Here is a 57,671-nt window from a genome sequence, read left to right as displayed (position 1 = left end):
CCAAATACTACAGTTAATTATGTCGCCTGTTTTATGATTCTTCAAGACCTTCATAAGATCATCTCCTGTAGTTATCTTAACCTTATCTATTTCTGTTATAATATCTGAAGGTCTAATTCCTGCCTTTCCAGCCCCCATATTAGGATCAACATCTTCAATATAGGCACCTGTAACCCCATTTTTTTGTTCTGGAACTGCATTGCTTACTATAATCCCTGCCTTGTTAATATCGCTGGGATTAACGGTTGGCTCAGTATTTGGAGTGACTTTTAAGTTTTCACCTTTCATAATTTTATCAACTACTGTTTTAGCTTCATTAATTGTTATAGCAAAGCCCATTCCTTCAACATTGGAGCTTGCACCTAGTTTTAAGCTGTTTATACCTATTATTTCACCGGCTTCATTACATAAGGCTCCACCGCTATTACCTGGATTAATAGCTGCATCTGTCTGAAATACTGTGTAATTAGTTGTTCTGCCAGTACTCTGATCTTGCACTTTAATTTTTCTGTTTACAGCACTTATTATCCCTGCTGTTACACTACCTGCAAATTCGTCTCCAAGAGGATTTCCGATGGCTACAGATACATCCCCTACCTTTACCTTAGAAGAATCTCCAAACCTTGCTACAGGAAGACCTTTAGCATCAATCTTTATAACTGCAATATCTCTATTTATATCTCCGCCAATATATTTTGCATCAAAAGTCCTATTTGAACTTACTAGCTTAACTGTAAGCTTTTCAGCCCCTTCAATTACATGATAATTAGTAACTATATAACCATTAGGATCAAATATTATTCCAGAACCGCTACCACTTGTTCTCTCTCCAAAAAAGGTTTCGTTTTTATTACTTATACCAACTACAGTTGGGCCAACTGCTTCTGCAACCTTGGTAATTGAATTCTTTGGAAGGTCTGCTGTAGGAGTATTTTGCTCTATCAGGGAAGGATTGTTGGTTACATAGTTTATGGGATAAGTTGAATACTTATAATTAATTAAATAAGCTGCTGTTACACCACCAGAAACTGATGCTATAAGTATAAAAGCTACACCTTTTAAAAAGTATTTTACCTTGCTGGTTTTGTTACTTCTAAACTTTATTTCAGCCCCATCATAATGATGCCCTTCATGACTTACCTGCTCCCAAGATGCGGTTTTGTAGCTCTTAGGCTCGTTGTTTTCCATCTAAGTCCCTCCGAATTCACATTCTCAATTATTATAACTTATTTAATTATATAAATATATCTTTACAAAGCTATGAACAATTTGTTATTTATTATTTAATCCTTTTTAGTGTAAAGGTAAAGGTAACGCCTTCTCCTTCTTTATTCTCAACCCAAATATCTTCTCCATGCTGGGTTAAGATATTTCTCACAATTGGAAGCCCAAGTCCTGTACTAACCTTTGAAGTCCTTGATTTGTCAGCCTTATAGAATCTATCCCATATATGTGATAAATCTTCCTTGGAAATTGTCGGTCCGTCATTAAATACTGAAATAAGTACTTTTTCACCTTTAATCTTTGTATATATGGATATGTTTCCGCCATCATTTACATACTTTATTGCATTGTCAAGTAGGTTAGTTATAACCTGAATTAACCTGTCTCTGTCCCCAGCTACATATTGATGCTCCTGATTAAAACATACATCAACCTTTAATTTCTTTTCTTTTATCCTAGTTTCAAATTTTATAACAGTAAGCCTTATTATTTCATTTATATCAAGTTCATTAATTCTCAGTTTAAATTGTCCTGCCTCAATAGCTGATAGATCCAGCAAATCATTTACAAGCCTAGTAAGTCTTTGAATTTCTTCATAGGCAATGGATAGATAATAATTTTCCTTATCCTTTGGTATTACGCCATCTAATATTCCGCTAATAAAACCCTTAATAGAAGTTATTGGCGATCTAATCTCATGAGATACATTTGAAATAAAATCCCGCCTTGCCTTTTCCACCTTCTCAAGGTTATCTGCCATAAAATTAAAGGATTCCGTTAGTTCACCAATTTCATCGTTTGAATTTAGTTTTACCCTTTTTTCAACATCACCCTTAGATATTTTTTTAGCCACAGAATTTATTTCTGCTAGAGGCCTAATAATTATTCTTTCAGAAAAGTAATAAATAATAAAGGATGAAATTATTATGGCAAAAACTGCAGTAATCCAGATAATTCTATAAACATCTTTTAAAGGATTATTTATTTCACTAAGAGGAGTTATCATAATTATTGCACCACAAAAGGCGTTATTTTCATCTAGTACAGGTATGGCATAAATATGGGATTGATTTGATATTATATTTTCAAAGGTACCTTGTCTTTCATAGACCTTTCCGGCTCTTAATTCATCAAGCCCGCTGGAAAGGACCTGCCTCCCTTTTAAATTATTAAATTTATCATCTGATACAGAATAAACATAGCCAATACTATCAACAAGCCATATATCAGCACTAGAATAACTGCTTAAAACTTTTAAGGCTTGCTTTCTATCATCTTCCGAATATCTTCCTGTATATTTTATATAGTCTATTGCAAATGGTTTTATCAATAAGGATTCCTTTTGAAGCTGATGTCTTCTTTGAGAAAAATAGTAATTTTGAAACCATACTGATAAAAAGGTAGCTATAATAATGAAGCTAAATGCTACAATCAAAAAATATGTAGCTATCATCTTAGAAAACAACCCTTTTCTTAATTTAAGCCCCATCTATTTCACCTCAAATTTATAACCTACTCCCCAAACAGTTTCTATCTGCCAATTAGTTCCTCCAGGTATTTTTTCTCTTAATCTTTTAACATGTACATCTACCGTTCTTGAATCACCGGGATAATCATAGCCCCACACCTCGCATAAAAGCTGTTCCCTAGTAAATACCCTGTTTTTATTATTGGAAAGATAATATAAAAGTTCAAACTCCTTTGGAGGCATTTTAATTTCCTGTCCATTATATATTACTGTATAGGAATTTATATCTATAACTAAATCATCGAAGCTTATAACCTCTTTGTTCACACTTTCCACATTGTATCTTCTAAGTACTGCCTTCACTCTTGCAAGGAGTTCCTTTGGTTCAAAGGGCTTCACTATATAATCATCAGCACCAAGTTCAAGTCCTAATACCTTGTCAAAAGTCTCTCCTTTTGCTGTAAGCATTACTACTGGTGTTTCGTTTTCTTTTCTAATCCACTTTAAAACATCTATTCCATCTATATGTGGAAGCATAATATCTAAAAGTACTAAATCCGGTCTATATTCTGAAAACGCATCTAAGGCATCCTTTCCATCATGACAAAGCCTAGTAGAATATCCTGCACTTTCTAGATACATTTTAATTACTTCACATATGTTTTCATCATCATCGACTATTAAAACTTTACCAATTGTTCCTTCCATAATACCCTCCTGTAGTTCTCTGTAGTACACAAGGATTATTAATCCTTGTGCCTCCTGTTATTCTCTGGGGCACGTAATGATTATTAATCATTATGCCTCCTGTATTCCTTTAATATGCTTCTTATTTATTAAAAATATATATTATTAAGTCTCACTATCTCCTCAATAATCATACATATAATTTATCACAAATTATATAATAATTTATAGAATATTTTAAAAAGTTACAAATAATTTACTAATAAGAAATAATTAACAAGTAAAAAAATAAAGAATGATAAATTATAGATGTCTTTCCCAAGGAAATCACCATTTATGGAATTACTATTTACTATAATTCCTTTCTAATTCATCATTCTTCATTTATTAATAATTATAAGTATTTTTTAATTAATTCAGTTAAACTATTGAAGCTTAAGCCTATTCTTCAAAAAGCTTACTTACTGGCATATCTTCATAAATTCTTTTTATTGCTTCAGCAAAGACTGAACCAACTGAAAGTATATTAAACTTAGATAATCTTCTGTGCTCAGGTAGATCATTAGTATTAAGCATTGTAAGTTCTTTTATTGCTGAAGCTTCAATTCTCTCTATTGCAGGTCCTGACAGAACTGAATGTGTACAGCAGGCATAAACTTCCTTAGCTCCCATATCCTTAAGTGCATTTGCAGCATTACAAATTGTTCCTGCAGTATCAATAACATCATCAATAAGAATAACATTTTTATCCTGTATATCTCCAATTACATTCATAATTTCGGAAACATTAGCCTTTGGTCTTCTCTTGTCAATTATAGCTATTGGTGCATGAAGCTTATCAGCAAATTTTCTAGCTCTTGTTACACTGCCTAAATCTGGAGATACAACAACGACATCATCTCTATCAGCAAAGCCTTTACTAATAAAATATTTTGAAAGTATAGGAGCTCCTAGAAGATGGTCTACCGGGATATTAAAATAACCTTGAATTTGAGGCGCATGTAAATCCATTGTCAGTATTCTATTTGCACCTGCTGCAGTTAATAAATCTGCTACTAGTTTTGCAGTAATTGGATCTCTTGCCTTAGCTTTTCTATCCTGTCTAGCATAGCCATAGTATGGAATAACAGCTGTAATTCTTCCTGCAGACGCTCTTTTAAAGGCATCTATCATTATTAATAATTCCATTAAATTGTCATTTACAGGAGCATTTGTTGATTGAATAACAAAAATATCAGCACCTCTTACAGTTTCGTTAATATCAACAGAAATTTCTCCGTCACTAAAAGTGCCAACATTTGCTGCTCCTACAGGTGCACCTAATATATCAGCTATTTCTTTTGCTAGCTTTGGATGAGAATTACCAGTAAAAATTTTTATACCTTTGCCATGGGTTATCATAAGTATCCTCCTTGTATTCCTTATTCTGCACTCAAGGATTTTTAATCCTTGAGCTCCTTATTTCGTACTCAATGTTTTCTTGTACTTACTTATCTATTTTTTTAGGCCCTTCTTTTCTACCCAGCCTTCTTTATTAACCTGCTTAGCTCTAGCTATGGCTAGTGCACCTTCAGGAACCTCTGTAGTAATTGTTGAACCAGCGGCAGTATAAGCATTGTCCTTTACTACCACAGGTGAAACTAAGTTTGTATTGCAGCCAATAAAAACATTATCTCCAATTATAGTCTTATATTTTTTCTTGCCATCATAGTTTACCACTACGGTACCACAACCAAAGTTACAGCCGCTTCCAACCTCAGCATCTCCAATATATGTAAGATGCGATACCTTTGTACTATCACCTATTGAAGACTTCTTAATTTCAACAAAGTCACCAATTCTTGCATGCTTTCCAATAATGCTTTCAGGCCTAATATAAGCAAAGGGCCCAACTGTTGTTCCTTCTCCAATTTGACTTTCAATTATTACAGAGCTTTGAATGGTTACTCCTGCTTCAATTTTACTATCAGAAATCCTTGAATTAGGATAAAGTATGCAGCTTTCTTTAATAGCTGTATTTCCTTCAAGTACATTTCCCGGATATATAATAGTATCTCTTCCTATTTCAACATCACTGCCTATATAGGTAGTATTAGGATCTATTATAGTAACTCCATTTTCCATATGCTTTTTATTAATTCTATTTCTTAATATAGTTTCTGCTTCTGCCAGCTCTATTCTGGAATTTATTCCTATGGTTTCTTCATAATCAATTACCATAGCTCCAACCTTATGACCTTCAGATTGTAAAATTTGAACTACATCAGTCAAATAGTATTCCCCTTGTGCGGTATTATTAGTAAGTTTATCTAAACTATTTAAAAGCGCCTCTATATCAAAGCAGTACATTCCTGCATTTATCTCTTTAACTTCGTATTCTTCTTCACTGCAATCCTTTGCCTCAACTATTTTAAGTACGTCACCTTTTGAATCCTTTATTACTCTTCCATAATGAGCAGGATTTTCAATAATAGAGGTTAATATAGCTCCTTTATAATTTCCCTCTTTATAAAATTTAAGTAAATTTCTAACTGTATCTTCAGTTATAAGAGGAGCATCACCAGTAAAAATTGCAACAACTCCAGTTTTGTTAGCTAAAAAATCTCTTGCACACATAACGGCATGACCAGTACCAAGCTGCTTAGCTTGTAATGAATAACTTACATTTCTATCTTCGGTACCATTCTTTACCTTATCTGCACCTTTACCAACAATCACATTTACTGATTCAATATCAGCTTTTCTCATTGTATCAATAACATGATTAACCATTTCCTTGCCGCACACCTTGTGCAGCACCTTTGGTGTATCCGATTTCATTCTCTTTCCTTCACCAGCAGCTAATATGGCAGCACATTTAAACATAATACCCTCCTGCAGTTCTCTGTGGCACACAAGCATTATTAACCCTTGTGCCTCCGACCTTTTTTTAAAAAACGCCCCTTTTATTATATTTTATACATCATCAATTTGCAACCTTACAGAATAATTTGTCGAAAATAAAAAAGAGCCCTAAAAGCTCCTTTTTAATTTATTGCTCTTCAGCAACTGTGATTTCATCATTTTTAACCTTTTCATACTCAGCAAGAATTGACTCTTGAATCTTTTCTCTAGTCTGAGTATTAATTGGGTGAGCTATATCCTTGAACTCTCCATCTGGAGTTTTTCTACTAGGCATAGCAATAAAAAGACCATTTTGTCCTTCAATAACCTTAATATCATGAACAACAAATTCATTATCAAAGGTTACAGAGACAATTGCCTTCATTTTACCCTCAGTTGCCACTTTTCTTACTCTTACATCTGTAATTTGCATATAAAACCACCTCCACGATGCTTATACATTTATATTCAACACATTTTCATTTTTTCCTTCTAATTTTTCAAAATATTTAATATTTTTTTAAAAATTTTCCTATTGAAAATACTTTGACGGATAAATTACTGCAGTATCTTCTTCATTTATTCCTGCAAATTCTACTATTGATATATAGTCTTCAACAAGCTTCTCTGAGATTTCAATGTCTTCAATAAGTACTCCGATACCAATTACTATACTGTCAAACTCTTTGAGTAAGTTAATAATGCCTCGTGCAGTTCCCCCAGCTTTCATAAAGTCATCAATAAAGACACACTTACTGCCATTTCTAAGGGCCTTCCTAGACAGTGACATAGTCTGAATTCTTTTGCTAGAACCAGTAACATAATTAATACTCACTGTAGTTCCTTCAGTAACCTTATTATCTCTTCTTACAATTACAAGCTGAACTCCTAAAAGCTTTGCTACTTCATAGGCAAGGGGTATACCCTTGGTTTCAACAGTAACCACATAATCCACTTCTTTATTAATAAAAGTAGAAGCAAGCAAAATCCCAGCCTTTTTTATTATTTCTGGATTATACATAATATCAGTCATATAAATGTAGTTGCCTGGTATTATTCTGTGCTCTTCGCTTAAAATCTGGCAAAGGAAACTTACAAACTCTCCTCTTTCCATCTTAGACATACCGCAGATATATCTTACTCCCCCTGCAGCACCAAGTGTTGTTTCAACCCTGCCCATACCAAGCTTAATAAAGGTATCCTTAATCACTAGAATATCTTCACTAATAGTAGATTTTGCAGCGTTAAATTTTTCAGTAAAAGTATTTAAATTAATAACTTTGTTTGGATTTTCAATAAGCTGTTTCATGATGCCAGTAATTCTTTGATTTCTGCTGTATTTTTCCATATAATCACCCATAAATTAGATTTCCGAACTATTCCTTTAAAAATTTTCTTATTATTCATATTTTATTCTTTTTATTAATTAATATCAAGAAGAATCAAATCTTAGTGATAGAAGGGTGTTTCTTTTTAATTTTTTTGTATATAATTATATATGATTGTTATTTAATTGAGGAGATGGTATTTTGTCTTTCGACTTTTTAAGAGATAACCATAAAAAAATACATTTTATAGGTATTGGCGGAATTAGTATGAGCGGTCTTGCAGAAATTTTACTAGAAAATAATTACAAGGTATCCGGCTCAGACATGAAAGCTTCTTCTATTACAGATAAACTTGTAAAACAAGGGGCTTGCTTTTATCTTGGTCATGATGGCAAAAATATAAATGATGCTGATCTAGTTGTATACACTGCTGCAGTTTCAGAAAGTAACCCTGAACTTCAGAAGGCAAGGACTTTAAAGCTGCCTATTATGGATAGAGCAGAATTTCTTGGAGAAATAATGAAAGGCCATAAGTACAATATTGCTATTTCAGGTACTCATGGTAAAACTACAACTACCTCCATGGTTTCACATATATTTTTGCATGCAAATTTAGATCCAACAATTTTAGTTGGCGGAGAATTAGATATTATTGATGGTAATGTTAAAGCTGGGAAAAGTGAGTATTTTATAACTGAAGCTTGTGAATACAAGGCTTCTTTCTTAAAATTCTTTCCCTATGTTGGTGTTATATTAAATGTAGATGCGGATCATTTAGATTTTTACAAAGACATAGATCATATACAAGAAACTTTTATGAAATTTACTAAGCTTATTCCTGAGGACGGCTATTTAGTTGCATATGCAGAAGATGAAAAACTAAAACCTATTATTGAAGCATCTACCAGCAGCGTGCTTACTTATGGAATAAATTCAGGTGACATAACTGCAAAAAACATTAGCTACAATGATAGAGGCTGTGCCTCCTTTGATGTTTTTAAAGATAGTGAGAAACTATTTTCTGTTAGTTTAAATGTTCCAGGAAAGCATAATATTTTAAACAGCTTAGCTAGTATATGTACAGCATTAAGTCTTCATGTACCTTATGAACATATAATAGAAGGTCTAGCAGGTTATTTTGGAACTCATAGGAGATTTGAGCTAAAGGGAATTAGAGATGGTATTACTGTAATAGATGATTATGCACATCACCCTACAGAAATAAAGGCAGTTTTAGAAGCTTCAATAAACTATCCCCATAAAAGGGTACTATGTGTTTTTCAACCCCATACCTATTCACGAACGCTTACCCTATTTAATGACTTTGTACACTGCTTTAATAATGCTGATGAAGTTATTTTGGCAGATATTTATGCAGCAAGGGAACAGTTTACAAATACAGTAAGTTCCGATATGCTTGGAGACAAAATCCGTGAACTAGGACAAAACTGCAGGAATTTACACAGCTTTGAAGAAATAGTAAACTATTTAAAGGCTTTCGCTGAAGATGGAGATCTAATACTTACAGTCGGGGCTGGAGATGTATATAGAGTAGGAGAAATGTACTTAAATAATCCTTCATAACTTTTTAATACAACACGATGAACTTTACGTTGAAAGGCGAGGAATCCTATGATTAATACTATACTATTTGACTTAGACGGTACACTGCTTCCAATGGATGCAAAAAGCTTTGAAAAAATATATTTTGAATAAATGGCAGGCTATTTAGGAGATTTGTTAACCCCTAAAGAACTAATTACTAATGTCTGGGCATCAACAAATGAGATGATTAATAATCTTGATTATAAAACTAATGAATCAGTTTTTATGGAGAACTTTAAAAATAGAATTAATGGAGATTTAGATGTATATAAAGACCGATTTGATAAATTTTATGATTCTGAATTTTTAAAAGCAAAAGCTGCAGTTCATGAAAATGAATTTATGAAGAAAAGTGTTAATTTGTTAAAGGAAAAGGGTTATAAAATCGTTATTGCTACTAACCCTCTCTTCCCACTAAAGGCTATACATCACAGAATTCGTTGGGCAGGCTTCGAGCCTTCCGACTTTGAGTATATATCTCATTATGAAAAAAATCATTATTGCAAGCCTCAAACAAAGTATTATGAAGAAATTCTTAATGATTTAGATAAAGAACCTGAGGAGTGCATGATGGTAGGTAATGACGTAGAGGAGGATTTGATTTCCGGAAAACTTGGGCTAAAAACCTATTTAATTAAGGATCACATACTCCATAGAAGTATGGAAGAAATCGTAACAGATTATGAAGGCTATTATGAAGACTTTTATAATTTTGTTAAAAAACTTCCATCCATAATTTAATTATAATTTTATTTTTTTGAAATTAGCATAAAAAAATATAAATATATTTTAAAAAATGAACAGATGAATAGAAAGCTCGCTATCCATCTGTTCATTTTAATTTTTTGATAATAAATTTAAAATATAAAGGTTAGTCTTTCTATTTATCAAGGATAAAAGGTACTGTTACCACTGCTATATGTCTGTCTTTTAAAAGCTCATGTCTTAAAAATGATCCCGTTTGATTATGAAAAATATTTTCCCACCAATGTCTCACTATAAACTTTGATATAACAACAGTTATTATATCTCCAGGCTTACTTTCATGTTCTTGAGATTCCACATATTTTATTAGCGTATTTATTACATCACGATAGGGGGAATATTTCACAACTAATTTTATTGAAATATTGTACTCCTTCCACTTTTCCTGAAGCTTCTTTGCCTCTTCCATATCTGTTGTTACATGAAGCGCAACAATTCTTCTTTCATCACATAAATGTTTTGCATAACATAAAGACTTAAAAGAAGCTCTATTTAAGGATTCTAAGGGGACAATTACAAACTCTTTAACCTCAATAGCCTCATTTGCTTTTGCTAAGCGCTCTTTAGTTAATGCAAGTTCAGTAGCTATATTTTTATAATGTCTCCTTACTAATTTCATAAGAATAACAAAGGTTGGTATTAATATTACAATAATCCAGGCTCCATGTATAAATTTAGTAGCCCCTATACTAATAACAGTAACGAAAGTAACTATGGCACCTATTCCATTTATGACAGCCTTATGTTTCCAGCCACTGCTTTTAAGCCTTATCCATCTTACAAACATACCAGTTTGAGATAATGTGAAGGAAATAAAAACTCCAACAGCATAAAGAGGCATTAATGAATGAGTGTCACCCTTAAAGATTATTATTAATATTACTGCTAATGTTCCAAGCAGCATTATACCATTAGTAAAGGATAGCCTTGAACCTCTCTTAGTAAATTGTCTTGGAAGATATTTATCCCTTGATATTATGGATAATAACAGCGGTAAATCACTAAAAGCCGTATTGGCAGCCATTACCAATATTAACATTGTTGTTACTTGAACAGCATAGTACATAAAGGTCTCACCAAAAACCTGCTTGGCTATTTGAGATATAACAGTTACATCTTTAGTTGGTACTGCATGATAAGCTGTAGCAAGTAAAGATGTACCTCCAAATATAAATAATACTATGGTTGCAAGTAAAATTAATGTTATCTTTGCATTTTTCTGAGCAGGCTCTCTAAAGTTTGGAATACCATTACTTACTGCTTCAACACCAGTTAGTGCCGTACAACCACTGGAAAATGCTCTTAACAATAATAGTAAGGTTATACTTTCAGTACCCGCAGGTACTTGAACAGGTGTAGTTGGCATAATTTTCAGTATATAAACCTTAAAAAAGCCATATAAAATCATACTTATCATTGAAATAATAAATAAATAAGTAGGAAATCCAAATATTCTTGAAGACTCTTTCAGCCCTCTTAAATTTCCAACGGTCATGAAAATAACAATGGCCACACTAATTAATACACTATAGGGAATTAAGCTAGGAATTGCTGAAGTTATTGCAGCAGTTCCTGCTGTAATACTTACAGCAACAGTTAGTATATAGTCGATTAAAAGTGAAGCTCCTGCTGTTAATCCAAAATTATCTCCTAGATTGTCCTTGGCAACTATATATGAGCCTCCACCATTTGGGTAGGAATCAATAGTTTGTCTATATGAAAAAACTAAAATAACTAGTAATCCAACGATACATAAAGCTATATAGAACATTTGCTTAAAAGCTAATAAACCAATTGCTGGAACTAAAACCCAAAGTATTTCTTCACCTGCATAGGCAACAGATGAAATAGCGTCACTAGATAATATTGGAAGCCCCCACAGTACATTAAACTTTTCACCAGTGAGCTCCTCGTTCTTAAGCGGCCTTCCAATTAAAAGTTTTTTTAAATTCCTAAACAAAACATATTCCCCCTTGAAATTACCTTACTTCTATTAAAATATTTAAATGACAAATTATCTTGTGTTTTAAATGTTTAAAATGTAATATTATTTTAACCACTAAGCAATTATACTATGCTTTATAAATAAAGCTAAGTCTTCCAAAATTCAGTAATAAAAATTATCCTATTTACTATAGGTAATTATATTAAACTATCATTGATTAGCTTATCCATAATAATTATTTTAAGGTTTTACTATAAGAATTAAATTAAGAAAATCATTTTATTGAAGAGGAATATTATGTTTAAGACATTAAAATCTAAATTTACAACAATCTATATAATTTTAGTAATAATTATTGGTGTAATTGGTTGTTTTTCCACGTTTAACAACTATATTTTAGGCAAACAAATTAATGGTCTAATGGTTAGAAATTATAAAAGTATAAAGGCAATAAACAATATGTACCAAACTCTTGAAGAACAAAATAATGCTATTCTTACTTATATGGATGGTAATCATGAGAAAGGTATTCAAGCTTTTCATTTAAATGAAATAAAATTTAGTGAATATTACAAGGTTGAAGCTAATAATATAACTGAACCAGGAGAAAAAGAACTGGTTAACGAGCTTTCTCTTACTTATGAAAAATACTTAACATACTTTTCAAAGCTTCAGGAAATTGACGGTGGAGAGGGCTTAAATTCAGCAGTTAATTACAACGAATCAAACATTATTCCAACCTTTGATAACATAAAAAAAATATTATCTAAGATTTCAATGCTAAATGAAGAAGATATGTTTAGCAGCAAAGATAAAGTTACAAGTTATTCTATAAAGTCCATGTATATTTTCCTTATAATATCAACTATTTCTGTAATTATTGGTTTTTTACTTTCCATGGTATCCATTAAAAAAATTTTGAAACCTCTATATTCCTTAAGGGATACTATAAAAGCAGTGAAAGCCGGAGATTTATACAAACAAGCTCCCATTATTTCTAATGATGAGGTAGGGGAATTAACTATAGAATTTAACAATATGACAAAGAGACTTCTTTTATTTGAGCAGAGTACCCTAGGCCAGCTTTTATCTGAAAAAAATAAGTCTATAACTATTGTAAAAAGTATAGCGGACCCATTAATTGTTCTTGATACAGATTATAGAATTATTCTTTTGAATAATGCCTGTGAAAGTGTTTTTAACCTTAAGGAAACTGAGGTTTTAAACAAATACTTTTTTGAAGTTATAAATAACGTAGATTTATATGATTGTATTAAAAGTATCCATGATTCCTTAGATAAAGATATAGAGAAAAAGATAATATATTTTAATATTAATAGTAAAGATTACTACTATAATTTAATTGTGAGTAAACTAAAAGATCCTTTAGACAAAACTACTGGTCTAGTAGTATTGCTCCAGAATGTTACTCAACTAAAAGAAATTGAAAAAATAAAATCTGATTTTATAGCAACTATTTCTCATGAATTTAAAACGCCACTTACTTCAATAACCATTGGTACTAATTTATTAACTAATGAATTAGTTGGAGTGTTAAATTCAAAGCAAAAGGAAATTATATCTACAATTACTGAGGATAGTGAGAGATTACTTTCTCTCGTAAATAATTTGCTTAATTTATCAAAAATAGAATCAAGCAGAGCCATCTATGATATTAAGTCCTATTCGGTAGTAGAAGTTATAGAAAATAGTGTTAAGTTATTTAGAGAGCAAGCTAGGAAAAAGGAAGTTTTTCTTCACTTTGAATTAGAAGATAATCTTCCAAAAGTCAAGGTTGATTTAGAAAAATCAACTTGGGTATTAAATAATTTGATATCAAATGCGTTAAGATATACTTCCTTGGGCGACGAAATACAAATTGATGCTTTTGTAAACCAGGATAAAATGTGTATATCAGTTACTGATACCGGAGTAGGAATTCCAAATAACTATCAAGATAAAATATTTGACAAATTTGTGCAGGTACCAAATGAGGAATCTGAATCTAATGGGTCAGGTCTTGGACTTTCAATAGCAAAAGAAATTGTTGAATCCCTAGGAGGGGAAATATGGTGCGAAAGCACCCATGGTCTTGGAAGTACCTTTACATTTACTATTCCTCTTGCTAATAATTAATTGATTGACGTTAAACTTACCAAAACGTAACCCGAAAGGATGAGAAATAAATGAAAAAAATACTCATTGTTGATGATACAAAAAATATACGGACATTACTGACTACCTGTTTGGAGCTATATGGTTATACACCAATAGTTGCAAAAAACGGTTATGAAGCACTTGAAATTTTTAGAACAGAAAATATAGATATGGCCTTTATTGATATAAAAATGCCCGAGATTAGCGGTACAGAGGTCTTAAGGCAAATTAGATCAATGAATATAAATATTCCTATAATAATCATGACTGCTTTTGCTACCGTTAAAAATGCAGTAGAATGTACTAAGCTAGGTGCAGTTGCATATCTTCAAAAGCCCTTTACAGCTGATAAAGTAAAGACCCTGCTCCATGAAATAGAATTAACCACATTTCCAATGCAAGATAATATTGCACAGCTAATAAAACTAGCTGAAAAATCAATAAGCAATTCTGAATTAGATGAGGCACTAAATCTTCTAAAGAAAGCCTTAGCTATAGATATTGAATGCAGTGACATATACAGTCTCATCGCTAGAGTTTATGAATTAAAAGGGGATACTAAAGAGGCGGAATTATTTTATAATATGGCTAAGCAATTCAAGTAATTATAGCTTATAAAACAGTAATTACTACATATTTCCATGTTCAAGCTTTACAAAAGTATGTTATAGTTTTATAGTATAGATAGTAAACAAAAAAATAATGTTTCTTGCACATAATGTGCATCATACAAAATATATCCATCTGATGGATTGTTATAACATAATTTTAATACATAGCTGGAGGAATGGTATGAATAAACTTATGAAGTATGTTTCAGTTGTTACCACAGTAACTGTAATTTCTATTAGTACTAATGTACTAGCAGATCCTTTATCATCTCAACTACAGAATCAGAAAAGTCAACTACAGCAAGATCAGCAAGCACTAAAAAATGCACAATCTAATTCACAGGATTTAGAAATAAAACTTGAAAAATTAGATAATCAAATTGAAGGTGTTATGTCACAGATAAGTGATAATAGAAAGCAGATTAACATTACTGAACAGAATATTGCACAAGCAGAAAAAGATCTTCAAAAGGCTGAAGATGATACAAAGGCTGAAAAGGATTTATTTGGTCAAAGAATGAGAGCCATGTATATTAATGGTTCTGATGGATATCTTGATATTATCTTATCCTCTAAGGGCTTTAGTGACTTATTATCTAATGTAGAAGCAGTAACCAAAATCATTGAATATGATAACAAAATAATAGCGGACTTAAAAGCAAAGCAAGAAGAAATAAATAAAAAGAAAGATGCATTAGATGTTCAAAACACAAAACTTTTAGCTTTAAAGGCAGATAATGAAAAAAAACTTGATCAGCTTAATTCTGATAAAGCTGATCAAAGCAAATTAGTTGTACAAGCTAAAGCTCAGGAGAAAATATATTCTTCTAAAGTATCTGCTACTCAAGCTGCATTAAATGAAACTATGAACCAAATTAAAGCTATAAGAAGTACAGTGCCTAAATATACTCCTTCAAGAGGTGCTGTTCCAATTTCTAGTAATGCTGTTATTGCATATGCCTCTAATTTTTTAGGTACACCTTATTTGTGGGGTGGAACGACTCCAGCAGGTTTTGATTGTTCCGGTTTTACTCAATATGTGTACAGACATTTTGGTGTAACAATTGGTAGGACAACCTATGATCAAATAAATAATGGCTATGCTGTATCTAGAGATGCTCTCCAGCCAGGAGACTTAATATTCTTCGGCAGCAGCGGTAATCCAACTCATGTTGGTATATATGTTGGAAATGGTGTTTACATTAATGCACCACATACTGGGGATGTAGTTAAAATAGCTTCTATAAATAGATCTGATTATTTAACTGCACGAAGAGTAATGTAATTTATAAAAAAATTTTGATTTAAACTTCAATAAAAAAAATATGCTGTTTAAGCATATTTTTTTATTTTCCCTTAATTCTTCCTAAGTGGAATTCCAGTAGGACCTGTAATTGCCTTTAGGATTACATATGAGATAAAAACAATTAACCATTTTCTATAAATTAATTATTTTATATGAGAAATATCACCTTCTACTATAATTTTGGCTATCCCATTTTCTATTTCTACTATTGTCAAACTAGTATCATATATAAAGGGAGGATCCCAAAGCTTATCCATTGTTAGGTTCTTAAAATAAGCATGAATCGTTTTTAATACAACTCCGTGAGTTACAATCATAACGTTTCCCTCTGGATTCTCACTTATAATTCTTTGCAAAACTTTTATGACTCTATCTTTAACATCATAAAAACTCTCTCCTGAAATCGGTACATATTCTTGTGGGTTTTCCCAGAAATGGTTTTGAAATTCAGGATAAATATTTTTAATTTCTTCTTGATTTAACCCTTGAAGCTCTCCTAAATTAATTTCCTTTAAGTTTTCATCATAAACAACTTCTATATTTCGACCTTTAAAAATTAGTTCTGTAGTTTCCTTGGTCCTGTCTAGGGGACTACAGTACACCTTTTTAAACTCTATATTTTTAAGGGACCGCCCTAAAGCTGTGGCATTCATCCTCCCTCTTTTAGTTAAGTTAGAATTTTTCCATCCCTGCATACGTCCTTCAATATTCCATTCTGTTTCCCCATGTCTAGTTATATATAATCTTAACATAGTTTGATTCCTTTCAGTTTTTTCATATTTTATTATTATAAAAATCAGCTAACTCTTTGTACTGTCCTAGAGCATCTTTCCCAGCATCATTAATTTCATAAATTCCTTTTTTCACTTTATTAAACCAGCCATAATGATTTTCTGATAGTATAGAGTTAGTTTTTTTATTATCTGTACCTAAATTTTTTAGCTCCTTAGGTGATAAGGCTCCATATTTATTTAGTAAACATGCTATAAAAATGGTACTTTCCCTATAGGCAGTTACAAGTTTTCTTCTTGTACTTCCTCCAACATTCAAATCACAGTACCTTCCATTTATCTCTTTAATAATATTTTCTCTCTTTTTCCTATTTATTGCCTTGCTTTTCTCCCTATTAAAATAAACAGGCTCTATGGGTATTTCAACGAAGGACTCCTTACCTTTAAAGGAAACTAATATGAGTCCAAGCTGTAGTCTTCTTAATAAATGACATATATCCTTCCATTTAGAATTTCCTATCATTCTTTTTGGTTTCGGAACCGCTATATATACTAAATCTGCAGTCTTTTGTCTTTTAACTGCCTGGACAAGCAGGTCTACACTTAAATTTCGTTTTAGTTCAACTATTATAAGCTCACTATCCTTTAGGGCGGTAATATCACAATATTTTACTTCACTTCGGACAGTATATCCATTATTAGTTAAAAATCTTGATACAGGGCCGCATAAATCCTCTTCCAGAATCTTTTGTTTTTCATCCATAGTATCACTCCCAGATAAATTCTACCTTAAGCTTTGAAAAACAATCATTTCATAAGAATCCTTTAACTAAAGCTTTACCATAAAATTATATCACAAAAATCCTATGAAATTTCTTTTAATGTATAAATTATAGGAAACTGTTTAAAACATATAATGATATTATAAATAAGGAGATGGATTTTTATGGGCAACAAAAGAAAACTTGCAGCTGCTTCATTTATAGCAGGTGCGGCAACTGCTCTATATGCTTCAAAACAAATGAAAAAAAACACTTCGCCGCTTTCAGCCACTGAAAACCATAAGGCAAAAACACAAAACAATAGCCCTACAACAGCTGAATCAAATAATTTTTTTATCAAAGCACCAAATATAGGTGCAGCTAATACCGCTGCCGCAGAATCGAAGACTCAGTCTTATAATAATTTATACTTTGAAAACATCCCAAATTCAGAGTCTATATTCAATACTTTTACAGAAAAAAGTGAGAATAATAGTGTTCTGTTAAATACTGCACTAAAAATTGATTCAAGGTAAACTTCAAAGTAAGAGTCCCTTTAGCATAGTTATGCAAAGGGTCTTTTGTTTTATCTAAAATTTTTATTTAATAATTTTTAATAATTAAATTAAAGTTATTATAAATTGTATGATTAAGTAGAAACTGTTATAATGTCAAAGGGATATGGAATTTAGACCAATATACTCCAGTATATGAATAGTCACAAAGGCTTAAAATATTTATATCTAACAAGAGAGTGTTATAAATGACAATCCCGCAGTTTAAACGAAGTAAAGCAAGGAAGGTGACATTATGAAAGAATTTCAAGCTCTTATCAAGGAGACTTTAGAGATACAGGATTTAGAAGAATTAGAGTCTGCAGCAGATCTATTCCAATTTGGTATTGAAAAAGGTCATTATAGCAAAAGACAGGCAGATGAGTTTAATAATGCATATTGGAGAGTAAAAAACAAAGTTCTTTCAAATGAGATATTTGACGAAACAAAAGCTAATTTACTAGACATTATGAGTATAGTTTCAAGCGCTCCAGCAGATATTAAAGACGACAAAAGAGAACTTGTTAATTATGTAAACGGAAGGTTAAAGGCACTTAAAGGAAAGGTAAAAGGAATAAAATCTTTTGATTAAACTTGATGTTATTTAAATCCTATTTATTTTAAGAAAATAAGCTGAATACATTAAGTAAAAGCAAAGGTGCTGTCACAAAAAAAGATTATTTTGTGACAGCACCTAAATTTATTGAAGAATCTTCAATTATTAATCAAGAATTCTTAACTTTATTAATAATTTCCTCCACAGTTAGCTTGAATTGTTCTCCCTTTACCATATCTTTAAGTGTAAGAACTCCGCTTTTAGTTTCATCTTCACCTATTATAATCACATACGGAATTCCTAGCTTATTAGCATAGCTAAGTTTTTTTGCAAACTTCCCGCCTTCGAAATATACCTCTGAGATAATATCGACCCTTTTAAGTTCATTTGAAACCCCAATGGAATAACTCATATCTTCATCCATAGGTACAACAAGAATCTTAGTTAAGGTTGAGGAGGTGCTTTCTTTAAAAAAGCCTGCCTCTTTAAGCTGGAAGAATAATCTGCTTAAGCCTATGGAAATACCAACTCCAGGAAGCTTCTGAGTTGTATAATATTCAGCTAAATTATCATATCTTCCTCCAGAACATACTGATCCTATACTTGGATAATCATTTAAAATTGTTTCATAAACAGTTCCGGTATAATAATCTAGACCTCTAGCAATTTTTAAATCAATAGTAAAATTTTTATCTGGAACTCCAAACTGCCTTATATAATAAACTAACTGTGAAAGCTCCTCTAATCCTAATACAAACTCTTGATTTCCTATGTTTAAGGCTTTTAATCCTTCTAGAATCTCATCATTGTTTCCAATAATATTTATAAACTCTTCTATTTTAGTATTTGCCTCATCACTTAAACCAATTTCTTTAAGTTCACTTTTAACAGCTTCCATACCTATCTTATCCAGCTTATCCACTATTCTTAGAGTTTCCATTTTATTATTTATCCCAAGGGAATCAAAAAAGCCATTTAATACTTTTCTATTATTAACATGAATTGTAAAAGAATCAAAGCCTAAATCAGTAAAGGTAGAATAAATTATGCTTGGAATTTCTGCATCATTTATTATATTTAATTTACCATTTCCAATAATATCTATATCACATTGATAAAATTCTCTAAATCTACCCTTTTGATTTCTTTCTCCTCTATAAACCTTTCCTATTTGGTATCTTCTAAAGGGAAAGCTTAATTCACTCAGATGCTGAGATACAAATCTTGCTAGTGGTACTGTCAAATCAAATCTTAAAGATAAATCAGTATCACCTTTAGTAAATCTATAAATTTGTTTTTCAGTATCTCCGCCTCCCTTAGCTAAAAGCACCTCAGACTTCTCTATCACGGGAGTATCCACCGGAATAAATCCATATTTCTCATAATTTTTTCTTATGGTATCCATCATTTTATTAAATGCAATTTGATCTGCCGGAAGCCACTCTAAAAAGCCTGGTAATGTGGATGGTTTAACAATTTGTCTGTCCATACTATTCATCTCCTAACTTGTAGAACATCAGCTTTGGTTTCAAAACTGATGGTCTTCTATTATTTATCTAGTAAACATCTCATATAATTTAACACTTTATCATAATAAAATAAAGAGTATTGCTATGATTATTCTTTATATTACAATATTATAGACTAACTTATCACTTATTTTCACTATTTTTATAAAATTTTATTAAATTCTTCTTTTAAAAGTATAAGAGATTGCCTTTCTTTCAATAATATTAAATAATTTTCCTTCATTAAAGTATGTCATAAAAAAATCCAGGCAAAAGTTTGTCTGGATTATTCTTCAAATATAATAAATATTAAGACAAGAATATTTTCTTAGGAAACCTTAAAGCCCCATCTGATTACTTTGTTTTTCCCTGTAGACTTAGCTATAATATTAGATTTTTCAGCCTTACTTAAAACTTCATTTATAGTACTTCCATCTTCAGGAAAGCAAGAAACTCCTATAGATACAGTTATTGGATATGTCCAATTAACTGTTTCCTCCTCTACTGTTCTTCTAACTCTTTCAGCTAATTTTTCTTCGTCCTCGCAATCTACATCCTCAAGAATAACTAGAAACTCATCTCCTGTAAGCCATCTGAAAATCCTGTCATTTTTCCTAAGAGACCCTGCAATAACTGCTGATAAGGATTTTATCATTTCATTTCCTGCAGAATAACTGATTTGATTATACCTTTTAAGATTGTCACCATCAATAAACAATATACTGAATTTCCTCTTAGATTTTCCGTATTCTGCAAATAAGTTTTTTAAGTATAATTTAGCCGCCCTTTGATTTGGCAATTCTGAAATATCATCAGTTAAGGCTAAACTATAGGCATCATTTAATAAAGAAAGAGTTTCCTTAATTCTATTACTAAAGTTACCTACAATATTCCCCACTATTTTTCTTTCAGAATATTTAATGTTAGGTTCTCCTATCTCTTTAAAAAATTTAATAAACATCATTTGATAAAATTCATCAATTGAATTTATATTATTGGAGTATTTTAAAACTAATATATGTACATCAGCCTCATGGAAATTTAAGTCTCTCATAGTATTACTGTATTGTTCCCTTATAATTTGAGCCAGCTCCTCAGCTTCGTTTTCTGTGAAGTTTGGCAGAATTACCGTAAACTCATCCCCATGAGTTCTAAATTTAAGAGCCCCTTCAAAACCAATTATCATATTTCGCAGGATTTTAGAAAAATTAATTAGAAATAAATCTCCGATATCTCTCCCATACTGAGTGTTAACCTTTTCAAAACTCACCATATCAAATATTATAACTGAGCCATTACCCGAAAACATTATATTTGCATCAGTTTCAATGAATTTAAAAAAATTAGAAAGCCCAGTTAGAGGGTCTTCATATATATTTTTCCCCATTGTCCCAATCAAAATAATTCCCCCATCATTGTCAATTTATATAAATTTCAACTACAAGCAGCATACATAAATAAACATCTAATAATAATATTACCATAATATAGAATATTTTTCCACATTATTCAGTTAATTTATAATTTTTTATATTTTAATCTAAAAGTGATTAAAGTGCCATAAATTAATGAAATATACCATTAAAATACTTCTTATTATTACGATAATAAAAACATAGTAATAAATTTATGAAAGGATAGGGTTTATATGTCGAAAGAAGTGAAGCCCGCAGAAAGATCTTCAGCCGTCCCCCAGAAGACAAAAAATAGAAATGGCGGCAGTAAAAAAAGAAAAAAACAAGCTGTAAAGCCAGAAACTTCACAACTTAAGGATATAGACTATATTGAAGAGCTTAAAACTCAGCTAACCTATGGAGATACAGGTCACGGTGTTATTTTAGATAAAAAGGTTTAAATTAAAGAGGATATCTAAGATATCCTCTTTAATTTATTAATCACAATATGCCATAGCTTCGATTTCTACTAGAGCATCCTTTGGTAATCTTGCTACCTGAACTGCACTTCTAGAAGGAGCATTTTCCTTAAAGTACTCTTTATATACATCATTCATTTTAACAAAATTATTCATATCACTTAAAAAAACAGTAGTTTTAACAACATTGCATAGGCTTAGACCTTCTGCTTCAATTACTGCTTTCACATTCTCAAGTGACTGCCTAGTCTGCTCTTCTATTGAATCTGGCATTACTCCGGTTACTGGATTTAATGGAAGCTGGCCAGATGTAAAAATTAAACTTCCTGCTTTAATCCCTTGTGAATATGGCCCTATTGCTGCTGGAGCCTTTTCTGTACTAATAATCTTTTTATTCATATAAAAACACCCTTCCTTAGTTTAATTCACTTAGTAATTATAACTCTATTATCTATAGTAGTATAGTCCTAATATTCTAATTAGTTTCATTTTATAGAAAATATTGCGCTTTCATTAACCAGAATATATTTTTAATTTTATTTATCTTTTTCTATATGATCAGTAAAGTATTATTAAATTCTAATACCAAATTATTTAGATATTGTATTCATTTCCCTAAAAAAAGAACAAAATGTTTTTTTGAGCATTTGTGAATTTTATATTGCATTTTTAACAAAAAACGCTATAATAAATGTCATAGTTTTGGGTATATTTATTTAATTGTATTGCAATATTTTTAAAAATCCGAAGAATGAAACTAGTGTTAATATCGAAAAACATAAAAATATAGATTTTTTTGTTGCAATAATCAAACATAGCGTATATAATAAAAATCGAGCTAGATGCTCAAGATATTATTATAATTAATCGAAGGGGGAAGAATTATATGTCTTCTAATGTAAACGCTACCAAAAAGTTGTCATTAGTATCATTAGTACTAATGATATTTACATCAGTTTACGGTTTTAACAATATCCCTAGATCTTTCTATAAAATGGGATATGCTGCAATTCCATGGTATATTCTATCAGGAATAACTTTCTTCGTACCATTTGCATTAATGATGGCTGAGTTCGGTGCAGCTTTCAGAAAAGAAAAAGGTGGAATTTACTCTTGGATGGAAAAATCCGTTGGACCAAAGTTCGCCTTCATAGGAACATTCATGTGGTTTGCTTCCTATGTAATATGGATGGTTAACGTATCATCTGGTATCTGGGTTCCAATATCAAATGCTATATTTGGTATGGATACAACTCAGAACTGGGCATTCCTTGGAATTCAAGGTTTAACTGGACCTAAAACATTAGGTATTATGGGTATCATTTGGTTTATTATCGTTACTTTCGTATCAACAAAGGGTGTTGATAAAATAAAGAAAGTAACTTCTGTTGGTGGTACAGCAGTTGTTTTAATTAACATTGTTGTTTTACTTGGTGCAATAGTTGTATTTATAGCAGGCGGCGGACATCTTGCTCAGCCAATCGAAGGATTAAAATCTTTCACTACTACTCCAAACCCTAAATATGCTGGAAGCATAATCACATCATTAGCTTTTGTAGTTTATGCATTATTTGCTTATGGCGGTATTGAAGCAGTTGGTGGTCTTGTTGACCAAACAGAAAATCCAGAAAAGACCTTCCCTAAGGGAGTTATGTTTGCTGCAGCAGTTATAGCTGTTGGATACTCCTTACTAATATTAATGGTTGGTGTATTTACAAACTGGTCAGCTGTAATGTCAGTTAAAGGTGTTACACTTGGTAATGCAAGTTATATAGTAATGTCTAACTTAGGATATTCTCTAGGTCATGTATTTGGCGCAAGCGAAGCTACATCTATAGCATTATCTCATGGTGTTGCTAGATATATAGGACTTTCAATGTTCTTAGCACTTTCAGGAGCATTCTTTACATTAACTTATTCTCCACTTAAGCAATTAATTGATGGTACTCCAGATGAATTATGGCCTGGAAAAGTAGGTCATACTAGAAAAGAAGACGGAATGCCTGTAAATGCTATGTGGGTTCAATGTATAATCGTTGTAGCAATGATTTTACTAGTTTCCTTCGGTGGAAACTCAATGTCTAAGTTCTGGGATATATTAGTTAATATGACTAACGTAGCTATGACTATTCCTTACATGTTCTTATCAATTGCATTTATTTACTTCAAAAAGAATAAAGATATCGAAAAACCATTCGAAGTATATAAGAGCTTTAACTCAGCTTTAATATGGGGAGTAATAGTTACATTAACAGTTGGTTTTGCTAACTTCTTCTCAATAATACAACCTGCTATTCAAGACCACGATATGGCAACAACAATCTGGCAAATAGCTGGACCAATATTCTTTGGACTTGTTGCAATATTAATGCATGGCAGTTACACTAGAAAATTTGGTTCCAAGAAAAATGATAAAGTAGCTTAATATATAATATTAAAAGAAGCAGGAAACTCCTGCTTCTTTTTTATATAATTAAATTTACTTTTTTGATGTCTTTATATTATCTTTGTTTCTTATTCTAAAGGCAGACCAATCATTATCAATTGATACAAGGGTTACCCCTTGAAAATTGTATTCTTCAGTAACTATCTGGGTAGTATCCCTATTTAGATCTGATTTGTATTTTTTTGAAGTTCCCTTAGGATAACAAATCCATAGATATCCATCCCCATCTAAGGCCTCTATACAATCCCCTATATGTTCTTTAGCCTCCACTATATTTTTTGAAAACAACTGAATAAATTTATATTTACCCTTAATCTCTGTATGAACCTCCGATTCTATATCCTTAATTATACTCATGTACTCATCCGGAGCATTTAATATTAAAATTGGGCTTTGTGTTGTTAGCTTTAGTTTCTTTAGAATTTCATCCATTTGCCAACATCTCCTTTTAGCTTATAATTTATATATAATATTATAGTCTATGTATAATTAAAGAACAATTTAATCCAATGTAGAAGCTTTATGAAAATCCAATAAATAAAAAAGTACCTTGTAAGTAAACAGATTATTTTCTGTTTCAATCTTACAAGGTACTTTTATTTTTATAAAAATCCTGTTTTTGCTATTCTATTTTGAATTTCTTAACCATCTCATCTAGTTTTTCAGAAAGTACGTTTAATTGCTCTGCTGATACTACGACTTCATGGAGTCCTGCAGATTGTTCTTCAGAGGAAGCACTTACCTCCTCAGCTGTGGCCGCTGTTTCTTCTGCAACTGCAGCTACTTCTGTAATAGATTGGAATACCTTATCTGTATTACCGCTAATTCCTTCAAGTGTATTATCAACTATCTTAATATTTTGTTCAAGCTCCTGTACTGCTTTTTCAATTTTATTAAAGCTTGAACTTGTAACTATAACTTTTTCTTCTGATTTATCATTTAATGTAATAGATTGTTCTATTCTTTCAAGTACTATTGCAACACTATTCTTTATTTCAGTAATAACATTGTTAATTTCAAGTGCTGAATCAGCTGATTGATCTGCTAGTTTTCTTACCTCATCAGCAACAACTGCAAAGCCTCTGCCCGCTTCCCCTGCTCTAGCTGCCTCTATGCTAGCATTTAAGGATAAAAGACTTGTTTGTTCTGTTATAGATTTTATTGTATCAGTTATTGCACCAATTCTATTAGATTTATTTGCTAAATCTTCGATTTGAACTTGAAGCTCTTTATTTGCCTTTGAAGCTTCCTCGAAAGTTTCCTTTAGGTTTTCAACAATATGTGTTCCTTCTTTTGTAGCCTCTCTTACATTTGCGGATGCTGTCATCATATTGCTGCTGTTATCTCTGGCGTTAATTACCTTCTCACCAAGTTCACTAACTATAGTGGAGCTTTCATCAAGGCTTTCTGCCTGTTGGGAGGCTCCTCCTGCAATTTGCTGCACTGCTCTTGATACTTCCTCGCCTACTGAATTTGACTCCTCTGTTACAGCTACTAAAGCTTCCGAAGACTCTTTAATATTCTTAGATGTTGTTAAAATATTTTTAAGTATATTAACAATATCTTTCAATACAATGTCAACCGCTTCAGTTATTACTCCAACCTCATAATTTACATTTTTATGTTTTTCAATAGCTACAGTATAATCTCCTTCTTTTACTTTATTAAGTACATTAACTAATCTTGCTATAGAGCTTGTAATAGAATTAGATACTAATAAACCTACAATAAAAGCTATTAACAAAAAAATTGCTCCAATTCCTGCTGCTAGGTATCTTTGACTATAAACTTCAGAGGTTATCTCGCTCTTAGGTACAAGTCCTAATATTCTCCAGCCTGTTTGCTTATCTTGTATCTTATATGAAATGAACTTTTGTCCATTTATATTATATTCTCCATTAGAATCTTTGGAAGATATAATTTCATCTATCCATTTTTCATCTTTTGAGGTTTTCCCTAACATTTTGTCATCTTTATGTGCTATAATTGAGCCTGTTTTATCTATAACAGCAAGGTAACCATTTTGTCCTATTTTATAATTAGAAATGGAACTAGCTATAGTTTGAAGTTTAATATCAATAGCTACTACTCCAATTACCTCTCCCGTTTCAGTATCCTTAACAGCCTTTGCGAAGGTAATGTCATACACACCCTTTTGATTTGCATCTTCATAGGGATCAGTAATTATAACTTGTCCAATATTACTTATAGCTTCAGTATACCATGGCCTGGTTCTTGGATCAAAGTCTTCTCCCAATGGTTGCTGAGGCTTTATAAGCATTCTCTTATCTTTTAACCCATAATATACACTTTGTATATCCTTATGGGCAGAAAGATAGGAATCAAAAGTATTTGAAAGCCATTTCTGTGAATCTGCGCTTTTATATATATTTTGTACATTAGGATCCTGCGACAGCATATCTGTTAGTTCAATGTTTGACTTATTTTGTGATTTTATTACCTCATCAGTCCAATTAACATTATCAGTTAAAGTATCTTTAAATTGAGTATTTAAGGCTTTTTCAGAACTATAAGAATTTATAATTGAAATTAATGCAACTGGAAACAGTATTACTAACAGCATTACTGTTATCAGCTGTTTTTTTAAAGTTCTTTTTCTCATTTTTGTCCCCCTGATTACATTCTATTTTTGCTTATTATATTATATTTCGATAAAAATCTACATTTCTTAATAATATTTATAAAAATAATGAAAATAAATTTTAAATAAAATGTAAAGTGTTAATTTTAAGAACATAAAAAAACCTCTGAATAACTATCAGAGGTTCTTAAGTAAATATTCTTATGCTCCAAGTGTAGCAACCATTACAGCCTTAATAGTATGCATTCTGTTTTCTGCTTGGTCAAATACAACTGAATGCTTGCTTTCAAATACTTCATCAGTAACTTCCATTGCTGTTAATCCAAATTTTTCATTTATATCTTTACCAACCTTAGTTTTTAAGTCATGGAAGGCTGGAAGACAATGTTCAAATAAAACTTTTTCGTTACCTGTAAGCTTTAACATTTCCATGTTTACTTGGAAAGGCTTTAAAAGTTTTATTCTGCTTTCCCAAACCTCATCAGGTTCACCCATGGATACCCAAACGTCAGTATAAATAACATCTGCTCCCTTTACTCCTTCTGCTATATTATCTGTGCAGGTAATTTTTGCTCCCGTTTCTTTTGCTACTTCTAGGCACTTAGAAAGTAATTCTTCGCCTGGGAATAATTCCCTTGGAGATAACATTCTAAAATCCATACCCATTTTAGCAGCACCTATCATAAGTGCATTGGCAACATTATTTCTTCCATCACCTGAATAAACAAATACTACTTTATTAAGTGGCTTTTCAAGATGTTCTTGAATGGTTAAAAAATCTGCTAGAACTTGAGTTGGATGATCAGCATCGGTTAATCCATTCCAAACAGGTACTCCGGAATACTTTGCTAAATCTTCTACAGTAGATTGAGCAAAGCCTCTATATTCAATACCATCATACATTCTTCCAAGAACTCTTGCTGTATCAGGTATGGATTCCTTCTTTCCCATTTGGCTTCCTGTTGGCCCTAGGTAAGTTACATGTGCCCCTTGATCTAATGCTGCAACTTCAAATGCACATCTAGTTCTAGTAGAATCTTTTTCAAATAATAAAACTATATTCTTACCTTTTAATTTTGGCTGCTCAGTTCCTGCATATTTAGCTCTTTTTAAATCCCTTGCTAAATCTAGCATGTAGTTTATTTCCTTTGGTGAAAAGTCCATTAGTGTTAAAAAACTTCTGTTTCTTAAATTATACATATCTTTCTCTCCTTTATTTAATCATAGTTAGTTTTTAGTATTATTTTATTCTAAAGGATATATTAAATTTTATCTCTGACAAAAGGCATAGACATACATCTAGGGCCCCCTCTTCCACGGCTTAGTTCCCCTGAAGGAATAGATATAACATTTACATTATATTTATCCAATATTTCATTAGTAATATAATTTCTTTCGTAAGTTATAACTGTTCCTGGTGATATAGCAAGAGTATTTGACCCATCATTCCACTGTTCTCTTCTTGAAATGACTCTATCTCCACCGCCGCAGCGTATAAGTGTAATATCCTTTTTTAAATGCTTAGATAGTATTCTTTCAAGACTGTCCTCTTCTTCTTCCATTATAAGCTCTTTGTTTTTATAATTATAACTAATAGCAGTAACCTTTAAGTTTCCTTCTATCCCTTCATGTACAGTGAACTTATCATAATCTATCATTGTAAACACAGTATCTAAATGCATAAATGCCCTAGATTTAGGAATGTTGAACATTAATACTGTTTTAAAGGTTTCATTTTCTTCAAATAGTCTTTTAGCAACCTGTATTATTGCCTCTGCACTTGTTCTTTCACTGCAGCCTATAGCAATAACCTCATCGGAAAGAATCAATTCATCTCCGCCTTCTATGCTGTAATTATCGTCCCTGTTATACCAAAGGGGTATATTTGAATCTTTAAAATCTGGATGATATTTAAAAATATACTTCCCAAATATAGTTTCTCTGTGCCTTATATGATTTCTCATGTGATTTAAGGTTATTCCTCTTCCCATTGCAGCAAATGGATCTCTTGTAAAGTATAAATTCGGCATAGGTTCCATTATAAAAGGGTAATCGTCATTTTCCTCACTAAGCCCGATTTCCTTCTTTCTAGTACCTGCCATAACCTTATCAATCATCTCTTTTTGAGGCAAAGCTCTAAAATAATCCTTTAAGGTCTTAGCTATTGCTGTGTCACTAATTTGACTTTCTTGTATTACTTCATCTAAAAACATTTCCTTGATTTCATAATCCTTAATAGCTTGTGCCGCCAATTTTTCAAGATATAACACTTCTACTCCATTTTCGGTAAGCACTTTTGCAAAATTGTCGTGTTCATTTCTTGCCACCTTTAAAAATGGAATATCATCAAATAAAAGTCTTGATAAGTGCTCTGGAATCAAATTTTCAATTTCTCCTCCCGGCCTATGCAGAAGTACTGTCTTAAGATTACCTATTTCAGAGTATACCTTAATTTTTCTTTCCATCTCTATCCCCTCTTTATTCTGATACTATTTTTGTACCTGAGGCACCTTTTAAAGCTTCCTTTGCCATCTTTAATGAAGCAATAATTGCTATTTTATTTTTATTAAATTGAACAAACTTTTTACAAGCTTCTACCTTTGGAAGCATGCTTCCAGGCGCAAATTGCTTTTCTTCTATGTATTTATCTACCTCTGCAAGTGTCATTGCTTCAAGACTCTTTTGATCTGGTTTATTAAAGTTTATTGCAACCCTGTCAACTGCAGTTAATATTACAAGTGCGTCAGCATCAAGTATTTCTGCTAATTTTTCTGCTGCAAAGTCCTTATCAATAACCGCTGGAACTCCCTTAACTTCATCATCTTCCAAAATTACGGGTATTCCACCACCTCCACAGGATATGGTCAATGTTCCATTATCAACTAACTCTTTAATTATATCTTTTTCTATTACATCTATTGGCCTTGGAGATGCTACTACTCTTCTATAGCCTCTTCCAGCATCCTCCTTCATTACATAGCCTTTTTCCTCTTGTAATGAAGAAGCTTCTTCTTTTGTATAAAAGGAGCCTATTGGCTTTGTAGGATTTTGAAAGCCAGGATCATTTTTATCTACAACAACTTGAGTAACAACAGTACCTACATTTTTATTTATATTTCTCCTATGAAGTTCCCCTCTAATTGCATTTTGAAGATGATAACCTATGTAGCCTTGAGAGAAAGAACCACATACATCAAAGGGAAATAACACATTTGAGCTATTTGCTTTATGACCTGTTTCCACTGAGTTTAATATCTGACCAACCTGTGGACCATTTCCATGAACTACAGCTACTGTATGTCCCTGCTCTAAAAGGTCTACGATGGACTTTGCTGTTTCCTTACAAGTTCTTAATTGTGATTCTGCACTTGCGTCCTTTGGATCTGCCTGAAGTGCATTACCACCTAATGCTAAAACAATTCTCACCTAAGACTCCTCCTATATCTATGTTCCTATATTCTTTATTATTTCAATTTTGCACTTTCATAGTACATTAGCATAAAATCGTTGTCAATAGCTTCATTTTTAAGAAAACTGTATAAGTATTCTCATAAAAATCCATATTAATTCTTAATATTTTCACCTTAGATGATATAAAATGAAAATAAAATTTTAAATCCTGCAATTGTTTTGATATTTATATTATGTAAATAAAATTTTCACCTTAAAATTAAAGAAGTGACACTATGATTTGAACCATAATCTATTTAAAATCATTCATATTAGTTTTTACAAATGTACATCTTTTAATGCACAAATAAAATTTTATGCATAAATATATGTAAAATATGAATAAAAATATTAAAAATAAATTTATAATTTTTTCATAATGAACTTATTATTTAGAGTTCTCTATGTTGTTATCTGCTTATAAAATTTACTAGTAACTTTTATAAAAATATTTGACATACTATAAATATAAGGATATACTAAAAATATAATATACCCCTGAGGGGTAATAAATTTAAGGAGGAGTTCTCATGAATGTTATTATAGATGACGCCGCTAAAGAAGCTCTTAAGCAAAACTTAGAGAAAAGAGATAAATCTGCTGTTAGATTGTCAATAAAAGGCTTTGGATGAGGCGGCCCAACCTTTGGAGTTGTTCTGGATGAACAAACAGAAAATGATGATGTTATTGAGCTTGATGGAATCAAATTTGTTGCTGAAAAAGATATCTCATTTGTTTTTAATAATGTAAAAATAATCCATAGAAAAGGAGTTTTTGGTGACTTCTTTGATGTATACAGTCCTAGTGGCAGCAGCTGCGGCTAATTATAATTTAAAAATTAGAATGAAAACTTATAAATGTTTTTCAAGAGAAAAGTAAATTTTAAAAAGAGTTTTACCAATTGGCAAAACTCTTTTATAATTTTTAGTTCTTAAATATAACTGATGTAGGTCTTATTAACTTTTATCTAGTGCTTTTTTAAATTCTATTATAATATCTGAAATATCTTCAAGACCAGCTGAAATTCTAATTAATCCCTTTGAAATTCCAGCTCCTTCAAGTTCGTTATCTGACAAAGCTCTATGGGAGGTCTTTGCAGGATAGGAAACAGTGGTACTAACACCTGCGAGGCTAGGTACAAATTTAATTGTTTCCAAGTCTCTAATTAAATCGTAAGCACCCTTTTCTCCATTTTTTAAATCTATGCTTAACATTCCTCCGAATAATCCATTATTAAATAATCTGTTTGCTAGTTCAAAAGATGGTGAGGAATTAAGGCCAGGATAATACACCTTTAGAACCTTATCATGTGTTTCTAAAAACTGAGCTAGCTTGAATGCATTCTGAGAATGTTTCATAACTCTAAGCTCTAAGGTTCTTAAGCTTCTAATTAAAAGCCATGCATCGAAGGGACTCATCATAGTACCATATAAGACTGCAATCCCCCTTATATTTTCCATGTCCTTCTTACTTGCTGCAGCAATTCCACCTGTTACATCACTATGTCCACATAGATATTTCGTTGCACTGTAAACTACTATGTCTGCTCCAAGCTTCATAGGCTGACAAATTATTGGAGTAGCAAAGGTATTATCAACTATTAGCTTTGCATTATTTTTATGTGCTGCATTTGCTATAGCTTCTATATCAATAACTTCCATTAATGGATTAGAAATAGTCTCTATATAAACTAACTTTGTATTAGGTAAAAAATATCTTTTAATATCATCTTTAGTTAGGTCTACAAATGATACATCTATTTTAAATCTTTCAAGTTCAGTCTTTAAAAACTCATAACTTCCCCCATAAAGTACACTTCCAGCTATTATATGGTCTCCAGACTTTACAAAAGCTAAAATTGACATGGTTATGGCTGCCATTCCAGAGGAAAAGGCCTGTGCATTCTCAGCGCCTTCAATATTATACATAATTTCACTTAAAGCATCCTGGACTGGATTTGCATTTCTTGAATAAACATAGCCCTTTTCTTCACCATCATAAACTTTATCTAAGGTTTCTACATCATCAAAAACAAAAACTGAACTCATAGAAATGGGCAATGACTTTGTCCTTGAAACAGATGGCGGGTTTTTCTCTCCTAAATGTGTAAGCTGAGTAGCAAAACTTCTATTCATATTTACTCCCCCAATACTATATGATTCTTATGATTTTATTTTAATATTCCATTATGTTTAAGTAAAGCACTCTTTATTTCACCTTTTTCTACTTAAAATCTTCATTAATAGTAGGATTAATTGAAAAACAAGGTGTAAAATAGTATACTTATAATGATTGAAAAAGAGGTGGGATTATGGCAAGATTTTTTAACAATAAGAAAATTGAATTATTAGCACCCTCAGGCACTATGGAAACCTTTAAAAGTATGGTAAAGGCAAACTGTGATGCTATTTATCTTGGCGGTAAGTCTTTAAATATGAGGATGATGAGAAAAGGCTATAACTTTTCTAATGAAGAAATTGAGGAAGCAGCTAAAATGGCCCATGCTGTGAATAAAAAAGTTTATGTAACAGTAAATAATATGATCAATGAGTCTGAGGTTAATGAAGCTCTTGAATATCTTAATTTCTTAAATAATATTAATATTGATGGTATTATAATTCAAGATCTTGGTGTTTTACAAATATGCAGGGAGAATAATTTTAGAAACTTTGAGATTCATTCTTCCATAATGATGAATGTACATAATATAGAATCTGTTAAAGCCTTGAAGGAATTCGGAGTTTCAAGAGTTATTCTTTCAAGAGAAATGGATTTAAAAACTGCAAAGCATTTGCAAAGCATAACAAATATAGAAACAGAATACTTTATACATGGAGATATGTGTACGGTAAATGGAGCAAATTGCTATTACAGTTCTGTAGTACTCGGAAACAGCTCTAACCGTGGTAGATGTTTTAAGCCTTGTAGATGGCCTTATGTTATAAAAAAAGATGGCTTTGTATATGGAACAGAATATCCATTAGCAGCTAAGGACATGTACATGTATGAACATATTCCAGAATTAATAGATGCCTCAATTACTTCCTTTAAAATTGAAGGTCGTATGAGAAATACAGACTTTATTGTAGATTTAGTAAATACCTATGGTGAGGCAATTGATAGATATATAGAAGATCCTTTAACTTTTAACCGCAAAAAAGAAGCTGAGTACTTATATGAACACAGAAAGCGTGATTTTACTACAGCCTACGCCTTTTCTAAGCCTGGGTTAAATTTTATAAATACTCGCTATGAAGGTACAGGTAAATTTTATTCCACCGGAAAGGTATTCTCAGTGCCTACAGAAGAACCTGCTGCTACTGATTATGCTGTTGATGGACTTAAGGAAGAAATAAAAAAATACTCCAATAATCTATCTTCAAAGCACAATTTATCTGTTAAGGTAAATAACTACAATGAGGCCAAACTTTGTATTGACCTATCAGTAAATAGAATATACTTACCTTGTGAGGTTCTTCTACCAGACGAGTTTGTAAGCTTAAATGAACTTAAGGATTTAGTCAGGACTAAAGGCAATACCGAGATATACCTTGAACTTCCTCAAATGATGAATGAGCTGCAGTTTGATATGCTAGATCAATACTTAAGTAAATACGGTGAGTTATTTGATGGTCTTTTAGCATCTAATTTAGGTGCAATAAAAAGATATGGGAATAACTATCCTATAATAACAAATTATAACCTAAATATTTATAATCATAAGGCACTGGAATTTTATAAGGAGCTTGGGGTTTCTGAAGCTTCTATGTCTATAGAAATTAAGCGTGATGAACTTGCTGAATTTATGAAGGCAGCAAATTTACCTTTAGAATTAATAGCACATGGGCCTATTAAAGTTATGTATTTAGACCATAACCTTTACGATAATACAAAGGTATTTAAAAAGATTGGCGAAGAAGATAACAAATATATAGACAATAAAGTTTTAGTATTAAAGACCAATAAAGGTGAGAATCCAGTTTATATAGATAAATACGGAAAAAACCACTTATATACTTCTAAAGAATTTTGCTTAATGCCAATTTTGGAAGATTTAAATTATAATGTACCTATAAATCTTAGAATTGAGGGTGAAACCTATAATTTAGAGGAATTAGAAAACATTATAAAGCTTTATCAAAAGGCTATTTCAGAGCCATCTAAGTGTAAAGAGATGTTTTCAAATTTAAAATCAGTAAGAGCAGGTTTTACCTTAGGAGCTCTTACTTTTAAATCTAATTAAATATAAAGACATCATAAATATTAGTTTAAATACCGAAGCCTTAAGTATTTAAACAAAGTTAATTTAAATCCACATAAAGGAGTGAATAATTATGAATTATATAGGTCCTGAAAATATTCTTAAGAAGAGAAAAGAGTATTTCTATCCAGCTACTATATGTTTTTATAAAAACCCACCGCAAATAGTTGCCGGCTCCATGCAGTATCTTTTTGATAATACCGGCAGGAAATATGCTGACTTCTATGCTGGTGTTTCTGCTATGAACTGCGGACATTCAAATCCTGAAATTCTTAAAGCTGTTATAGAACGGTTAAATAAAATTCAGCATACTTCTACTTTGTATTTAACTCAACCTATGGTTGACCTTGCTGAAAAGCTTTCTTCTATTCTTCCTGGCGACATTAAAAGAACCTTCTTTTGTGTTACAGGTTCAGAGGCTAATGAAGGTGCAATGGCCTTAGCAAGGTTACATACTAAGAAAACTGGATTTATTGCTCTAAATGGAGGCTTACATGGCAGAACCCACTTAACCTTAAGCGTAACAGGTATTCCTATGTGGAGACTTGATGATAACTTAGTTAAAGAAAATATCTTCTTCATAGATAGACCCTACAGCGATAACTTAAGTTATGAGGAAGCAATGGAAGAATCCCTAGCTCAATTAGAGAAGGTTTTAAAAGATCACGGAAACAGCATTGCAGCCATGATAGCTGAACCTATACAAGGCAATGGCGGAATTATAATGTACCATCATGACTATTTTCAAAGAGCTAAGACCTTACTTGAAAAATACAAGGTTCTGCTAATTATAGATGAAGTTCAAACCGGCTATGGCAGAACTGGTAAAATGTTTTGCATTGAAAACTATGATGTAGTTCCTGATATAATTGTAACTGCCAAAGCTTTAGGAAATGGGATACCTATTTCAACTTTCTCAACTACAGATGAAATTGCAGAATCCTTTAGCAAAGCATCTGCCTCAACCTTTGGAGGAAATCCTGTAGCTGCCGAAAGTGCCCTTGGTGTTCTTGAATATATAGATAAGAATAAGCTAGTTCAAAGAGCAGGTGAACTGGGCAGCTACTTAAAAGAAAAATTGGAACAGCTTTCCTCTCCTTATATTAAGGAAGTAAGAGGCTGTGGCCTTATGTTAGGTCTACAGCTACAAGCTATAGATTCAAATCAAACTTCAGCTGAAATTACTGATGATGTTTTAGAAAAGATGAAAGATCTAGGCTTTATAATCGGTAAAAATGGATTAAACAGAGACGTGCTGGCTTTCCAGCCTCCACTAGTTATCAATAAAGAAGACATTGATTCTATGATATCAAGCTTAGAAAAGGTTTTAAACAGTTTAGGTAACTTTTAGGGGACTGCGCAGTGTGGCATAAGAAATGTCACCATGCCACCTAACTTAAAGATAAAGGAGTAATTACATGGCTTTTAAAGATTTGCAAGCTTTTATAAAACATTTAGAAGAAAAAAATGAACTAAAGAGAATTAAATCAGAAGTAGACTCTGAACTGGAAATTACAGAAATTGCAGACAGAGTTTCTAAGAAATATGGACCAGCATTATTATTTGAAAATATTAAAGGTTCTCCTTATCCTCTGCTTATAAATGCTATGGGTACCTATGAAAGAATGAGTATGGCTCTTGGCGTAGAAAAGTTAGATGATATTGGTGATGATATTAAAGAATTTATAGATATGTCTAATTATTTAGGACTTATGAATAAGGTTAAGTCGGTGCCTAGGCTTGCTAGGCTCACTTCTGTATTCCCTATTAAGCTTCCAACTAAGGGTGCTTGTCAAGAAGTTATAGAAGAAAATCCTGATTTATCTACTTTGCCTATTCTAAAATGCTGGCCAGATGATGCAGGAAGGTTTGTTACACTTCCTTTAGTTATTACTAAGGATCCAGAATCAAACATTCAAAATATGGGAATGTACAGACTTCAGGTTTATGATAAGAATACAACAGGTATGCATTGGCATCTTCACAAAGACGGTAGAGAAATTTATGAGAAATACAAAGCCTTAGGCGGTAAAATGCCAGTATCTGTGGCTCTTGGCTGCGATCCTGCCATAACTTATTCTGCTACCGCTCCACTTCCAAAGATGATTGATGAAATGATGTTTGCAGGCTTTTTAAGAAAAGCTCCTGTAAAAATGGTTAAGTCAATTACAAATGATATATATGTACCTGCAGATGCAGAATTTATTATTGAAGGCTATGTAGATGTAAATGAGGAATTAAAACTAGAAGGACCCTTTGGTGATCATACAGGTTACTACTCTCTTGCTGATTACTACCCAGTATTTCATGTAACCTTAATAACTCACAAGAAGCACCCAGTGTATCCTGCAACTATTGTAGGTAAACCTCCAATGGAAGATTGCTATATGGGTAAGGCTACAGAAAGAATTTTCCTGCCTTTACTAAAGATGCAGCATCCAGAAATAATCGATATTAATTTCCCATTAGAGGGAGTTTTCCATAACTGCGTAATTATTTCTATAAAAAAACGCTTCCCTGGTCATGCAAAGAAAATAATGAATTCAGTATGGGGAATGGGTCAGATGATGTATACAAAAATGATAATAGTTGTAGATGAAAATATAGATCCTAAGGACATATCTACTGTCGCTTGGAAGGTCTTTAATAATATTGATGCTAAAAGGGATGTAGTAATTTCTGAAGGGCCTTTAGATGCATTAGATCATGCCTCTGATTTACCTCATTATGGTTATAGAATGGGTATAGATGCCACCAAAAAATGGCCAACAGAAGGTCATAAAAGAGATTGGCCAGATGATATTGAAATGACAGATGAAATTAAAGAACTAGTTTCAAGGAGATGGATTGAATATGGTCTTGACTAAGGTTATAAAAAAGGCTAAAGATTATGGAACCTTAGTTATGTTTTCCCATACAATCTTTTCCTTGTCCTTTGCACTTATTTCAATGCTGCTTGCTAGTAATGGTCTGCCTTCTCTTAATAAGGTATTTTGGATATTGGTTGCCTTTATGGGAGCAAGAACTGGTGCTAATGCCATAAATAGAGTAATAGATGCTGAAATAGACAGCAAGAATCCTCGTACTGCAATGAGACAGCTGCCTCAAAATTTACTTCAAAAAAAGGAAGTTATAATATTTTCTTCAGTTTGCTTTTTAGTAATGATTATTGCAGCAGCTATGTTAAATCCATTATGTTTAATACTTTCGCCTATAGCACTGTTTTTACTTATTATTTATTCCTATACAAAGAGATTTACCTGGGCTTGTCACTTAGTTCTAGGAATTACGTCAGCTGCTGCCCCAGTTGGTGCATGGCTAGCTGTTACAGGCAAAATCTCCATGCTTCCTATTTTGATGGGAGCGGCAAATACTCTATGGGTTGCTGGCTTCGATATAATATATGGTTCTCAGGATTATGAGTTCGACACTGCCAACGGAATCCACTCAATTCCAGCAAGATTTGGGGTTAAAGGCGGCCTTCATATCGCTGCTTTTTTTCATGTAATAACATTAATTTTGTTATTCATAATTGGAATCTTAAGCAGTCAGCTTGGAATCATATATTTCATTGGATTAATCCTAATAACTATTTTATTCATTGCAGAGCATAAAATAGTGTCTCCAAACAACTTATCCAATGTAAAAGTAGCATCCTATAGTATAAATCAAGTTATAAGCATCATATTCTTAATATTTGGAGTTATTGATGCACTAATTTAAAAGGAGGTTAAAGCCCTAAATGGGCTTTAACGAGTAGTCTTAAACTACTCAGTGTTCCGACCTAAGGAGGAAAAAAATGATTAAATTAAAAAAACTATTATGTATATTTACTGCTTCCATTATAGCAATTTCCACTGCTGCTTGTTCACCAGTAAAAGAGAATACTGCTGCCACTAAAAAAACTTTAAATTTTGGTGCCATGGCCTCGGTAGATGCAGTGCCAATTGTAATAGCTAATGAAAAGGGGTTTTTTAAGAAAGAAGGAGTAGATGTCAACTTTCAGGCTTTTAAAAACTCTAAGGATAGAGATGCTGCTTATCAAGCTGGAAACTTAGATGGAGTAATTTGTGATTATATAGCTATCTCTCTATATCAAAATGCAGATTTTAATGTAAAGATAACTGGTGTTACTGACGGTGACTTTATGTTAATTGCAGGTGCAAAATCTGGTATAAAATCAATAAAAGATATTAAGAGCAAAAGTGTAGCAATTTCTGAAAAGACTTCAATTGAATATTCCCTTGATAAGATTCTGGAGAAAAATAGTCTTTCCCCAAAAGATGTAAAAAAGTCAATAGTTCCTGCAATACCAACTAGACTAGAAATGCTAAAGAATAATAATGTAGACGCTGCACTACTACCAGAACCATTTTCTTCCCTAGCTATAAGTGATGGCGGGACCTTACTTGAAAGTGCAAGCAAATTAGGTGCCTTTACTTCTGTAACAGCCTTTACACAAAAATCGTTAGATGATAAAAGTGCTGAAATAAAAGCCTTTTATAAGGCTTATAACGAGGCAGTAGACTATATAAATAATACTCCTATTTCTGAATATGAAGATATTATAATAAAAGCTGTAGGTTATCCTGAGAGTATGAAAGGAAATATTAAGCTGCCTAAATTTAAGAAAAATACACTTCCAACAGAAGCTGAGGTTCAAGCTGCTGTAGATTGGACAGTTAAAAATGGTCTTGTTAAGAAAACTTTAAATCCTAAGGATTTAATGAGTGATATAGGTACTAAATAAAATCGGAGGGACTTATCATGGTAGAGGTAGATAAGCTTTCTGTGAGCTACAGTGCAAAAAAAGAGGTAAATGCACTTGGCCCTATAAGCATAAATATTTCTTCTGGAGATATTTATGCTGTAATAGGACCTTCAGGCTGCGGTAAATCCACTTTTCTAAATGCCCTAAGTGGAATTCTAAAAAATTATGAAGGCAATATTTTTATCAATAATAAAGCTATAAATCCAAAGATACATAACATTGGATTTATACCTCAAAACTTTGGGCTCCTTCCCTGGAAGAACGTTGAGAAGAACTGTCTTCTTTCTATAAAAATCAAGGGAAAAACTATAGATACGGAAATGAAGGAAAGAATTAAGTATATTCTTTGCAAATTAAATATAGATTCTTTAATGGATAGATATCCGAAGGAATTAAGCGGTGGTCAGAGGCAAAGGGTAGCTATAGCCAGAGCCTTTATTATGAATCCAGATTTACTTTTAATGGACGAACCATTTTCAGCACTAGATGCTCTTACACGAGAAGAAGCACAGGAACTTTTTATAGAAATATGGAATAAGTATAAGACCACTACAGTTTTTGTTACTCACAGCATTGAAGAGGCCATATACATGGGGAAAAAAATTGTAATATTATCCCACTGCCCAGGTACTATAGTAGAGATAATTGATAATTCCCTGTTTAATACTGAAAACCTGCGAGAAAAGGAAGAATATCTTAAATTATCTTCACATATAAGAAGCATAATTAAAAAAGGGTGGAAAATATGAAGGTAAAAAAGAAAATTAAGCTTTTTATAGAGGGCTTTATATTATTTAATATCTTATGGTATATTCTTGCTGTAGTAATTAATATGAGAGTACTTCCAAAACCTACTGACATATATTTTAATTTAACTAATCTATATGGTGAAAAATTATACCTGCATGTTTTGGTAAGCTTATATAGAGTATCCTATGGACTTATTATTTCTTTGGTGCTTGGAGTAGCCATAGGCCTTACAATGGCTTATTCTAAGCTTTGGAATAAAATATTAAATCCTTTAGTCTATTTTACATATCCTATACCTAAAACAGCTTTGCTGCCAGTTGTAATGTTATTATTTGGTCTTGGAGATTCCTCCAAGGTAATTATTATAGTATTGATATTGATATTTCAAATTATTGTTGCAGTGAGAGACGCAGTAATAAATATTCCAGAGGAAACCTATAACCCTATAAAAAGTCTGGGTGCTTCTAGGCTTCAGATTTTTACAAACATAACTCTCCCTGCTATTATGCCAGAATTATTGACTAACTTAAGATTATCCGTAGGTACAGCTCTTTCTATTTTATTTTTTGCTGAAGGCTATGGAACACAATATGGAATTGGTTATTATATACTTGATGCTTGGACTAGAATTGATTACATAAGCATGTATGCTGGTATACTTGTAATAAGTCTTCTTGGTTTCTTTTTATTTATCTTAATTGATATACTTGAAGAGGTAATATGTAAATGGAAGGCATAAAATTTATGAAGTTCTAACTAGCTTTTGAGATGTAATTACATAATTTTATATAAAATAAAAAAAATAGGTGTTAGTACACATAGTCTAACACCTTTATGTTTAGAAATTATCTCTAAGGGGGATCTAACTTCTTAATATAATAATATCATGATATTGTTAAGAATTTGTTAATTAACAGTAACTTATTGGTTAACCAGTCATTTTTATGAATATTTATAGTTTTTATAGGGTTTTTTTGAATCTTCTTATAATTACTATTGAAAATGATAAATACATTTATACTGAAAATAGAATTAGTTAATTCTTAATTAATGCAGCAATCTAGTCCCTATTCTTCTGTCATATTCAGACCAAGCATCTAGTTCGGTTTTATCCTTTACCTGACCTAATTTATTAAAGGTTGCATCTACAAAATCAGCATAATGGACAATAAAGGCTTCCTCTGTATTGGGGGTTTTAGGAGATCCGAATTCCACTTTGCCATGATGCTGAACTATACAACCTTTTACCCTATTTTTAAAATCTTCACTATAAATATCTCCTCCGGCTTTAAAAGCTTCCTGTAGCATTGTTATTCCTATAACTATATGTCCTTCCATTTCACCTCTCGTAGAAACAGAAAAAGGACCATCTACATTATATTCTTCTATTTTTCCTATATCATGAAGTTTTGCAGAAAGAATTGCTAGGTCTTTGTACCTGCAGTCATATCTATAGGCAATTGCCTTGGCCATGTACATTACATTCAGAGTATGTTCTGCTAGACCTCCTATATAATTATGATGCTGATTAAGTCCACCTATCCCTCTTTTAAACCTTTCTACAAAAGTCTCATTATTAAAGAAATAATCATTTAAGGCCTTGCATTCCGTTGTTTTAAATTCCTCCTTGGAGATCTTATCCATCTCACTTAATATTTCTTCAAGGGGTTTACTTAAGCAAGGTAAAAAATCATCTAAATTAAATCTGCTTTCTCTTTTATATTTTGTTACCAGTAGTTCAAAGTTATTATTGCCTCTTATATTAATAACGTCTCCAACCTTTAAATTATCATCGGCTTCTGTAATTCTTGCCTTTAAATCCCCAGTCTTATCTCCTATGTAGACAGTTAAGTTCTTTCCTTCTTTAGCAAGAATCTTCATTATCATAAAAGTGCCATCTATAATTTCTTTATTCTTTAAATCCTTAACAAATGCAGATTTCATCTTTTTCCACCTTTCCTCTTAAAACTTATACACCTCCATATTATTTTTCACACTGTTAAAGATTCTATCCAAATTTGAAATAAATTTTATTAATAAATAATATGAAATTTAGTGAAAATATATTAAATATGTGGAACGAGCATATAGCGAGAGATAGAAGCTCTTAACGAAAGAATAGCCACAAAGCCTTAGTGTTGTTCGTCTGAATGAAATGAATTTACGAAAACACTTGGTTTTGTGGCTAATCTGAGCTTAGAGCTTCTTTCACAGCGATTAGCTCATGTAGCATATTTTATATATTGTATCGCATTTGCATCTTTATTTGTATTTTTTAAGGCTTTTCACCTACTGCTACTGGATTATTATCATAGCTTACCCAATCGCTCCAGCTGCCCACATAGAGCTTAGGCTTCATATTTATTTCGCTCATTGCTATGAAGTTGCCGCAGGCATCTATGCCTGAACCGCATTGCAAAGTAATATTTTTATATCCCTTGAGCATTCTAAAATGAACTTCTAAATCTTCTTTTGATCGAAATTCACCGTTTTCTTTTAATACATCCTTCCAATAATAATTCACAGCTCCAGGAATATGTCCTGCCTTTTTATCTATTGGCTCAATATCTCCCTTATATCTTTCCTTTGCCCTGGAATCAACTATAATAAAGCCTTCCTTACTCATGTTATTTCTAACTTCACTTATATCCGCAATTAAGCTTTTATCAAGTCTTAATTCAATTTTTCCAATTTCATTTTTCTTTACTTTCGTAGTTAACGGATAAGCATCTCTTTGCCAAGCCCTTATTCCGCCATTTAAAACATACACCTTATCATGTCCTATATACTTTAGCATCCACCAAAATCTTTCTGCACCTGCTAGTTGTGCCTCATCATAAGCAACCACTATCTTGCTCTTATCTATGCCTATATCCTCAAGTTTTTCTTTAAATACCTTAAGTGACGGCATAGGACTTCTGCCACCATACTCTTTAACTTCTCCTGCTAAATCTTTTTTTACCTCTATAAATTGTGCTCCTTCAATGTGACCTTCATCATAGACTCTTCTGCCATAATCCTTATCAAACAAATCCGCTCTGCAGTCTGCTATAACTAAGTCATTATTTTTAAGATGTTCATAAAGCCATTTCGGTGTAACTAAATTACTCATATTCTCACCTTTCACTTAAGTTTAACTTTAAAAATCTTTACATTTTCAGATATTAATTTATTCTTGATTGTATTCATCAATTATTTTCTTAGCAAGTTTTTTAATTGCACTAGCCTCAGCTATTAAAGTCATGACTATTAAAAAGACTTCTATTCTTTCTTTATCCTCTTCCCTAAGCTCACTGTCACTAATTAAATCATTAATTATATCTTCTTTAAAATGGTCTTCCTTAAGAAAGTTTTGAAACATCTCTTCTTGAAGATTTGAAAAAACCTTGTAGGCCATTTTCCAAGAAATAATATCATCACTATTATTATTAATATTATTAAAAGCAAGCTTGAAAACTTTTTTTATTTCTTCAGTTGTAAGAATTGGCCTCATATAACTTAATAATAAAAGCTGTGCCAGATGATCCTTGGTATAGCCCCTTTTCTTTCCGTCTTCAGGCTTTGATATTACTTCTCCCTTTATATAATTTTGTACAATATTAGTGGTGTATTTTTCATCCTCGAATTTATCATTTAGAAAATCTATTACCTGTGATAAAAATAAATCATACCTGGGCAAATCATCGTAGGATACTATTGTGTTACTTGAGATGTCAGCAGCCATTTTCTTTATAAAGTCTATTCCATATTTCCTGTTATCCTCCATCTTTACTCCTCCTTCATATTATATTTATATAATAAATAATTTAAAGATCTCTCATTAATTTACTTACTTATATTATAAGTTACTAATAAACCCATTACAAGTTATATTCTGTAAGAAATTATTTTTAAATTTAAAGAAAATAGGAGATAATGGGAGATATATTAAGGTACAATTGAACAAATAAATCAAATGGTTTTAATATGCATTATATAGGTTAATATTATACTTGTAATATAGTATTGTATAACCTATAATTAAAACATAAGTTATCTGAAACAAATTTAATCATAATCAAATGCATAAGGAATAAATATTGAATATGAAGTTTATATAAAAAGCTGTATAATTACATTATATTACTTTTTCTTGGGGGTGAAGGAAATTAATAAAAAAAATAGACTATTGTTCAGTATTATTTTGGCTGTTCTCTTTATATCAGTTGATGTTTTATCACCTGCATTTTTAAATAACTTTAAAGGGGATAGGCATTATAGCATTGTATATGCCGCAGGTAAATCAGGAGGTTTTAAATCTTCCAGCAGCTTTAGCAGCTCTAAATCTTCTTCAAGTGGGTTTAAATCTGGTAGTTACAGTACTCCTAAGTCCTTTCCTGGAAATTCTAGTTCTAGTAAATCATCTTCTAGCAGCTCTAGTTCTTCGAAATCATCTTCTGGAGGATTTAAATCAGGAGGCTTTAGCACTGCTCCAAAGAGTTCTTCAGGAAACACAGGAGGAACTTCCAGCTCAAGCGGCACCAAAAGAAGTATATTACCAATACCAATTCCTATTCCATGGGGATCTCATAATTCCTATTATGGAGGCTACTACAGTCCAATTCAGGCTGTAGGAAATATTTTCAGCAGTATTATTAGACTTATACTAACAATAATCGTAATAATTGTTATCTATAAGATAATAAAAAATTCAAGAAGAAGGTACTAGTCCAAAATGGACTTTTACATTAAACTTACAAACAAAATGTGTGTAAGCACAAATTATTTATTAAAATTTTAAGGAGGATTTTTAAAATGGGAGTATTCGGAAGAATGTCCAACATCTTTAGGGCAAAGGTAAACAGTGCAATTGACGATATGGAGAACCCAATTGAACTACTTGATCAGAAGGTAAGGGATATGGAAGAAATCTTAAACAATGCAAAACTTTCATCTGCTCAAATTCTTGGTAATGTTCATGAAATTGAAAAGAAAATGGAGGCTGCAGAAAAAGAATCTAAGGATTTCGATGAAAAAGTTAAACTTGCTATGAGTAAGGGTAATGAAGAATTAGCTAAAAAAGCTCTTGCAAAAAAACTTGAGGCTGATAAGAGTTATAGCGGCTTAAAGGTTAGCTTTGAAGAAGCCAGACAAAAGGCAGATTCAGTAAAAGCAAAGCTAAAAGAATTAGAGGAAGAAATAGAAAAGACGAGAAGATATAGAGACGAAGCTGCAGCAAGATATAATAATGCAGAAGCTAGTGGCAAAGTAAATGAAATACTTGCAAATGTAGAAACTAAGAGCAACAAAATAAGCGTAGAGGACATTGAAAGAAAAATTCAAAAGAAGGAAGCTTATGCTGAAGGTCTTGGAGAATTAAAGACAGATACATCTCTTGAAGATGAATTTAAAGAGCTTAATGAAGTAGATCTTGATGAAGAATTAAAAAAATATAAATAATAGGTGATTGCATGGGAAGAGCTGAAGATTTCCTAAAACATGAAAGAGAGCGTTATGGTAAGGTCTATGTGGACCTTACCTACGCTGTAGACAATATTTCTCCGTTTTTAGAAAATGGTGAACTTAATAAAAGAAAATATGTTACCAAGCTTTCTGTTCTTAAAAGGTATATTGATCTTATAGAAACAGCTGAAAGAGAAGCTCACAAAAAAGGTGGCTTCCTTAGTTTCTTTAATGATGACAAATATATTGACCTTTTAAATTCTTATAAACACGATAATGCTGATAGCTTAAATCAGCTGGAACACTGCAGTGAATGTGTTTATAGGAACTGCACCGAGAACAAATTTGACGGTTGCCTTGGCTGTCGCGAAAATTCAAGAATAGTTTTCTGTGATCATGAAAAAATAAATGTGACTATACATGATAATTGGATCTTAACTTTAAATAATGATAAAACTGGAGATATAGACAGATTTAATGTACTGGCTACACTTCAAAATGCTCTAAAGGATCAAAAGTATATAATAATTAAGAATTTGAGAACAGAGGAGAAATTTATACTTTATTATTACCCTGGTATCTCAGAGGACAGCTATGGTGAGATTACTGATGGAGAAGAATTTGATTTTATTGTTTCCACCTTTCAGAGTGTAGAGCAATAACTTAAATTAATAATTATAAAATTGGTTTTGCCTAATGGCAAAACCTTTTATTTTATAATTTGTATCAATATTATAAAATAAACATAATATATTATGGAACCATTTTTTCAGGAGGCTTCATTTGTTCTCTATAAAAAACAAATTAGATCCTAGTTTGAAAATTGCATTATCTAATAATTACTATAAGCACTATAGAGTAATTATTCAATGTAAAACCCTTAGAGAAAATATAGAGAAGAAGATAAAATCTTTTAAAGCTGAACTAATACATTCAATTCCCTCCTTAAACTGTATAAGTGCATATTTATCCGCGGGGAGTATTGAAAGGTTGCTAGAGTATCCGGAAGTATCCCATATATCCTTTGATACCACAGCCATTTTGTGTGGCAGCAGTGTATTAAGTGCAAATGGGATAAGTTCTCGTGAAAAGTACAATTTTACAGGAAAAGGTGTTGGAATAGGCCTTGTAGATACCGGAACATATCCTCATAACGACCTTATTCATCCTAACCACAAGGTTAAAAAATTTTTGGATGTCATTAATAATGTTAAGTATCCCTATGACGATAATGGACATGGTACCTTTTTAAGTGGGATAATTTGCGGAAGCGGTTATACTTCAAAGGGAATGTACAAAGGTATAGCAGAAAACAGCCATATTTATTCAATTAAGGCATTTAACAGCATTGGAAGGGGTTATATATCAGACATATTGTATGCAATAGATCTTATAATTAGAGAAAGGGAGGAATTCAATATAAGAATTCTCTGCCTTCCATTTGAAGTTTTAGACTATAACCAGTTTATTCTAACTCTTTTTAATAAATTATTTGATTTAGCTATTAAAAACAATATTGTTATTGTAGCTCCAAGCGGAAACAGCGGTCCAGGGGAAGGTACTATTAATGGAATTGCTACTTTGTCTAATTGTATTACTGTTTCCGGTTTAGATACTATTGCTAGTCCAAAGCCTTATATACACTCTTCCATAGGCCCCTTGTCTAAACTTGAGAAACCAGACTTATCAGCAGCCTGTGTGGACATTTGCTCTCTTAATACCAATAAAGCTTTTATCTCTGAAAGAAATGGAATAAAAATATATGCACCCCCTTTAGATAACCCCTATATTACCTACTCAGGAACTTCTTGCGCAGCAGCTTATATCTGTGGAGCATGCGCCTTGCTCTTAGAAAGTAAACCAGGCCTTTCCTTTAAAGATATCCGTTCGTTATTAAGGGTGTCATGTAAGGAACTAGAAATAAGTAAGTGGTGTCAGGGTGCAGGGGTATTAGACATAGGCAAATTATTCATTTAATTAATATTATTAATAAATATTAATAATTTGAAAATTATTGTTATCTCTATTTAAAAACTGGCTATACTATAGTATTATAAATGTAATAAATATTACCAATTACATTTATAAATAAAAAAATTAATACTTAGGAGGAAATATGATGTTTAGTGAAAAACTTACAGAATTAATAAACAACCAGATAAATTATGAATTCTTTTCAGAACATGTATACTTAGCAATGTCTGCTTACTGTGCAGATCAAGACTTAGATGGCTTTGCAAATTTCTTCAGAGTTCAGGCAGAAGAAGAAAGATTTCACGCTATGAAATTTTTTGACTATTTAGTGGATATGGATGTTAGAGTTAGAATAAATAATAATCCAGAACCAAGAAATGATTATGGCTCAATTCTAGAAGCCTTCAAGGCTGCTCTTCAGCATGAAAAATCAAACACTAGAAATATATATGCTATAGCAGATGCTGCCACAGAAGAAAGAAACCACGCTACAATGAGTTTCTTAAAATGGTTTATAGATGAGCAGGTAGAAGAAGAAGCAACTGTAAACACAGTCATTAAAAAGCTGGAGCGTATAGGCAGTGATAACGCAGCCTTATATATGCTGGATACAGAATTAGCTGCAAGAGTATTTGTACCACCAACTAACACTGCAGTATAACTAATTATTATAAAGTATAAATTTTAAAGAAATAACGTACTTTATATGATAAATGAGGATTAAAGAAGGCTTTGCTAAAGCAAAGCCTTCTTGTTTTTCAATCTTCATTTCTAAATATTATAATCTTTAAGGTTAATAGTTCTGGAATTTATTTACTCAAAAAAGCCACCGGGTTCTGAGCCACCCCATTTACTCTTACTTCAAAATGTAAATGAGGTCCTGTGCTGTTTCCTGTACTTCCCACTAAGGCTATTTTATCCCCCTTGTTAACCTTCTGCCCTACAGTAACATCAAGCCTGCTACAATGACCATATATAGTAATGAGCCCATTTTCATGCTGAAGCTTTATAACATTTCCATAGCCTGTTTCCCACCCCGAATATATTACCTTTCCATCTAAGGCAGCATAAATTGGATCTCCCATATTAGCTGCAATGTCCAAGCCTTCGTGCATTTTTCCCCAACGCATTCCGAAGCCTGAGGATATAGTTCCTCTAGAAGGAGTATAAAATATTACTGCAGCCACAGCTCCTGGGCTTTTACTCCCCTGTAATACTACCTTGTTTCTTGGCTCAACAGTAACTTTCTCGCTGTTGACTCTTGTACTTAGCACTTTACTATTTATCATTTGTATTTCCTTTGTTACAGTCTTTTTACCTTCCTTTCCATTATCTATAAGCTTGCTCTGCCCTACGGTCATATCATCTGACCACTTAATAGAAATTGTTGATGATATAACCTCGCTGTTTTCCTTTATACCTTTGAGTGCATAAGCAACTAACTGACCCTGTGCTTTTTCATTTACTGCTTCTATTCTATTTACTACAATAGGTATGTCATCTATTTGAGACATGGGCACTCTTTTCTTAACGTATTTAATATTTGTCTTTAAATCACAACTTTTAACTTCCAAACCACTTTTAGTAATATAATTGTTTTTAACGTTTTCTAGTATTTTGTTTCCCTCATCTTTACTTGCAACAACTGCAAATTCTCTTCCATCCGCCATCATTGCATAGGCGTCAATTAATATACCTGAATTGTCAACAATTGATTCTTTTAAAAATGAATCATCAGTTATTAACTCTTCATTTATCTTTACCGTATTTATTGTTAGAGAATTCTTAAGCTTTAAAGTAGAAAATCTACTTGATAGTTCTTCTACTATGTTATTTACTAAATCCAAATCCTTTTTATCATTATTTATATAGGCTATTACCTTCTTATCTATACATATTTCATAGGCGTTAGGCTCATTAACACTGTACAATATGCTGGATATGCATAAAGTTGCTGAAACAGCCATAATGCTTATGGCTTTTCTACTGATTATACAATGACTCAAGGTTATCTCTCCTTTCACCTTAGATAATATACCCAATATTTCCATAATTATAATTAAAATTGCAAATAAAGCTTTAATATAATAAATTTAACTTATTGTTCACATCTTTGATATGTTGAGTAACTGCCTGTATTTTGTTATAATAAATTGGTACAATACAAGATGTTGTATAAATTCAATAAGAAAGGTTGCGGTGAAATGAGCACTTTTATGTTTAAAAGCAAAGCTCAAAACTTTACACCTGTCAGCAACATTTTTATAGATAATTACATGACAAAAGCTAGAGGAGACTTTGTTAAGGTTTATCTATTAGGTTTAAAATACTGCATAACAGGTGAAATTGGAGTTAGTTCCTCAATTCTTGCAAGTACACTGCACCTATTAGAAACCGATGTGCTAAATGCATGGAATTATTGGAATGATGAGGGTGTCATAAAAATGATGCCCATTGATAACATGGGTAATTTCAATATTCAATTCATGGATTTAAGCGAGAAAACTAATGCTAGTGATGATAATATAAACTTGCTTCAGGAATTAAACAACAACTCAACAAAGGGTATGCTTCAGGATATTGAAAAGCTTTTGGGACGGCCTCTTTCTCCTAAAGAAATGAGCCTTTATATTGGATGGCAGAAGGAATATAATTTCCCTCAAGAGCTGATTTTGCTGCTTATTCAATATTGTGTTTCTAAAGGCAAAACTGACTATAGGTATATAGAGAAAATTGCAATTGGCTGGTTTGATTCTAAAATAATAACAATAGAAGAAGCTCAAGCTTATATAAAAAGACATGAAGATAAGTGGATAAAAATCCGAAAGATACTTAATTATCTTGGTATAAAAGATGGAGAGGTAATGAAGCCCCAAGAGGATATGCTTGATAAATGGATAAATACTTATAAATTCCCTCTTGAAGTAATATATAAAGCTTGTGATATATGCTTTGAAAGAATCAACAAAGCTGAGTTTAAGTATATTGATGGCATACTTACAAGTTGGTTTAAGGACGGTATAACTTCCTTAGATGATATCTCAAAAAAAGATATAAAATCACATTCTCCTAAGAGAAATAATGTCTATAATAAACAAAATAATAACAGCACCTTTAATAACTTTGAGCAGAGAACTTATAACTTTGATGAATTGGAAAAGAAGCTTCTAGGCTGGGAGGATAACAATGATTAATGGTTACCAAGCTGAAATACTAACAATTTATGAGAATATAAGAGAAGAAGAAGCTAAAAATTTAGCTTCAAGAAAGCAGGAAATAGAAAAAAAGCTTCCTCTGGTACTAGAGCTTGAACGAGAAATCGGTAAACTTTGCGTAGAACTTTCTTTAAGCTCCTTTAAGGATATTCAAAATCGAGACCAATATCTAGCTATGTTAAAGGAAAAAATAACTGATTTAAGAATTAAGAAATCTGAGCTTCTTTATAAAAATGGTTACCCTATTAACTATTTAGATTTACATTATAGGTGTGAAAAATGCAAAGATACAGGCTTTATTGGTAATCAAAAGTGTTCTTGTTATAAACAAAACTTAGTTAAAATATATTACAAGAATTCTGAACTAAGTATTCTCACTAAGGATAATAACTTTGATAACTTTAAGGTTGAGTACTATTCTACAAGAAAAAATGAAAATGAACATGAAAGTCCAAGAAAGAACATGGAGAAAATATTTACTCGTTCTATGAATTTCATTAGAACCTTTGGTGACACTCATGAGAATATGCTGTTCTACGGAAATTCTGGAACTGGAAAAACATTTTTATCAAATTGTATAGCAAAGGAGCTTCTAGATAAAGGTTATCTTGTTGTCTACAGAACAGCTGACAGCCTCATTCAAAATCTAAAGCATATTCTCTTTGATGGAGACGAAGCTCTAGAGGAGCTTATAATAAATTGCGACTTACTCATAATTGATGACCTTGGAACTGAACAAATTACTGATTTTTCGAAAACAGAATTATTTAATTTATTAAACAAAAAGCTATTAAATGGCAAAAATATGATCGTTTCCACTAATTGCAAGCTAGAAGAACTACTTCAGATTTATTCTGAAAGAATAAGTTCCAGACTTCTTGGAAACTTTGGACTTTATAAGTTCTTCGGTGATGATATAAGGATAAAAAAGAATTTAAGCAAGGCAAAGTAAAAAAGTTTGGCAGAGGTATAAAAATATTCTGCCAAACTTTTTTATAAATTATTTTCTCCTAAGTATGTATGATTATATTTCCATCTACCATTTTTGCCCTTACCTTATTAGAAGCCTTCATTATTTCTAGAAATTGCAGTGGTAATTGAACTCTACCATATCTGTCTAGTACAAGATATTCTTCATGAGTATCTCCACTACTAATATCTGTAAATAGCTCTTCTTTATTTATGCAATCATTATCATACAAAGCCTTGGATATAAGTTCCTTTGATATCTTGCCGTCACTTATTGCCACCACTCTATTAACCTTATGAGCAACCTGCATATCATGAGTAACCACAATAATTGTAAGCTTTAAAGCCTTGTTTAAGTCATTAAAAAGCTTAAATATGGAACTACTTGTTTTACTATCTACTGAACCTGTTGGCTCATCTGCAAGTAGTATTTTAGGATTATTAGCAAGTGCTATTGCAATGGCTACTCTTTGCTGTTCTCCTCCTGAAAGCTCGCTAAGCTTGCTATTTCTTCTGTGTGACATTTCAACTCTCTCTAATAGATCTAATCCCCTATTTTTATCTTTTTTAGAACCTTTAGAAAAGCCTAATACTACCTCTATATTTTCAAGTGCCGAAAGATGCCCTAAAAGATTTCTAGCATTGTTTTGCCACACAAAGCCTACTTTATCTCTTTTATATTCTCTCATCTGTCTTTCAGTAAGTTTAAACATATCTATGCCATCTATAAAAAGCTTCCCTGTACTGGGCTTATCTAAGCCTCCCAGTATATTTAAAAGAGTTGATTTCCCACTTCCACTGCTGCCTATAATAGCAAGAAATTCACCTTGTGCTACAGTTAAGTCTATACCTTGTAGCGCAAAAACCTCTATCTCATCTTCTTTATATATCTTATATAAATTATCACATTCTATAATATTCTTACTCATTCACAAGTTCACCATCCTTAAGATCGTAAACAATATCTGCTGCTGGAATAAGCTTAGGATCATGGGTAGTCAAAATTATAGTTATGTCTTCTTTTTCTATTATTTCCTTGAAAATCTTTATCATCTTTAGCCCTGTATGGAAATCTAGCGCGGAGGTAGGTTCATCGGCAAGGATAATCTTTGGTTTATGTACAATTGCTCTTGCTATACCTATTCTTTGTAGCTCACCTCCAGAAAGTTCCTCTGGATAATGATTAAATTTTTTTGAGAGTCCCACATAATCAATACACCGCTCAACTCTAATCTTCCTTTCTTTTTTAGAAATTCCATTAAGTCTTAATATTAGTTCTACATTTTCATATACAGTCATGTTAGGAATCAATGCTCCTGTTTGAAACACAAATCCAAACAGACTTTGCCTCGTTAAATTTCTTTCTTCCTCCTTTAGACTAACTGTTTCCTTATCAAATATACTTATCTCACCAGAGTTTGGATTATCAATCAGTCCTAGCAAATTAATAAGGGTAGTTTTCCCTGAACCGGAACGGCCTCTTAATATAGTAAGGGATCCTTTAGCTATTTCAAGAGAAATATTTTTTACAGCATGAATAGTTTCATTTCCTACCTTAAAATTCCTGCAAACCTCATGGGTTTTAATAATTGGATTCATATCAATCATCCCCTAACTTAATTGCTTGATGCATCTTTAACTTTGATATGTATATTTTTAAAATAATAAATGAAATAATAAAAATCACTAAAAGTATAACAGAAAATTGTAAGTACTCATATAAATAGCTTAGGTTTTTTACAGGTATAACATATCTATTCTTATACCACAGTTCCTTAACTAATGGTATAAATAACCAGCTAGTAATATTACCGACTCCTATTCCAATCAATATAGATACACCTAAGGTTAAAAATTGCTCTATTAATAAGGTTTTACTAATCTCCTTTGAGGATATACCAAGCGACCTATATATGCCAAAACTTAGCTTTCTGGTCTTTAAGGATATAATCCAATAAATAATAAAACCCAAAATAGCAATGGCCCCAATTGATAAAAAGCCAAGATTTAATATAGAGTTTGTTCCCTTAAGAAAAATATCATTCTTAGCATAATAATTTTCAATGTTAAGATTCTTAAATTCTGTAATCTGGAGCTTCTCATTTCTTATAGAAGAATATATAACATCATCAGATATATTAGGCTTTTTCTTCATCCATATTTCATAAGGATAAATAGGACTTCTGCTAAACAAATAATTAAAATTACAAATAAGTAGACTCTTATTTTGTAAATTGCTATAGCCTGGCCAATAATCAACTACTGCATAAACAGTACTTTGTATGTTAAGACCTTGATTAATACTGTAATATACAGTATCTCCAACCTTAATCCCAGATACATCACTAAGACCTTTTGAAATTATAACAATATCCTTCCTATTAGTCATTGCATTAAGATAGTTAAACCAATGTGTAGTTAAAAGCTGACTGTCAAAATAGGCGATCTGACCAAATTCATTTGGAATTATACCCATTATGTCTGCACCCATGCCTCCATTACTTGCTAAACCAATCCGTCCGCCACTTATATTAGCTACCCTTGTAAATTTCTCAATTCCTTCCACCTTAGAATACTGAGAATAAGAGGGTTCAATATAGCTATATAAATTAGCATTCTTATCCACCTCTATTTCACCATTTGTATTAGCTAACTTTTCCCACTTTCCCGTTAAAATAAAATCGGCTCCAGTAGTATATTTTACTGTATTAATATAGGAAGTGTTAATATCCTTTGCAATATGAAGATTAAAGATACCTATAGCTACAGTAATAACCACAAAAAGAAGTGCAATACTATTTTTTAAGTGATATCTAAGGAGATTGATAATAGCTATATAAAGCGTAGTAAAATAGTTGTTTTTACCGATCTTAAAGCATAACTTTGCTATATACCTATAAAGCCTAAGAAGAAACATACCTGCTCCTATAATAAACACAGAAGAAGTAAGATATAGTAACGGATCTAATGGAGCTTTTGCTTTATTTACTTCACCTAAAATAAGCACATTCTTATTTATGGCATAATTATAGTAACCATATACTGAAATAATAAGAAGAATAAAATCCATATATTTATTACTAAAAATAAATTTAACATATCTATTATTATTTCTCTTCACATCCACAATTGATTTTTCCGAGGCAAAATGAACTGAAAGTAATAGGATGCCTAATAAAACAATAACAGCCACTGCAGCTAAAATATATATTTTATATGTAAAACTTATATTTATTTCCTGATCTTTGCTAAATACTAGGAAACCGTCAGAATAACTAATTACCTTGCATAATATTATGCTTAAGATTGGTCCTGCCAAAAAGCCTATAGAACTTAAAACTAACCCTTCATTTAAATATATTCTTATAATCTCAAGCTTACTTGCACCTCTACTCTTTAATACAGCTATCTGTTCCTTATCAGCCTCCACGACAAAACAAGATATCATCCAAATATAATATAAAACCACAATTAAAACCGGAATTAAAAATATCCACATAACTGTTTTGTAAAGCCCCTCTTTATCCACATAATCCTTTAGATTATCTGAAACTGTGCATAAAACCCTACTACCAGTCCTTGCAGTAAAAGTATCACTCAGAATTTTTCCATAATCATAGGCTAGCTTTGCATTACTTGTATTAATAGATTTCACATCATAAATAGCCTCTAAACCTATATTGTTAAATAACCTTGTATACTCCTCATTATTTTTTAATAAATTTGCAAAAGCGCCTTCAGTTACAATAAACTTGCAATAAAAATTAGTGCCTTTGTCTAACCAAAATCCTTCTTTCTTATCTTTTATATCAAAAACTCCTACAACCTTTAACCTAAGAGGCTTCGCTTTATTTATATTTGTTACTTCATAAGATTTATTTAGCTCCAAATTAAAATTATTAAAGGTACTCTCATCCGTAATAACTTCAACTTCATTATTTTTAGAAAGTATATTCGTTCCCATCTCACCTTTAATAAAATTGATATGCTTATTAATATCAGAAATATATTCTATTTGGTTCTTTGAAGAAAAACTTTCATTTTCGCCTTTGTTATAGGCATATGTTATATTATCTAACGTCAAAGTAGCCTTCTCTGCTACAATTGACAAACCAAGCTTTTTATCCTCAGCAAAGAAACTTTTTTTTGCATTCTTATAATCTTCAAATAATGAGTTAAAGTCTACATTATAATTAAAATTTTTAGTAATCTTAAGTGCTGCTGAATACGTATAATCATTATTCAAATTATTTATCTCTATCTTATTTTCAGCTGACTTAAAAATATTTTGAATATAATTATTAAGTACACTTTCAGAAAACATAGGTACTGCACAAATAACGGCTATAGTAAAGATAAAGCCTACCACTAAGCATAGGCTAAGAACTTTATTCTTTAAAATATTTTTAAAAGTAATTTTTAACACAGCTCTTTCCTCGCTCTTCTAATTTAATACTATTGTATCACCCTCAGATAGCCCACTTGTTATTTCAATATTATCTCCATCTTGAATACCAGTTTCTACATATTTTTCTATGATATCTCCATCATTTGATATCCTCACATAAGGATGGTCCCCCACTGCGAATCTTACTGCTTTATAAGGCACAACAATAACCCCCTCTTTCTTAAGAAAAGTGCAAGTTATAGTTACTACATCTCCTACATTCAAACCCTTTGCACTTTCCAAAAACTTAACTACAATCTTAGTATTTTGAGTAGTGCCTTCATTTGCAGTTGTATTAGATACTATTTCACCTTTATAATCCTTTTCATTACCTTCTATCACTGCCTTAATACCAACTGCATAATCTTTTAGACTTCCATCACTTTGAACTTGAATTGAATTCATATCTGCCACAGTTGCAATAGTTTGAAATCCGCTTATGAATTGTGATATCTTTACATCGGCAACAAAAATTACTTTTCCAGCTGCTCCAGCTCTAAGCACAGAATCCTTTAATTCATTATTAAGCTGTTCCATTTTCAAATTTTCTGCCTGAAGAGCTAATGATGCTTTTTGCTGTTCTATATCTGGATAGTTATTTTTAACTGCATTATCATAGGTAAGTTGAGCTGCTTTCACACTTAAAGCCTCTAGTTTTATACTGTATTGCAGATCCGTTGTGTCTAGTTCTGCTATAATATCTCCTTTTTTTATTAAATCTCCCGCCTTCACATTAAGCTTTGAAAGGTAACCGCCTTTAAACTTAAAGCATAAATCCGTTTTAATTGCAGGTACAATAGTTCCATTAGTTTGTCCAACTTTTTCAATACTACCCTTTCGCACCTTTTCAGTTTTTAAATTTTCTGCCACAGGACTCACAAGCACAGGTATCGACTTATCCTCCTTTTTAGCTGAACTACAGCCTGCAAAACCTACTGAAATAACAAGACATATCCCCAAAATTAATGTCTTTCTTATTTTATTAATCATGATATCCCCCCCATAAAATTTAGATGCTATTCTAACTTATTTATAGAACTTATTTTTCAAATCAAAGTTTTCAATATGGCACTTGAAATTTTTGATTGTATAATATCACAATACTACCACAAAATTACTTGTTTGTTAAATGTTTTCCCCTCTATATATCTTTACCATATCAATACCTGTTATTATAAAGTACGTATAAAAATAGTGTTGTAATTCCTATGGCTTTAAATATGGACAGAAAAATATAGTTAATTGTGATTATATATCACAATTAACTATATAAAAAAATCCTAAGCTTATAGCTTAGGATTTTTCTGGCGACCCAGAAGGGGCTCGAACCCTCGACCTCCGGCGTGACAGGCCGGCACTCTAACCAACTGAGCCACTGGGCC

The 57,671-nt window shown here is 31.8% G+C and carries 50 protein-coding genes and 1 tRNA gene (1 of these 51 running past the window's edge); 23 read left to right on the top strand and 28 right to left on the bottom strand.

Going from position 1 to position 57,671, the window contains the following annotated elements; translation table 11 throughout:
• The 7 genes from ACJDUG_RS13605 to purR form a co-directional block, all read right to left on the bottom strand.
• Positions 1 to 1,188, bottom strand: the 5' portion of a protein-coding gene (locus ACJDUG_RS13605; protein WP_406770428.1) for a S1C family serine protease. Its footprint begins 51 nt before the window's first position; 1,188 of the gene's 1,239 nt are visible here — the first part of the coding sequence; it begins with the start codon at positions 1,186 to 1,188; its stop codon lies beyond the left edge, outside the window.
• A gap of 91 nt (positions 1,189 to 1,279) precedes the next feature.
• Positions 1,280 to 2,713 (bottom strand): ATP-binding protein, encoded by a 1,434-nt coding sequence (locus ACJDUG_RS13600; protein ID WP_406770427.1) that lies wholly within the window; start codon positions 2,711 to 2,713, stop codon positions 1,280 to 1,282.
• Positions 2,714 to 3,400: a response regulator gene (locus ACJDUG_RS13595; protein ID WP_406770425.1), complete on the bottom strand. Its 687-nt coding sequence runs from the start codon at positions 3,398 to 3,400 to the stop codon at positions 2,714 to 2,716.
• Positions 3,401 to 3,820: 420 nt separating this feature from the next.
• A complete protein-coding gene (locus ACJDUG_RS13590; RefSeq protein WP_406770424.1) occupies positions 3,821 to 4,780 on the bottom strand; it encodes a ribose-phosphate pyrophosphokinase in 960 nt (319 codons plus the stop codon).
• A 93-nt stretch (positions 4,781 to 4,873) separates the two neighbouring features.
• Entirely contained in the window at positions 4,874 to 6,244 is a 1,371-nt protein-coding gene (gene glmU / locus ACJDUG_RS13585) for a bifunctional UDP-N-acetylglucosamine diphosphorylase/glucosamine-1-phosphate N-acetyltransferase GlmU (protein ID WP_406770423.1), read from the bottom strand.
• A gap of 166 nt (positions 6,245 to 6,410) precedes the next feature.
• Positions 6,411 to 6,695: a septation regulator SpoVG gene (spoVG, locus tag ACJDUG_RS13580; RefSeq protein ID WP_406766161.1), complete on the bottom strand. Its 285-nt coding sequence runs from the start codon at positions 6,693 to 6,695 to the stop codon at positions 6,411 to 6,413.
• 99 nt (positions 6,696 to 6,794) lie between these two features.
• Positions 6,795 to 7,610, bottom strand: a complete 816-nt coding sequence (gene purR, locus ACJDUG_RS13575; protein WP_406770465.1) for a pur operon repressor — start codon at positions 7,608 to 7,610, stop codon at positions 6,795 to 6,797.
• Between the two features lie 181 nt (positions 7,611 to 7,791).
• On the opposite strand from purR, the gene murC reads away from it, so the two are divergent.
• Positions 7,792 to 9,174: a UDP-N-acetylmuramate--L-alanine ligase gene (gene murC, locus ACJDUG_RS13570; RefSeq protein WP_406770422.1), complete on the top strand. Its 1,383-nt coding sequence runs from the start codon at positions 7,792 to 7,794 to the stop codon at positions 9,172 to 9,174.
• 132 nt (positions 9,175 to 9,306) lie between these two features.
• Positions 9,307 to 9,936 (top strand): HAD family hydrolase, encoded by a 630-nt coding sequence (locus ACJDUG_RS13565; RefSeq protein ID WP_406770420.1) that lies wholly within the window; start codon positions 9,307 to 9,309, stop codon positions 9,934 to 9,936.
• A 139-nt stretch (positions 9,937 to 10,075) separates the two neighbouring features.
• Here the strand turns inward: ACJDUG_RS13565 and ACJDUG_RS13560 are convergent, their stop codons facing one another.
• Positions 10,076 to 11,920 carry an APC family permease gene (locus ACJDUG_RS13560; protein ID WP_406770419.1) on the bottom strand — a complete coding sequence of 615 codons (1,845 nt, stop codon included), beginning with the start codon at positions 11,918 to 11,920 and terminating at the stop codon, positions 10,076 to 10,078.
• A 282-nt stretch (positions 11,921 to 12,202) separates the two neighbouring features.
• Here ACJDUG_RS13560 and ACJDUG_RS13555 point away from each other — a divergent pair, with 282 nt between their 5' ends.
• From ACJDUG_RS13555 to ACJDUG_RS13545, 3 genes are all read left to right on the top strand, one after another.
• Positions 12,203 to 14,041, top strand: a complete 1,839-nt coding sequence (locus tag ACJDUG_RS13555; RefSeq protein WP_406770418.1) for a sensor histidine kinase — start codon at positions 12,203 to 12,205, stop codon at positions 14,039 to 14,041.
• Positions 14,042 to 14,091: 50 nt separating this feature from the next.
• Positions 14,092 to 14,667 carry a response regulator gene (locus tag ACJDUG_RS13550; RefSeq protein ID WP_406770417.1) on the top strand — a complete coding sequence of 192 codons (576 nt, stop codon included), beginning with the start codon at positions 14,092 to 14,094 and terminating at the stop codon, positions 14,665 to 14,667.
• Between the two features lie 187 nt (positions 14,668 to 14,854).
• Entirely contained in the window at positions 14,855 to 15,958 is a 1,104-nt protein-coding gene (locus ACJDUG_RS13545; RefSeq protein WP_406770416.1) for a C40 family peptidase, read from the top strand.
• Positions 15,959 to 16,122: 164 nt separating this feature from the next.
• On the opposite strand, the gene ACJDUG_RS13540 is transcribed toward ACJDUG_RS13545, so the two are convergent.
• Together ACJDUG_RS13540 and ACJDUG_RS13535 are read right to left on the bottom strand one after the other, a co-directional pair.
• Entirely contained in the window at positions 16,123 to 16,731 is a 609-nt protein-coding gene (locus ACJDUG_RS13540; RefSeq protein WP_406770415.1) for a histidine phosphatase family protein, read from the bottom strand.
• 22 nt (positions 16,732 to 16,753) lie between these two features.
• Entirely contained in the window at positions 16,754 to 17,473 is a 720-nt protein-coding gene (locus ACJDUG_RS13535; protein ID WP_406770414.1) for a DUF2161 family putative PD-(D/E)XK-type phosphodiesterase, read from the bottom strand.
• 183 nt (positions 17,474 to 17,656) lie between these two features.
• Between ACJDUG_RS13535 and ACJDUG_RS13530 the strand changes: the two genes are divergently transcribed.
• Positions 17,657 to 18,007: a hypothetical protein gene (locus ACJDUG_RS13530; RefSeq protein ID WP_406770413.1), complete on the top strand. Its 351-nt coding sequence runs from the start codon at positions 17,657 to 17,659 to the stop codon at positions 18,005 to 18,007.
• A gap of 274 nt (positions 18,008 to 18,281) precedes the next feature.
• Positions 18,282 to 18,617, top strand: a complete 336-nt coding sequence (locus ACJDUG_RS13525) for a hypothetical protein (protein WP_406770412.1) — start codon at positions 18,282 to 18,284, stop codon at positions 18,615 to 18,617.
• Positions 18,618 to 18,750: 133 nt separating this feature from the next.
• Here ACJDUG_RS13525 and hisS read toward each other — a convergent pair whose 3' ends face one another.
• Both hisS and ACJDUG_RS13515 read right to left on the bottom strand, forming a co-directional pair.
• Positions 18,751 to 20,070, bottom strand: a complete 1,320-nt coding sequence (gene hisS, locus ACJDUG_RS13520) for a histidine--tRNA ligase (RefSeq protein WP_406770411.1) — start codon at positions 20,068 to 20,070, stop codon at positions 18,751 to 18,753.
• Positions 20,071 to 20,417: 347 nt separating this feature from the next.
• Positions 20,418 to 21,488, bottom strand: coding sequence for a diguanylate cyclase domain-containing protein (locus ACJDUG_RS13515; RefSeq protein WP_406770410.1), 1,071 nt, complete (start codon positions 21,486 to 21,488; stop codon positions 20,418 to 20,420).
• Between the two features lie 249 nt (positions 21,489 to 21,737).
• Here ACJDUG_RS13515 and ACJDUG_RS13510 point away from each other — a divergent pair, with 249 nt between their 5' ends.
• A complete protein-coding gene (locus tag ACJDUG_RS13510) occupies positions 21,738 to 21,944 on the top strand; it encodes a hypothetical protein (protein WP_406770409.1) in 207 nt (68 codons plus the stop codon).
• Between the two features lie 36 nt (positions 21,945 to 21,980).
• Here the strand turns inward: ACJDUG_RS13510 and ACJDUG_RS13505 are convergent, their stop codons facing one another.
• Entirely contained in the window at positions 21,981 to 22,361 is a 381-nt protein-coding gene (locus ACJDUG_RS13505) for a RidA family protein (protein ID WP_406770408.1), read from the bottom strand.
• A 487-nt stretch (positions 22,362 to 22,848) separates the two neighbouring features.
• Between ACJDUG_RS13505 and yjeM the strand changes: the two genes are divergently transcribed.
• Positions 22,849 to 24,387, top strand: coding sequence for a glutamate/gamma-aminobutyrate family transporter YjeM (gene yjeM, locus ACJDUG_RS13500; protein ID WP_406770407.1), 1,539 nt, complete (start codon positions 22,849 to 22,851; stop codon positions 24,385 to 24,387).
• Positions 24,388 to 24,441: 54 nt separating this feature from the next.
• Here the strand turns inward: yjeM and ACJDUG_RS13495 are convergent, their stop codons facing one another.
• The 6 genes from ACJDUG_RS13495 to ACJDUG_RS13470 form a co-directional block, all read right to left on the bottom strand.
• On the bottom strand, positions 24,442 to 24,840 hold the full coding sequence (locus ACJDUG_RS13495) for a hypothetical protein (protein ID WP_406770406.1): 399 nt from the start codon (positions 24,838 to 24,840) through the stop codon (positions 24,442 to 24,444).
• Between the two features lie 190 nt (positions 24,841 to 25,030).
• Complete coding sequence (locus ACJDUG_RS13490; RefSeq protein ID WP_406770405.1) at positions 25,031 to 27,031, bottom strand: methyl-accepting chemotaxis protein; 2,001 nt, start codon at positions 27,029 to 27,031, stop codon at positions 25,031 to 25,033.
• 180 nt (positions 27,032 to 27,211) lie between these two features.
• Positions 27,212 to 28,210, bottom strand: a complete 999-nt coding sequence (gene argF / locus ACJDUG_RS13485; RefSeq protein WP_406770404.1) for an ornithine carbamoyltransferase — start codon at positions 28,208 to 28,210, stop codon at positions 27,212 to 27,214.
• A 62-nt stretch (positions 28,211 to 28,272) separates the two neighbouring features.
• Complete coding sequence (gene arcA, locus ACJDUG_RS13480) at positions 28,273 to 29,475, bottom strand: arginine deiminase (protein ID WP_406770403.1); 1,203 nt, start codon at positions 29,473 to 29,475, stop codon at positions 28,273 to 28,275.
• Between the two features lie 13 nt (positions 29,476 to 29,488).
• Positions 29,489 to 30,436 (bottom strand): carbamate kinase, encoded by a 948-nt coding sequence (gene arcC / locus ACJDUG_RS13475; protein WP_406770402.1) that lies wholly within the window; start codon positions 30,434 to 30,436, stop codon positions 29,489 to 29,491.
• Between the two features lie 980 nt (positions 30,437 to 31,416).
• The gene (locus ACJDUG_RS13470) at positions 31,417 to 32,595 is read right to left on the bottom strand and encodes a trans-sulfuration enzyme family protein (protein ID WP_406770401.1); all 1,179 of its coding nucleotides are present in this window, start codon (positions 32,593 to 32,595) and stop codon (positions 31,417 to 31,419) included.
• Positions 32,596 to 32,771: 176 nt separating this feature from the next.
• On the opposite strand from ACJDUG_RS13470, the gene ACJDUG_RS13465 reads away from it, so the two are divergent.
• The 7 genes from ACJDUG_RS13465 (at position 32,772) to ACJDUG_RS13435 (ending at position 40,981) form a co-directional block, all read left to right on the top strand.
• Positions 32,772 to 34,703 (top strand): U32 family peptidase, encoded by a 1,932-nt coding sequence (locus ACJDUG_RS13465; RefSeq protein ID WP_406770400.1) that lies wholly within the window; start codon positions 32,772 to 32,774, stop codon positions 34,701 to 34,703.
• Between the two features lie 91 nt (positions 34,704 to 34,794).
• Positions 34,795 to 36,072, top strand: coding sequence for an aspartate aminotransferase family protein (locus ACJDUG_RS13460; RefSeq protein ID WP_406770399.1), 1,278 nt, complete (start codon positions 34,795 to 34,797; stop codon positions 36,070 to 36,072).
• Positions 36,073 to 36,139: 67 nt separating this feature from the next.
• Positions 36,140 to 37,588, top strand: a complete 1,449-nt coding sequence (locus ACJDUG_RS13455; protein WP_406770398.1) for a menaquinone biosynthesis decarboxylase — start codon at positions 36,140 to 36,142, stop codon at positions 37,586 to 37,588.
• Positions 37,575 to 38,444: a UbiA-like polyprenyltransferase gene (locus ACJDUG_RS13450; RefSeq protein WP_406770397.1), complete on the top strand. Its 870-nt coding sequence runs from the start codon at positions 37,575 to 37,577 to the stop codon at positions 38,442 to 38,444. The genes ACJDUG_RS13455 and ACJDUG_RS13450 overlap by 14 nt, the downstream gene beginning before the upstream one ends.
• Positions 38,445 to 38,520: 76 nt before the next feature.
• The gene (locus tag ACJDUG_RS13445) at positions 38,521 to 39,471 is read left to right on the top strand and encodes an ABC transporter substrate-binding protein (protein ID WP_406770396.1); all 951 of its coding nucleotides are present in this window, start codon (positions 38,521 to 38,523) and stop codon (positions 39,469 to 39,471) included.
• A gap of 17 nt (positions 39,472 to 39,488) precedes the next feature.
• Complete coding sequence (locus ACJDUG_RS13440) at positions 39,489 to 40,241, top strand: ABC transporter ATP-binding protein (RefSeq protein ID WP_406770395.1); 753 nt, start codon at positions 39,489 to 39,491, stop codon at positions 40,239 to 40,241.
• Complete coding sequence (locus ACJDUG_RS13435) at positions 40,238 to 40,981, top strand: ABC transporter permease (RefSeq protein ID WP_406770394.1); 744 nt, start codon at positions 40,238 to 40,240, stop codon at positions 40,979 to 40,981. Before ACJDUG_RS13440 ends, ACJDUG_RS13435 begins: the two co-directional genes overlap by 4 nt.
• 308 nt (positions 40,982 to 41,289) lie before the next feature.
• Here the strand turns inward: ACJDUG_RS13435 and ACJDUG_RS13430 are convergent, their stop codons facing one another.
• The 3 genes from ACJDUG_RS13430 to ACJDUG_RS13420 all read right to left on the bottom strand — a co-directional run bounded on the left by ACJDUG_RS13430 (position 41,290) and on the right by ACJDUG_RS13420 (position 44,008).
• Positions 41,290 to 42,186 (bottom strand): HD domain-containing protein, encoded by an 897-nt coding sequence (locus ACJDUG_RS13430; protein WP_406770393.1) that lies wholly within the window; start codon positions 42,184 to 42,186, stop codon positions 41,290 to 41,292.
• Positions 42,187 to 42,517: 331 nt separating this feature from the next.
• On the bottom strand, positions 42,518 to 43,354 hold the full coding sequence (locus ACJDUG_RS13425; RefSeq protein ID WP_406770392.1) for a sulfurtransferase: 837 nt from the start codon (positions 43,352 to 43,354) through the stop codon (positions 42,518 to 42,520).
• A gap of 57 nt (positions 43,355 to 43,411) precedes the next feature.
• On the bottom strand, positions 43,412 to 44,008 hold the full coding sequence (locus ACJDUG_RS13420) for a DUF1836 domain-containing protein (protein WP_406770391.1): 597 nt from the start codon (positions 44,006 to 44,008) through the stop codon (positions 43,412 to 43,414).
• Positions 44,009 to 44,410: 402 nt separating this feature from the next.
• Between ACJDUG_RS13420 and ACJDUG_RS13415 the strand changes: the two genes are divergently transcribed.
• The 5 genes from ACJDUG_RS13415 to ACJDUG_RS13395 all read left to right on the top strand — a co-directional run bounded on the left by ACJDUG_RS13415 (position 44,411) and on the right by ACJDUG_RS13395 (position 48,319).
• A complete protein-coding gene (locus ACJDUG_RS13415; RefSeq protein WP_406770390.1) occupies positions 44,411 to 44,950 on the top strand; it encodes a hypothetical protein in 540 nt (179 codons plus the stop codon).
• Between the two features lie 86 nt (positions 44,951 to 45,036).
• Positions 45,037 to 45,681 carry a PspA/IM30 family protein gene (locus ACJDUG_RS13410; protein ID WP_406770389.1) on the top strand — a complete coding sequence of 215 codons (645 nt, stop codon included), beginning with the start codon at positions 45,037 to 45,039 and terminating at the stop codon, positions 45,679 to 45,681.
• Between the two features lie 11 nt (positions 45,682 to 45,692).
• The gene (locus tag ACJDUG_RS13405) at positions 45,693 to 46,346 is read left to right on the top strand and encodes a DUF1292 domain-containing protein (protein ID WP_406770388.1); all 654 of its coding nucleotides are present in this window, start codon (positions 45,693 to 45,695) and stop codon (positions 46,344 to 46,346) included.
• Between the two features lie 121 nt (positions 46,347 to 46,467).
• Positions 46,468 to 47,661, top strand: coding sequence for a S8 family serine peptidase (locus tag ACJDUG_RS13400; RefSeq protein ID WP_406770387.1), 1,194 nt, complete (start codon positions 46,468 to 46,470; stop codon positions 47,659 to 47,661).
• Between the two features lie 142 nt (positions 47,662 to 47,803).
• On the top strand, positions 47,804 to 48,319 hold the full coding sequence (locus ACJDUG_RS13395) for a ferritin (protein ID WP_406770464.1): 516 nt from the start codon (positions 47,804 to 47,806) through the stop codon (positions 48,317 to 48,319).
• A gap of 148 nt (positions 48,320 to 48,467) precedes the next feature.
• Here the strand turns inward: ACJDUG_RS13395 and ACJDUG_RS13390 are convergent, their stop codons facing one another.
• Positions 48,468 to 49,664 carry a M23 family metallopeptidase gene (locus ACJDUG_RS13390; protein WP_406770386.1) on the bottom strand — a complete coding sequence of 399 codons (1,197 nt, stop codon included), beginning with the start codon at positions 49,662 to 49,664 and terminating at the stop codon, positions 48,468 to 48,470.
• A gap of 198 nt (positions 49,665 to 49,862) precedes the next feature.
• Here ACJDUG_RS13390 and ACJDUG_RS13385 point away from each other — a divergent pair, with 198 nt between their 5' ends.
• Both ACJDUG_RS13385 and ACJDUG_RS13380 read left to right on the top strand, forming a co-directional pair.
• Complete coding sequence (locus ACJDUG_RS13385) at positions 49,863 to 50,852, top strand: DnaD domain protein (RefSeq protein WP_406770385.1); 990 nt, start codon at positions 49,863 to 49,865, stop codon at positions 50,850 to 50,852.
• On the top strand, positions 50,845 to 51,825 hold the full coding sequence (locus ACJDUG_RS13380; protein ID WP_406770384.1) for an ATP-binding protein: 981 nt from the start codon (positions 50,845 to 50,847) through the stop codon (positions 51,823 to 51,825). The genes ACJDUG_RS13385 and ACJDUG_RS13380 overlap by 8 nt, the downstream gene beginning before the upstream one ends.
• 58 nt (positions 51,826 to 51,883) lie before the next feature.
• Here ACJDUG_RS13380 and ACJDUG_RS13375 read toward each other — a convergent pair whose 3' ends face one another.
• The 5 genes from ACJDUG_RS13375 to ACJDUG_RS13355 form a co-directional block, all read right to left on the bottom strand.
• Positions 51,884 to 52,771: an ABC transporter ATP-binding protein gene (locus ACJDUG_RS13375; RefSeq protein ID WP_406770383.1), complete on the bottom strand. Its 888-nt coding sequence runs from the start codon at positions 52,769 to 52,771 to the stop codon at positions 51,884 to 51,886.
• Positions 52,764 to 53,441: an ABC transporter ATP-binding protein gene (locus ACJDUG_RS13370; protein WP_406770382.1), complete on the bottom strand. Its 678-nt coding sequence runs from the start codon at positions 53,439 to 53,441 to the stop codon at positions 52,764 to 52,766. The genes ACJDUG_RS13375 and ACJDUG_RS13370 overlap by 8 nt, the downstream gene beginning before the upstream one ends.
• Position 53,442: 1 nt before the next feature.
• Positions 53,443 to 56,268: an ABC transporter permease gene (locus ACJDUG_RS13365; RefSeq protein ID WP_406770381.1), complete on the bottom strand. Its 2,826-nt coding sequence runs from the start codon at positions 56,266 to 56,268 to the stop codon at positions 53,443 to 53,445.
• 18 nt (positions 56,269 to 56,286) lie between these two features.
• On the bottom strand, positions 56,287 to 57,279 hold the full coding sequence (locus ACJDUG_RS13360; protein ID WP_406770380.1) for an efflux RND transporter periplasmic adaptor subunit: 993 nt from the start codon (positions 57,277 to 57,279) through the stop codon (positions 56,287 to 56,289).
• 315 nt (positions 57,280 to 57,594) lie between these two features.
• Positions 57,595 to 57,671 (bottom strand) — tRNA-Asp (locus ACJDUG_RS13355).

Source organism: Candidatus Clostridium stratigraminis, from assembly GCF_045310675.1.
In the GTDB taxonomy this organism is placed as follows: Bacteria; Bacillota; Clostridia; order Clostridiales; family Clostridiaceae; genus Clostridium_AT; species Clostridium_AT stratigraminis.
The sequence above is the reverse complement of the archived record's forward strand: the minus strand, read 5'-3'. Positions and strand labels throughout refer to the sequence as shown.

What these genes read in the sequence shown, in the direction of transcription:
- ACJDUG_RS13600 (WP_406770427.1), bottom strand. Translation starts at nt 2,713, where the DNA reads ATGGGGCTTAAATTAAGAAAAGGGTTGTTTTCTAAGATGATAGCTACA.
- ACJDUG_RS13595 (WP_406770425.1), bottom strand. Translation starts at nt 3,400, where the DNA reads ATGGAAGGAACAATTGGTAAAGTTTTAATAGTCGATGATGATGAAAAC.
- ACJDUG_RS13590 (WP_406770424.1), bottom strand. Translation starts at nt 4,780, where the DNA reads ATGATAACCCATGGCAAAGGTATAAAAATTTTTACTGGTAATTCTCAT.
- glmU (WP_406770423.1), bottom strand. Translation starts at nt 6,244, where the DNA reads ATGTTTAAATGTGCTGCCATATTAGCTGCTGGTGAAGGAAAGAGAATG.
- spoVG (WP_406766161.1), bottom strand. Translation starts at nt 6,695, where the DNA reads ATGCAAATTACAGATGTAAGAGTAAGAAAAGTGGCAACTGAGGGTAAA.
- purR (WP_406770465.1), bottom strand. Translation starts at nt 7,610, where the DNA reads ATGGAAAAATACAGCAGAAATCAAAGAATTACTGGCATCATGAAACAG.
- ACJDUG_RS13565 (WP_406770420.1), top strand. Translation starts at nt 9,307, where the DNA reads ATGGCAGGCTATTTAGGAGATTTGTTAACCCCTAAAGAACTAATTACT.
- ACJDUG_RS13555 (WP_406770418.1), top strand. Translation starts at nt 12,203, where the DNA reads ATGTTTAAGACATTAAAATCTAAATTTACAACAATCTATATAATTTTA.
- ACJDUG_RS13550 (WP_406770417.1), top strand. Translation starts at nt 14,092, where the DNA reads ATGAAAAAAATACTCATTGTTGATGATACAAAAAATATACGGACATTA.
- ACJDUG_RS13545 (WP_406770416.1), top strand. Translation starts at nt 14,855, where the DNA reads ATGAATAAACTTATGAAGTATGTTTCAGTTGTTACCACAGTAACTGTA.
- ACJDUG_RS13540 (WP_406770415.1), bottom strand. Translation starts at nt 16,731, where the DNA reads ATGTTAAGATTATATATAACTAGACATGGGGAAACAGAATGGAATATT.
- ACJDUG_RS13535 (WP_406770414.1), bottom strand. Translation starts at nt 17,473, where the DNA reads ATGGATGAAAAACAAAAGATTCTGGAAGAGGATTTATGCGGCCCTGTA.
- ACJDUG_RS13530 (WP_406770413.1), top strand. Translation starts at nt 17,657, where the DNA reads ATGGGCAACAAAAGAAAACTTGCAGCTGCTTCATTTATAGCAGGTGCG.
- ACJDUG_RS13525 (WP_406770412.1), top strand. Translation starts at nt 18,282, where the DNA reads ATGAAAGAATTTCAAGCTCTTATCAAGGAGACTTTAGAGATACAGGAT.
- hisS (WP_406770411.1), bottom strand. Translation starts at nt 20,070, where the DNA reads ATGGACAGACAAATTGTTAAACCATCCACATTACCAGGCTTTTTAGAG.
- ACJDUG_RS13510 (WP_406770409.1), top strand. Translation starts at nt 21,738, where the DNA reads ATGTCGAAAGAAGTGAAGCCCGCAGAAAGATCTTCAGCCGTCCCCCAG.
- ACJDUG_RS13505 (WP_406770408.1), bottom strand. Translation starts at nt 22,361, where the DNA reads ATGAATAAAAAGATTATTAGTACAGAAAAGGCTCCAGCAGCAATAGGG.
- yjeM (WP_406770407.1), top strand. Translation starts at nt 22,849, where the DNA reads ATGTCTTCTAATGTAAACGCTACCAAAAAGTTGTCATTAGTATCATTA.
- ACJDUG_RS13495 (WP_406770406.1), bottom strand. Translation starts at nt 24,840, where the DNA reads ATGGATGAAATTCTAAAGAAACTAAAGCTAACAACACAAAGCCCAATT.
- ACJDUG_RS13490 (WP_406770405.1), bottom strand. Translation starts at nt 27,031, where the DNA reads ATGAGAAAAAGAACTTTAAAAAAACAGCTGATAACAGTAATGCTGTTA.
- argF (WP_406770404.1), bottom strand. Translation starts at nt 28,210, where the DNA reads ATGTATAATTTAAGAAACAGAAGTTTTTTAACACTAATGGACTTTTCA.
- arcA (WP_406770403.1), bottom strand. Translation starts at nt 29,475, where the DNA reads ATGGAAAGAAAAATTAAGGTATACTCTGAAATAGGTAATCTTAAGACA.
- ACJDUG_RS13470 (WP_406770401.1), bottom strand. Translation starts at nt 32,595, where the DNA reads ATGAATAGAAGTTTTGCTACTCAGCTTACACATTTAGGAGAGAAAAAC.
- ACJDUG_RS13465 (WP_406770400.1), top strand. Translation starts at nt 32,772, where the DNA reads ATGGCAAGATTTTTTAACAATAAGAAAATTGAATTATTAGCACCCTCA.
- ACJDUG_RS13460 (WP_406770399.1), top strand. Translation starts at nt 34,795, where the DNA reads ATGAATTATATAGGTCCTGAAAATATTCTTAAGAAGAGAAAAGAGTAT.
- ACJDUG_RS13455 (WP_406770398.1), top strand. Translation starts at nt 36,140, where the DNA reads ATGGCTTTTAAAGATTTGCAAGCTTTTATAAAACATTTAGAAGAAAAA.
- ACJDUG_RS13450 (WP_406770397.1), top strand. Translation starts at nt 37,575, where the DNA reads ATGGTCTTGACTAAGGTTATAAAAAAGGCTAAAGATTATGGAACCTTA.
- ACJDUG_RS13445 (WP_406770396.1), top strand. Translation starts at nt 38,521, where the DNA reads ATGATTAAATTAAAAAAACTATTATGTATATTTACTGCTTCCATTATA.
- ACJDUG_RS13440 (WP_406770395.1), top strand. Translation starts at nt 39,489, where the DNA reads ATGGTAGAGGTAGATAAGCTTTCTGTGAGCTACAGTGCAAAAAAAGAG.
- ACJDUG_RS13435 (WP_406770394.1), top strand. Translation starts at nt 40,238, where the DNA reads ATGAAGGTAAAAAAGAAAATTAAGCTTTTTATAGAGGGCTTTATATTA.
- ACJDUG_RS13430 (WP_406770393.1), bottom strand. Translation starts at nt 42,186, where the DNA reads ATGAAATCTGCATTTGTTAAGGATTTAAAGAATAAAGAAATTATAGAT.
- ACJDUG_RS13425 (WP_406770392.1), bottom strand. Translation starts at nt 43,354, where the DNA reads ATGAGTAATTTAGTTACACCGAAATGGCTTTATGAACATCTTAAAAAT.
- ACJDUG_RS13420 (WP_406770391.1), bottom strand. Translation starts at nt 44,008, where the DNA reads ATGGAGGATAACAGGAAATATGGAATAGACTTTATAAAGAAAATGGCT.
- ACJDUG_RS13410 (WP_406770389.1), top strand. Translation starts at nt 45,037, where the DNA reads ATGGGAGTATTCGGAAGAATGTCCAACATCTTTAGGGCAAAGGTAAAC.
- ACJDUG_RS13405 (WP_406770388.1), top strand. Translation starts at nt 45,693, where the DNA reads ATGGGAAGAGCTGAAGATTTCCTAAAACATGAAAGAGAGCGTTATGGT.
- ACJDUG_RS13395 (WP_406770464.1), top strand. Translation starts at nt 47,804, where the DNA reads ATGTTTAGTGAAAAACTTACAGAATTAATAAACAACCAGATAAATTAT.
- ACJDUG_RS13385 (WP_406770385.1), top strand. Translation starts at nt 49,863, where the DNA reads ATGAGCACTTTTATGTTTAAAAGCAAAGCTCAAAACTTTACACCTGTC.
- ACJDUG_RS13380 (WP_406770384.1), top strand. Translation starts at nt 50,845, where the DNA reads ATGATTAATGGTTACCAAGCTGAAATACTAACAATTTATGAGAATATA.
- ACJDUG_RS13375 (WP_406770383.1), bottom strand. Translation starts at nt 52,771, where the DNA reads ATGAGTAAGAATATTATAGAATGTGATAATTTATATAAGATATATAAA.
- ACJDUG_RS13370 (WP_406770382.1), bottom strand. Translation starts at nt 53,441, where the DNA reads ATGAATCCAATTATTAAAACCCATGAGGTTTGCAGGAATTTTAAGGTA.
- ACJDUG_RS13360 (WP_406770380.1), bottom strand. Translation starts at nt 57,279, where the DNA reads ATGATTAATAAAATAAGAAAGACATTAATTTTGGGGATATGTCTTGTT.